The following is a 57671-nucleotide window of genomic DNA, read 5'->3' as shown; positions in this document are numbered from 1 at the left end:
CATGAACGCCGTATTGGCGAAAACCAGCATGATGGTCACCAGTTTCCGGTCGTTCCCCTGCACCCGCAGGAGTTTCGCCACCACCGGCCCTAGAAGAATCATCAGTCCGTAGAACAGCGCCATGAGAATCAGGTTCTGCGCCATCAGATTTTGGGGAATGGATCCGGATCCGCTGAGGGCGGTGGAAATCATCAGCAATGGGTTAAAAACATTGACGATGAGGTTCGAAATTTCCGACGTTCCCTGCTTGGTGAGCCATCCCTTTCGAAAGCAGAAAAAGCCCACAAAAATAAAACGGCGAATAGAATAGCCTTGCCGGAAAAGTTGGTAAAAAAATAGTTTTTTTACCAAAATATAAGAGAAGTTTTTTTGCATATTTCGCAAAAAAATGGTATCATGCTGTTGAGGCGTCTCGAGGCGTCCACCGAAAAAGTGAAATTCTAAGGAATCGATGAATCAAGGCGATTCGGAAAGGAATTGAAATGGATTATTTAGAAATTGAAAAAGTCATTGGAAGACAGATTATTGACTCCAGAGGAAATCCGACAGTGGAGGCAGAGGTGCATCTGGTAGACGGAACCGTGGGCAGAGCGGCTTGCCCGAGCGGCGCATCCACCGGTGAGTTCGAAGCGCTGGAGCTGAGAGACGGCGATCAGAGCCGGTATGGCGGAAAGGGCGTATCCAAGGCGGTTTCGTACGTGAACAACGAGATTTGCGACCTGCTGGTGGGAATGGATGCTTCCGATACCTATGCTGTCGACAAGGCGATGATCGAAGCGGACGGCACGGAAGACAAGTCGAAGTTCGGTGCCAATGCGATTCTGTCCGTATCCCTGGCGGCGGCAAAAGCAGCGGCACAGGCACTGGACACCCCGCTGTACCGCTATCTGGGCGGTGTTAGCGGAAACACCCTGCCGGTTCCGATGATGAATATTTTGAACGGTGGTGCGCACGCAACCAATACCGTTGATACACAGGAATTTATGATTATGCCGGCCGGTGCCCCAAGTTTTAGCGAAGGATTGCGCTGGTGCACGGAAGTATATCACAAGCTGGCAAAGCTCCTGAAGGCAGACGGTTTTGCCACCGGCGTGGGCGATGAAGGCGGTTATGCACCGAACCTGTCCAGCGACGAGGAGACTTTGGATTACATCCTGAAGGCGATTAAGGAATGCGGTTACGTGCCGGGTGCGGACTTCGTTCTGGCAATCGATGCGGCAGCCAGCGAATGGAAGGGTTCCAAGGCCGGTGAATACGTACAGCCGAAGAGCGGTAAGAAGTTCACTTCCGCTGAGTTGGTAGAGCACTGGAAGTCCCTGGCAGACAAGTATCCGATCATTTCCCTGGAGGACGGTCTGGACGAAGAGGATTGGGAAGGCTGGAAGCTGCTGACAGAAACTCTGGGCGACCGGGTTCAGCTGGTCGGTGATGACCTGTTCGTTACCAACACAAAGAGACTGTCCAAGGGCATCGAGCTGGGCAGCGCGAACTCCATCCTGATTAAGCTGAATCAGATTGGTTCCCTGTCCGAGACCATCGACTGCATCCGCATGGCAAAGAAGGCAGGAATGACCGCTGTGGTTTCCCACAGATCCGGCGAGACCGAGGATACCACCATCGCAGACCTGGCAGTGGCACTGAACACCGGACAGATTAAGACCGGTGCGCCGGGAAGATCCGAGCGTGTGGCAAAGTACAACCAGCTTCTCAGAATCGAGGAACAGCTGGGTGACGCCGCATCCTATGCAGGCTTCAACGCATTCAATGTAATCAGAAAATAATTCACGATTTCAATAGGTACGAACTAAAGACTTGGTGTAAAGAAACGGAAGGCAAATGGCCGGAACGGTTTCTTGCACCAAGTCTTTTTGTATTCGCTATTTTTCTAATTACACCGCCATCGGGCAGAGCACCAGGTACGCCAGCATGTAATGGCAAAAGCTTCCCGCCATGACGAAGAGGTGAAACAACTCATGGTTGCCGAAGCCGATATTGTTGGCCGGAATGATTTTCAGCTTGAGGGCGTAGATCACTCCGCCGACGGTGTAAAACAATCCTCCGGCCAGAAGCCAGAGGAATCCGGCGGAAGAAAGGTTGGCATAAATCGTGGGCAGGACGGAAATGCAGAGCCAGCCCATTCCGATGTACATCACGGAAGAGACCCATTTCGGACAGGTCACCCAGAAGAATTTGAACAGCATTCCCAGTGCGGCCACAATCCAAACCGCGATGAGGAGCCGGGTTCCGGCCTTTCCCGGAATGGCAATCAGGCATACCGGGGTATAGGAGCCGGCAATCAATACGAAGATGCTCATGTGGTCCAGGCATTTCAGGCGATGGTTCCGAACTTCATCCAGATTAAATGCGTGATAGGATGCGCTGGCACCGTACAGCAGAACCATGCTCAGCATGAAAACCCCCATGGAAATTAGCGCCCGAAGCGGTGCACCGCCGAAGGCCCCGTGAATCAGAAGGAGCGGGGTCGCGACGATGGCCATCAGGAATCCGATAAAATGAGTCAGCGAACTGATGGGATCTTTGGCGCGGAATACCGGGCAATCCTTCGATGCCTCGGTACCGCCGGGAACGGAATTGGTGGAATAAGATAATTTCTGCATTGGGATACCTCCTGTAAAAAACGTTCGGTTCGGATTCGAGCGTGAGATCAAATTTGCGAACGTTGTAATCAACTCCTCGTCATCGGTTATTGAATATCCGATTACCATATATTAGCGGTTATTCAATAACTTGTCAAGAGTTACCGCAAATATTATTGACGGTTATTGATATTTGCTATACAATGAATATCAGGTATTCGAAACAGGAGAAAATGATGACACAGAAAGAAAACGAAAAGAACAAAAGCATTCAAGCGGACATCCAGCGCACTCTGGATTCCCTGCATTTGCCGGAATACAAGGAGATTCCGGACGTGGGGCTGTATCTGGAGCAGGTGACCCGTTTTATCAATACCGCACTGGAATCCTTTCCGGATATGAGCGTCACCCCATCCATGATTAGCAATTACGTGAAGCTGAAGGTGGTGACCCGTCCAGAGAAGAAAGCCTACTCCCGGGATCAGATCGTGGCCCTGCTGTTCGTGGCCGTGGCAAAGACCGTACTGTCCATGGACAACATCCGAAAGGCCTTTGAAATCCGCCGCCAGAACAGCGACGTGGAAACGGGATACGAATATTTCCGAAGAAGCCTGGAGCATGCCCTCACCTCTTTCGGGAAAGACCCGCTACCGTGGAATCCGGAAGAAATTCCGCAGGACGTCAGCGAGGAAGCGCGGAATGTGGTGGATTACACCGCCTCCGCCATCGCGTATAAGATGTATCTGAATCTGTATTTCGACGCAATCAAAGAACCGGGCACCTCCAAATAGTTAAAAAATAAACGGCAAAAAGCCTGAAAAGCCCTTTATTAAAGGGTTTCAGCGGTGTATAATAACCAACGGAGTATTTATAGAAAAAACCAATGGTTATTTTGCAGGAGGAGTATTGCAAATGGAAATCGCAAAAAATGCAGGAATCACATACAAGCAGACACCGGTTGCCAACGGCACCCTGGTAAAGGTCATCAAGGCGGCGATGGCTTCCCATCTGGAGGACGAGAAGGGGTGGAACTACTACGTTTCCAAGTCCAAGGAGGCGATTGCCGAGCTGGCGGAATCCGGTGAGAATGCCGCCGAAGTGAAGGATGCACCGGCCGTTATCGTTCCGGTATACGCACCGGCAAAGGAAGCGCCGACCGCAGAGGATGTGGAGAGAAGCCGCGCCATCGGAAACATGCTGGTACTCATGGAAGAAATCGGTCTGGCCGGCACCTGGGTGAGCGTGATGTGTGACGAAGCGCAGCAGAAGAAGGTGGCGGAAGCCATGCACGTTTCTTCGGAATTCATGCCGATGGGCATTCTGACTCTGGGCTATCCGGAGCAGGATGCAGAAGAGGATAAGCCGGGCAAAATGAAAAAGAAAGCCGAGGAATGTTTCCGCAAGAAGATTCACTTTGTGGACACGTTGGGCAGATACTAAGAACTTTGTGTCGGAAGCGAAAGACTTCCGGCACTTTTTTTACAAAAAAATCCGTGTATGAATTGCAGTATAATCCGTAAAAAGATATAATGAAAAAGATTATGAATCAATACCGTTTTGGTTAGTTGGAAAGGACAGAGAAAGATGAAACAGTTAGAAGAGACGAAAAGCAACGGATTGGCACTGATACCGTTCCTGTTGTTCATTGTGATCTATATGGGCGCCGGAATCATCCTGCAGATGCGGGGGGTGGAGATGGCGTTCTATCAGTTCCCGTCGGTGGTGGCCATGTCCATTGCGGTAATTGCCGCATTTGTCATGTTCCACAAGGCGGGCATTAACGAGAATTTTGCGACCTTCGCCAAAGGCGCTGCCAGTGAAGACGTGGTGACCATGCTGATGATCTACCTGCTGGCCGGCGGATTCTCCGCAGTGGCCGGTGCGATGGGCGGAATCGAATCCACGGTAAACCTGGGCGTGTCGATTATTCCGGCACACCTGCTCACTGCAGGCATCTTCGTGATTTCTGCTTTTATGGCGACGGCGACGGGAACCTCCATGGGAACCGTGGGCGCGATTGTGCCGATTGCCGTGGGCGTTGTGGATAAAGCGGGCTTGAGCATGCCTTTGGTGATGGCGGCCTGCATGTCCGGCGCGATGTTCGGCGACAACCTGTCCATGATTTCGGATACCACCATCGCCGCGACCCGGACCCAGGGCGTAGAGCTGAAGGATAAGTTCCGCACCAACTTCTGGTGCGCCCTTCCGGCGGCCATCATCGCACTGGCGCTGTTAGTGGCATTCGGCCGTCCGGAACATGCGGTGGTAATTCCTGCCGGAAACTATGAGTTGATCAAAGTGGTTCCGTACATGCTGGTACTGGTGCTGGCGCTGCTGGGAATCAACGTATTCCTGGTACTGCTCTTTGGCATCGTGTCTGCCGGCATTATCGGAATTGCCTGCGGCGACCTGACCGTGATTACTTTTGCCACCAATGTGTGGGAAGGTTACAAGAGCATGATTGAAGTGTTCCTGCTGTCCATGTTCGGCGGCGGCGTGGCGGAGCTTACGGCGAAATACGGCGGGCTTCAGTGGATGATCGAGAAGCTCAGCGGAATTTGCAAGGGAAAGAAATCCGCCCAGGCGGCGCTGTGCGTGCTGGCGGGAGTGACGGATATGGCGACGGCCAACAACACCGTGGCCATCATCGTGGACGGAAATATGGCCAGATCCATCAGCGAGAAGTACAAGATCGATCCGAGAAAAACCGCGTCCATCCTGGATGCGTTCACCTGCATCTTCCAGGGCATGATTCCGTACGGTGCCCAGTTCCTGCTGGTGGCATCCCTGACCAAGGGACGAGTGAGCCCGCTGGACATCATACCGCTGCTGTGGTACCTGTTCCTGCTGGGACTTTTCACCGTGCTGTCCTTCCTGATTCCAAGCTACGAGAAATTGACCCTCTCCGGCGAATGGGATTGGGAGAACCACACCGTCATCCGATAGTTGTGGAAGGAGATGAATTGGAATGGGAAAAAATCGAAATCAGGTCATCGTGCGGGCCAGCGTGGTGGGCATCGTCACCAACCTTTTGCTGGCGGGCTTTAAGGCTTTTGTGGGGATGATGTCCCATTCCGGATACCATGACCGCCGTGGAAATCGACCGGCTTCAGCGGGATATTGCCGATGATGTGTACGAGAAGACCGGAGTCATCCTGATGGGAATCGGAATCTACGCCGTCAACACCACCGATGTGGATCTCAGCGATTGATTTTCCGCAATAAGTGTTAAGATTTCTTAAGAGTTGTTAAGATTGGGCTCCGGATGTTGTACACCGGAGCCCAATTCAGTATAATTAATATCATTAATTTCGACCGATACTGTAACAGCATGGGGGAAAGAAAGGATAGAATTATGTCGCATATGATTGAACTTCATAACGTATCGAAGTTCTACAGCAATAAGGATACCGTGAGTACCGGATTTTCCAAGGTGGATCTCAACCTGGATATGGGGGAATTCGTGGTGATTACCGGCGAGAGCGGCAGCGGCAAGTCCACGCTGCTGAACGTCATTTCCGGACTGGACAGCTATGAAGAGGGGGAACTTTTCATCGCGGGAGAGGATACCAGCGGCTACCGAACGGAAGATTACGAACGGTACCGGAAGAAATACATCGGGAATATTTTCCAGGACTTCAACCTGGTGAACAGTTATACCGTATACCAGAACGTTGAGCTGAGCATGATGCTGTCCGGCATGCCTCGGTCGGAGCAGAAGCAGAACATCCCGGAATACATCGATATGGTGGATATGACGGCCTATACCAAGACCAAGGCATCCAAGCTTTCCGGCGGACAGAAGCAGCGGGTGGCCATCGCCCGGGCGCTGGCAAAGAACGCCCCGGTTATCGTGGCGGACGAACCGACGGGAAATCTGGACAGTGCCTCCGCAGAGAAGGTGATGGAAACCTTGCATCGGATTTCCAAAGATCGCCTGGTGGTTATCGTAACCCACAACTACGAACAGGCGGCGCCGTACGTTACCCGAAAAATCACCATGCATGACGGCCGAATTATCGAGGATAAAAAAATTCAGCCCGCGGCAGGGGACCTTTCCGATGATGAGATGGAATCCTATCTTCATCCGGAGGAAGAACGAAAGGAAGAAGAAGCGGCGAAGCCTCGCAGCGGCGGAAGAGCCATGAGAAATGAAGAGGCGGAAACCGGAGGGAAAGGAAGAAGAAAGGGCCGGGGGCGGAGGAATCCTTTTGCGGAAGCACCGGTATACCGGAAGATGTCGGCCGGGTCGCAGCTTCGGCTGGGGGTTCGGAACACCTTCAACCTTCCGGCGAAATTCATTTTGCTTTTATTGGTGTACCTGTTCGTCACGGCGGCGGTGCTGAGTCAGTACGCGTCTACGAAGCAGGCTCTCCATTCCAACGATTTGATGGGGTACAACAACTACTTCACGGATACCTCCCCGGAGCGGCTGATTCTCACCAAGAAGGATGGGAGTGCTTTCACCACTTCGGATTACGAGAGCCTTCAGAAGATGGACAATGCGGATTACATCATCAAGGGCGATGCGGGCATCGACACCGGAATCATGTTTGAGTCCGACGATATCGATATCAGCGGGCCGATGTATCCGGTGAGCTGCCTGAAGGAAAAGCCGACCATCGGCCGCCTTCCGAAGAAGGATACGGAGGTGGTGCTGGTGGCGGATCCGGAATGCTATTCTTACGATGCCATCAAGGAGATGGACAAGAAGATTCTGGGGAAAAAATACTACATCGATGCCCTGAATTCCATGGCGATACAGGGCGGCGACCGGCTGATTAAGGACAAGGTGACCGTGGTCGGCGTGGTTTTGCTGAGCGAAGATGCCGGCCGGTCCAGCAACGGAAACGTCATGATTTACGTAACGGATAACGTGGCGGCTCGGGTGCTGGTAAAGACCGCAGCGGCCTCCTCCACCGTAACGTTGGACTTTAGCGGTACGAAGAGCGATTACAGCGGCATGCAGGTGGTGTATCCATCCAAGAAGGTGACGAAGGGCGAGGTATACATTTCCGAAGACCAGGCATACCAGTTCTACGAAGAAGGTGCGGCGCGGGGAAAGACCATGGGTCTTCACGTGAAAAACCATTATTTTGAGGAGTCTCGGGATTTCCGAATCGGTCAGGTGTTCAAAGCCGACAATATCCGGAGCCTGCTGGGTCTTTCCAAAAACAATTACGACGAATACACGTCCAACGTGTACATCAATCCGTCGGATTACAACAAGATTTTCAATCAGGGAAATTTCCAGAGCAGCTTTTTCATGAAGGACGAGAAGCTGTCCGATTCCACGGTGAAGGCCCTGGAAAGCGCCGGATACAAGGTGCTGGTGATTAAGGATACCTTTACGGATGCCACCGGCGGGTATGCGTTTATCCTGCGGATGTTCAGCATGGTTCGCCTGGCACTGGAATTCATCGTGCTGTTCTTCATCTCCTATGCGGTAATCCGGCTGATCATGCGGTCCCGAAATTCCTATTACTCTACATTGCGAATTTTGGGCGCCAGCCGGAAGAATACGGATAACATCCTGCGCATCGAGCTGCTGCTCATGATGCTGATTTCCTATGGCGGCGTTTTGGTGGGAAGCAACCTGGTACGGCGGGGAATCGTCGCGGTGCCGGCGGTGAATGAGCGACTGGCGTTCCTGTCTGCGACGGATTATTTCATCCTGTTCGTCGGACTTCTGGTGATGTCCCTCCTGATTGCGAAGAGATATTCCCATAAAATCTTCAGCAAGAGCGCTATGAAAGTTTACAGAGAGGAGGCGTAGATATGATTGAACTTCAGAATGTAAATAAGTATTTCAACCGAAAGAAAAACAACGAAATTCATGTCATCAACGACACCTCCCTGAATCTGCCGGAAAGCGGCATCGTGGCGCTGCTGGGCCCTTCCGGCTGCGGTAAAACCACGCTGCTGAATGCCATCGGCGGGCTGGACCGAATCAACTCGGGAAAGATCTACGTGGACGGGGAATGCATCACCCGGAAGAGTTCCAACAAGGTGGACGTCATTCGGAATGCGAAAATTGGATATATTTTCCAGAACTACAACCTGCTGGATAACCGCACCGTCTTTGAAAACGTGGCCATCGCCCTGCGAATGGTGGGCATGAAGGATCGGGAACAGGTGAAGGAACGGGTGAACTACTGCCTGGAGGCGGTGGGCATCTATCCGTATCGGAACAAGATGGCGGATGCTCTGTCCGGCGGACAGCGGCAGCGGGTGGCCATCGCCCGGGCCATTGCCAAGAACCCGAAGATCATCATCGCCGATGAGCCGACGGGAAACCTGGACAGCCGGAACACCATCGAGATTATGAACATCATCAAGTCGATTTCCAAAGACCGGCTGGTGATTCTGGTGACTCACGAGACGGATATCGCGGAATTCTACGCGGATCGGGTGGTTCGAATCAAGGACGGCCGGGTGGTATCGGACCGGGAGAACGATCCTTCCCAGAAGCTGGATTATCAGCTGGAAAACAAGATTTATCTGAAAGATATGGAACACGGAGTGCGATTCCGGCACGATGGACTGACGGTGGACGTGTATCAGGATGAGATTCGGGAGACGGATATCAAAATCGTCATTCGTGGCGGCAACCTGTACATCAATACCGGCGGGGCGTTCCACGTGGTGGATGAAACCGCCAACATCGAGATGATTGACGCGCACTACAGCGCCATGGATTCCACCATCTACGAGGACGTGCACTTCCGGTACGACGAGCACATGCCGGAGAATTTTAAGGCGAAATACACCTCCGTATACAACGTCTGGAACATGCTGGCCAGCGGCTTCCGCAATGTGCGGAAATTCAGCCTGCTGAAAAAACTCCTGCTCATCGGATTCGTGTGCGCGGCGGCGTTTACTTTTACCGCGGTGAGCAACATCTTCGGTATTTTCAACGTGCAGGAGAAGGACTTCCTCACCACCAACAGTCATTACATCACCGTGGCCAACCCGAAGCACGATGAGTCGATGCTGAAGAAAATCCGGAAGATGAACGGGGTAAGCTATGTGACACCGGGAGATACCCGAATTTGCGTGACCCTGCCGATGGACGATTACTATCAGACCGCCCAGGCGTCTGCCGGCCTCACCGGCTCCCTGAGCCATTCGGAAGAGCTGGAGACCAAAGATGTAATTGAAGGACGCCTTCCGGAGAAGGGACATGAAATCGTCATCGACCGGATGATTCTGGATAAATTCATCAAAGCCAAAGCGGGCAACATGGTGGGGCTGGCTTCCGTAAAACAGTTCATAGGACGGCGGATTAAGATTCCGCACCTGAAGGATTACGAAATCGTGGGCGTTTCCGATACCAAATCCCCGTCCATTTTCATTCCGGCAAGTCAAACCATCGACGTGCTGTCCAATGCGAAGAAGGGAACGGATGATACGGCGAGTGATTTTTCGGATTACGGCGAGGATGACGAGATGGACGCAGAGGCTTCCGGCGAAGAGGATAATGCCATCGTGAATTACGACTTGCGTTCTTCGGCTCTTCGGATTAAGAAGGGGTCCGCACCGAAGAATACCTATGAGGCGGTGGTGAACAATTCCCACAACGGCGAGGATGGGTACACCATCGGCAAGACCCTCAATCGAAAGGTGAACGGGCACAAGCTGAAATTGGTGGGATTCTACACCAGCGATTACCAGAACGATATCGTCTACGTGAGCAAGGATACGGTTCGGCAGAATTACATTGCAAAACAAAAGGTTTGTTCGGTATACACCACCGACACCTATGGGACGCTGACCACGCTGCAGGAAGAGGGCTATTCCGCAAAAATAAATTACGAGCGGGACCGCACCGATTACATGCGAAAGCACCGGGACAACCTGCGCTCCGCGCTGGTAGTGGCGGGAATCATTTTGCTGATTTCTCTCATTGAAATCTTCCTGATGCTTCGATCCTCCTTCCTGTCCCGAATCAAGGAAGTGGGCACTTTGCGGGCCATCGGGCTGAAGAAGCGGGATATTTACCGCATGTTCACCGGAGAAATTCTGGTAATCACCGTGCTGACAGCGGTGCCGGGCATCGGGGCGGCGTATTACCTCCTGTACAATTTGATGCAGGGAATCGATTTCATCGCCAACCAGTATGTGGTGAACCCGGGCATTGCGCTCCTGTCCTTCGGCGTGCTGGTGCTGTTCAACCTGCTGGCAGGGCTCCTTCCGGTATTCCGAACCCTTCGGAAAACGCCGGCGGAAATTCTGTCAAGGACGGATATATAGGGGCATTTTCATATCCGGGTTCGGCGGTTTGTCGAGCCCGGAATTGCATTACGCTGATTGTAGAAAATTTCCCATTGTGCTATAATCACAAATAAGTGCATTATTTATTTGGAGGCTGGAATGAGTAACGAAAAAACGAACGAATACAAAGAGATGAGAGGGAATTTTATCCACGACATCATCGACAACGACCTGGAAACCGGAAAGTGGGATCATATCGCCACTCGTTTTCCACCGGAACCAAACGGCTATCTCCACATCGGACATGCCAAATCCCTGTGCTTGAACTTCGGAACCGCACTGAAGTACGGCGGAACCTGCAACCTTCGTTATGACGACACCAACCCGGTCAAGGAAGATACGGAATACGTGGACGCCATCGAGGAGGATGTACACTGGTTGGGATTCCAGTGGAACAAGAGACTGTGGGCATCGGATTATTTCGATCAGATGTATGAAGCCGCAGTGTCTTTGATTCAGAAAGGAAAGGCCTATGTGTGCCACCTGACGGCAGAGCAGATGAAGGAATACCGTGGAACCCTAACGGAGCCGGGAAAAGAGAGCCCATATCGGAACAGAAGCGTGGAAGAGAACATGGAGCTGTTCCGGCGCATGAAGGATGGAGAGTTCGGTGACGGAGAAGCGGTTCTCCGTGCAAAGATTGATATGGCATCCCCGAACATCAACATGAGAGATCCGATTATCTACCGGGTAGCTCACGTGACCCACCACAATACGGGGGACAAGTGGTGCATCTATCCGATGTACGATTTTGCTCATCCGATTGAAGATGCCATTGAGGGCATTACCCATTCCATCTGTACTTTGGAGTTTGAGGATCACCGTCCGCTGTACGACTGGGTGCTGCAGGAAGTGGGTCTGTGGCCGAATCCGCCGCGTCAGATTGAGTTCGCTCGTCTGAACATCACCCACACCCTGATGAGCAAGCGGTATCTCAAGAGAATGGTGGACGAAGGTCATGTAGACGGTTGGGACGATCCTCGGATGCCAACCATCGCCGGCATCCGCCGGAGAGGATATACGCCGGAAGCGGTTCGGGCGTTCTGCGACGAAATCGGTGTGGCGAAAGCCAACTCCACCGTGGATATTGCGCAGCTGGAAGCCGCAGTCCGGGACGATCTGCAGGATAAAGTGCCGGCCGTGCACGTAGTGACCAACCCGATTAAGGTGGTAATCACCAACTATCCGGAGGGTCAGATTGAAATGTGCACCGTAGAAAATAACCGGAAGGTTCCGGAGCTGGGGGAGCGAGAGGTTCCGTTCGGCCGGGAACTGTGGATTGACGGAGATGATTTTATGGAAGTACCGGTAAAGAAGTATTTCCGTCTCTTCCCGGGAAATGAAGTTCGCTTCAAGGGTGCATACTACATTACCTGCAATGAAGTGATTAAGAACGAAGATGGATCCATTCGGGAGCTGCATTGCACCTACGATCCGGAAACCCGCGGCGGAGACGCGCCGGACGGCCGGAAGGTGAAGGGTACCATCCATTTTGTGGAGGCCAGTACCGCGGTTCGGATCCGAATTCGGGAGTACGATTACATGATGATTGAGGACGAGGAAGGAAATTCCGTATTCAACGAGGATTCCCTCCGCGACACTTGGGGTTATGCAGAGCCGTCCATCAAGGAGGCAAAGCCGGAAGACCGATTCCAGTTCTTCCGGAAGGGATATTATATTGCAGACAGGAAGCTGACTACCGAGGATGAGAAGGTATTTAACAGCATCGTAGGTCTGAAGAGCTCCTGGAAGAAGTAGTACAGACAGAGGGAGAAAACATTGGATACCATCAATGGCATTGTGAATTCAATATTATCTCTGGCGAATTCCCATCCCGAAACGGCGAAGTACATCACCACCGGACTCCGGTGGGTGTTCGTACTGCTGGCGGTGTGGATTCTGTTGATGTGCATCATTTCATTGCTGTCCACCAGAGCCACGCCGGAGGTATGGGGGTATCTCCACGTGGAAGGGGGAGAAGGCATTCCCATCACCCATTGGGAAAACATCATCGGCCGATCCTCCTCCGTGGATCTTCGAATTAAGGACAAAACCGTCTCCAAGAGCCAGGCTTTGCTGATCCGACAATCGGACGAGAAGTGGATGATCAAGGACCTGGGGTCTACCAACGGAACGGTGGTGAACGACTGGAAGCTGGTGCCCGGAAGGCGGTACATGATTGAGCCGGGGGACAAAATCACCCTGGGCGGGGTGCGTACGACCTTGGCCTCGATCAGCTTGGAGGAAACTCGCAACAACGAAGAACTTCGGCTGATGGATAAAGAACCGCTGTCACCGTGGTCGGCGATGCTGGGAATTACGGCATTTCAGATTCTCGCTGTGGTGCAGCTGATTCTGGGAATGGGGACGAAAGTGACGGTGACCGCCCTTCTTTCCATTTTGCTGCTGGGTGTGGTGATGTGGGTGTACATCCTCACCGGAAAGGCGATGGGGCGAAAGGGTTTTGAGATTGAGCTGATCGCTTTTTTTATGTCCACCATCAGCCTGGCGATTACCGCATCCTCGGAGCCGGAGCGAACGTTCACGCAGTTCGTATCCGTTGTCATCGGCCTGCTGATGTTCTTCGTCATCTGCCTCTTCCTTCGGGATTTGGATCGGACGGAGCGGATTCGTCCCATCATGGCAGTGGCATCGGTGCTTCTGCTGGCCTTCAACCTGGTGTGCGGCCAGATTAAGTACGGTGCCGCCAACTGGGTGTATATCGGGAACTTCGGTTTTCAGCCGTCAGAGCTGGTGAAAATCGTCTTCGTTCTGGTGGGAGCCGCCACTCTGGAAGAGCTGTTCCAGAAGAAGAACCTGATGCAGTACGTGCTGTTTTCCTTCTACTGCCTGGGATGCCTGGCGGTGATGGGAGACTTTGGTACAGCACTGATTTTCTTCGTCACATTTCTGGTGGTATCCTTCCTGCGAAGCGGCGATCTGTCCCGGCTGATTCTCACCGGAGTCGGTGCCGGAATCATGGGATTAATGATTCTTCGTTTTATGCCGTATATCGCCAACCGGTTTTCCATCTGGGGACATGTGTGGGACGATCCGGCGGACAAAGGATACCAGCAGGTTCGAACCATGTGCTACAGTGCCGGAGGCGGACTTCTGGGACAGGGCGCCGGAAACGGATATCTGAAAACAGTGGGCGCCTCCAATACGGACCTGGTATTCGGAATGGTGACGGAAGAGTGGGGCTTGATCATCGCCCTGCTGCTGATCGTGTGCATCATCACCCTGTGCCTCTTTGCGGTGAATTCCATCGTGGCCGGACGGTCCACCTTCTACACCATCGGGGCCTGCGGCGCGTCCACGTTCTTCCTGTTCCAGACCATGCTGAACGTGTTCGGTGCGGTGGATTTGTTCCCGCTCACCGGTGTCACCTTCCCGTTCGTGTCGGCGGGAGGTACCAGTATGATGGCCTCATGGGCCATATTGGCATTCTTTAAAGCGGCGGATATGCGGAAGGATGCCAGCATCGCCATAAAACGGTCTAAGGTAAAAGTATCTCTGCAGGATTATGCGGAGGAGACCGATGAGGACGCAGAAGAGGTGTGAGGCGGCCGGAGGACCGATAGAAAGAAGAGGAGCTATCCATGCGTAAAGTAGAAAGACGTGCAACAATATGTCTGCTTCTGGCAGCGGTCCTGTTCCTGGGGACCGGGGTGTTCGTGTGGCGTTTTGTGACTCAGGGAAAGACCTGGGCCAGCTTCTCCGGAAATCTGCAGATCTACGTGGATGGAAACCTGAACCGAGGAACCATCTATGACCGCCACGGGACGCAGCTTCTGAAGTGCGATAAGGACGGTACACACTATTCCGACGACTCGGAGCTTCGGAAAGCTACCGTGCATACGGTGGGCGATCCGGCCGGAAATGTGGCCACCGGTGCCATCAACATGTGGAGCGGGGATCTGATCGGATACGATCTGCTGAACGGAACTTACGACACCTCGGCAGAGGGTAAGGAAATCACGCTGACCATCGATGCGGAAGCCAACCGGACGGCCTATGAACGGCTTTCCGGCAAGACCGGTACGGTGGGCGTCTATAACTACAAGACCGGAGAGATCCTGTGCATGGTGAGTACGCCGGCCTTCGATCCGGAGCTGGATCAAAGCGGAAATGATAGCGGAGACTCCATCTATTTCAACAATTTCCTGCAGGGAGCCATGACGCCGGGATCCACCTTCAAGCTGGTGACGGCGGCGTCCGCCTTAGAGTCCGGCGTGGACGTGGATTCCTTCCGATTCACCTGCGACGGGAAGAACCGCTATAATAAAGATGACATCACCTGCACCTCGGCCCACGGCACGGTGAACTTCCGCCAGGCCCTTGCGGTATCCTGCAACGGCGCCTTCGGAAAACTGGCCCGGGAGGTGGGTGCCGCAAACTTTTCCACCACCACTCAGAAAGTGGGACTGACCAAATCCGTGGATGTGGACGGAATCAAGACTCAATCGGGTTCCTTCACTTTTCCGGAGGACAACGAGGTGAACTTGAGCTGGGCAGGCATCGGTCAGTACGATGACCAGGTGAACCCGTGCGCCATGATGGTGTACATGGGCGCCATCGCCAACGGCGGCGAGCCGGTCCAGCCGAAGCTGATGAAATCCTCCAGCTTCCTGTCCGCCGGCAAATCCGGCAAATCTCTGGGAGAATACATCAGTTCCGAAACCGCCGATGAGCTGCGCTCCATGATGAAGAACAACGTCAAAGTAACCTACGGGGAGTCCAATTTCTACGGGCTGGATCTCTATGCCAAGTCCGGTACCGCGGAAACCGGCAGCGGCGAAGACGGTTGGTTCGTGGGATTCATCGATAATGAGGATTATCCGTTGGCCTTCGTGGTATGGATCAAAAACGGCGGCACCGGGTACGTATCGGCGGGACCGGTGGCGAAGGACGTGCTGAATCGGATTATCAGCAATAATGACAGTGAATAAAGAGATTTTTCACTTTTCCTAGAGGGTTCACAACCAACAAACCTGCACCGTTTAGCTTAAATTGCTTTCCGGATGCAGGTTTTTTTGTTCCTAGGCGTAAGCAAATAAGACAACAAACAGGAAAAGTCCGGACTATGTTGGCGGGAGAAACACAAGAAAGGTGGGAAAAGAAAATGAAGATAGGAAAATTCAAAGAAATTATTCAAGAGAGAAGCAGAATTGCAGCAGAATGTTGTGATGAATGGTCATTCGGAATCGAAAAATGCTGGAGCCAAGAAATAGAGATGCTAAGTGAAGATGTTGATGCGACAATCTCGTTCCTTCAGAATGAATGTACTGCGGAAGAACTTAGTTGGATTAGTGAAATAATTGATAATCTGGCAGAGCGAACCCGAAGTCGAGAACTTTTGCAAGCATATAAGAATCTTACTGATAAGTTCCCTGAAGAATGCAAGGAAAGTAACATCTTAGAGTCTATTAAGTTCGCAGAAAACGTATTAAATGAAGATGTAGAGAATAGAGGAAAACAGTAAAAATCTCGTCAATTGATAATTAGAATTTATCAATCTGATATAATAAAATATACCTAGATTTTCAGGGCGACTTCACGCTGTTTTTATAATTTTTGTAAATCAGCGTGAACATATTTTTTTGTTATACACGATTTTGTCGTGTAATTTTCTCCGTTCAAATCATCCTTTAAAAAAAGTTCACGCTTTTGGGGAGGGAATCCTTATTTTTGCGTGAATCGCCAGTGGAAATCTGTCGTTCCAAAATTAGAATCTTACAAAAGCCGCGAATTACGTTCACGCTGAATCCGCGTTTTCTGTCAAAAAGCGTGAAGTGCCTTCAAATTTCTAGACATATAAGATTGCACACGTAAATTTTAACTAATGCAGTTAGAATCGCACTTTTTGACCCAGGCTACTATATAAGCGAACACTGAATGGACTCGTATACGAAAAGGCAATCTCCGAGAAAAAATGAAGAACTTTTTCTTTTAGAATAACGTTATAAATTTGTTTAGTATAGTAACAATTGACGGCTATATTGAATGATATAACATGTTTTGCTACAATAAGCGTAGGACTTATATGATTGAATCTAGGAGGTTTTATATGAAGACAGACGTACAGATTGCACAGGAAGCGCAGATGAAACCAATTGTGGAGGTCGCATCTCAGTTGGATATTTCGGATGATGAATTGGAGCTGTATGGAAAATATAAGGCGAAAATCAGCCCGGATGTGTTGGAGCGGCTGAAGGACCGTCCCAACGGAAAACTGGTGCTGGTAACCGCCATCAACCCGACTCCGGCCGGAGAAGGAAAGACCACCACGAACGTGGGACTGTCTATGGCGCTGAACAAGCTGGGAAAGAAGACCATTACCACGCTGAGAGAGCCGTCTCTGGGACCGTGCTTCGGCATTAAGGGCGGCGCTGCCGGCGGCGGATATTCCCAGGTGGTACCGATGGATGATATCAACCTGCATTTTACCGGGGATTTCCATGCCATCACTTCGGCACATAACCTGCTGGCGGCAATGCTGGATAACCACATCCACCAGGGAAATGCGCTGGATATCGTAACGAAGAAAATCGTGTGGAAGCGCGTGATGGATATGAACGACCGTTCCCTGCGCCACATCATCGTCGGCCTGGGCAAGAAGGGCGACGGCGTGATGCGGGAAAGCGGATTCGACATTACCGTGGCTTCCGAAATCATGGCAATTCTGTGCCTGGCAACGGACATCGAGGATCTGAAAGCGCGCCTGTCCAGAATGGTGGTTGCGTACAACAGCAAGGGTGAAGCGGTAACCGCCGGCGACCTGCAGGCGACCGGTGCGATGGCACTGCTTCTGAAGGATGCCATTAAACCGAACCTGGTACAGACGCTGGAAAACACACCGGCTATTATTCACGGCGGACCTTTCGCCAATATCGCTCACGGTTGCAACTCCGTTATGGCAACGCAGACAGCACTGAAGCTGGGCGATTACGTGGTCACCGAGGCCGGATTCGGTGCGGACCTAGGTGCGGAGAAATTCTTCGATATCAAGTGCCGGTATGCCGGACTGAAGCCGGATGTTGCGGTAATCGTGGCAACGGTTCGTGCGCTGAAGATGAACGGCGGCGTGGCAAAAGATAATCTGGCAGAGGAAAACCTGGATGCACTGAAAGCCGGATCGGCGAACCTGCTTCGCCACCTGGACAACGTGGCAAAATACGGTGTTCCGGCAGTGGTTGCCATCAACCGTTTCCCAACCGATACGGAAGCCGAGCTGGAACTGCTGAGAGATCTGTGCAAGGAGAAGGGTATCGACGTGGTTCTGTCCGAAGTATTTGCAAAGGGCAGCGAAGGCGGAATGGAGCTGGCAAAGGAAGTCATCAACATCTGCGAGAATCAGAAATCCGATTTCCACACGCTGTATGATGTGAACGATTCCATCGAAGATAAAATGAACACCATCGCGACTGAAATCTACGGCGCGGATGGCGTGGACTTCACCGCAGATGCTCTGAAGCAGGTTCGGGAGCTGGAGAAACTTGGCCTGGACCGCCTGCCGATCTGCGTGGCAAAGACACAGTACTCTTTCACCGATGACCCGAAGAATCTGGGTGCACCGAAGAACTTCCGAATCACCGTTCGGGAGGTAAAAGTATCTGCCGGCGCCGGATTCATCGTGGCGCTCACCGGATCCATCATGACCATGCCGGGTCTGCCGAAGGTTCCGGCAGCCAACGGAATGGATATCCTGTCCGACGGCACCATCATCGGATTGTCTTAATAGACAAAGTAGGGTCAGCCTTGGCTGCTCTGACAATAAGCATAAGAAAAGACCTGTATCGTCAGCTAAAGCCAGACGATACAGGTCTTTCATGTTTTCGCTTGGCGGCGGGCTCGGGACTTGGTGCAAGAAATCCCGCAAAGCCTTGAAGTACCGTTGTGCTATTCCCGTGTCCGGCCTTCGCAATCCGGTGCGAAGGAATTGATTCTCGGGCATTCGGACATGAAATTATTCACGTGATTGCAAATCGCTTCGAAGGACTCGTTGCTGATATCGTGCTCGATGTTGCAAGCATCCTCGTCGGCAACATCCTTGTCCACGCCCAGCATAATCAGAAACTGGGAAAGCATCTTGTGGCGGTCCAGGATCTTATGAGCGATGGCCATCCCGGAATCGGTCAGCGTAATCAGCCCATCGTTGTTCATTTCAATATAGCCGTTCTCCCGAAGCCGTTTGGTAGCGTAGGAAACGCTCGGCTTTGTCACATTCAGATGTTTTGCAATGTCAATGGAGCGAACATATCCGTTCTGTTCCTTGAGCATCAGCATCGTTTCCAGATAATCTTCGGATGATTTCCGTATTTCCATGGTGGTGAATCCTCCCGTTTTGCCTGTATAATCTCTACATAGAATACCACAGTTAGAAGTATAAAACAAGGTGTGACGCGTTTTTGTTCAATCCGTCTAACCTCCGGATATCCCCTCAAAAAAACACTTTCGCCATCCAATATGAGTATTCCGTGAAGTATTTAAAAGAGGGGTTGACTTCCAAAGCGGAAACGATTATACTAACTATACGAGATAAGTAAAGTAAACCTTTCGAATACAGTATAGTTTGAAAAAGGTTCATGAAAGAGAGGTAAGAATTATGAGTAAATGGGTATGTCAGGTATGCGGATACGTTCACGAGGGAGATCAGCCGCCGGAAGAATGTCCGGTATGCCACGTTGGCAGCGATAAGTTTACAAAACAGGATGACGAAATGAGCTGGGCAGCTGAGCACGTAGTTGGCGTTGCACAGGGCGTGAGCGAAGATATCCTGGCAGATTTGAAAGCGAACTTCGAAGGTGAATGTTCTGAGGTTGGTATGTATCTGGCAATGGCAAGAGTGGCTCACAGAGAAGGCTATCCGGAAGTTGGCATGTACTATGAGAAGGCTGCTTACGAAGAAGCAGAGCACGCTGCAAAGTTTGCAGAACTGCTGGGCGACGTTGTTACCGACAGCACCAAGAAGAACCTGGAGCTGAGAGTTGCTGCAGAGAACGGCGCAACTGCCGGCAAGACCGACTTGGCAAAGAGAGCAAAGGCTGCAAATCTGGATGCAATCCATGATACCGTTCATGAAATGGCTCGCGACGAAGCTCGTCACGGCAAAGCATTCAAGGGTCTGCTGGAGAGATACTTCGGCTAGAACCGGCACCGTTAGACTTGAGTATTTGGATGTCTCACTGAATTTTTCAGCGAGACATCCTTTTTTTTATGCGTCTGCTATCGTTCAAAAGAATCCAAGAAATACCTTTATAAAAATAATGAATAACTATAGTTTTTTTCTTGACAATTATCTGTCAGAGAGTATAATCAAGATAAGAATAGACCGCGGTCTATAACTTAGTCAGAAAGAGAGATAAAGAGATGCACGCGATTACGAATATTCAGAAATTCTCGGTGCATGACGGTGATGGAATTCGGACGACGGTGTTCTTTAAAGGATGTCCTTTGCACTGTGTTTGGTGCCATAATCCGGAGACCCAGAAGTATAATCCACAGATGCAGTTTGATGAAGCAAAATGCGTTGGATGCGGATTCTGTATGAAAGCCTGTCCAAACGATGCCATCAAGATTGAGAATGGCAAGGCGGTTACCAACCCGCTGAAGTGCATGCTTTGCGGTAAGTGCGTAAAGGCTTGTCCGAGCAGCATCCGGGATATCCTGGGACATGAACACGAGATTCGTCCTTTGGTGAAAGAACTTCTGAAAGATCAGATGTTCTACGAAGAGTCCGGCGGCGGAGTGACCCTTTCCGGCGGAGAGGTTATGAGTGTCGATCCGGAATACGTTCTGGCGTTGGCAAAAGAATTGCACCGTCAGGGCATCGACATCACGGTAGACACTTGCGGTGAGGCGCCATACGAACGGTTTAAGGCAATGCTGCCGTACGTAAGCACCTTCCTGTACGATGTGAAGTCGATGGATCCGGAGATTCACAAGAAATACATGGGGGCAGACAATGCCCGAATTTTGGACAACCTGTGCCGGCTGAGCGCAGACGGAGCTCGGATCTACATCCGAATTCCGATGATTAAGGAAGTCAACGCCACGGAAAAGAACATTCGGGCAACCATCGATTTCCTTCATAAAAACAACATTCATGTCGCTCAGGTCAACTTGCTTCCGTACCATAACACCGGATGCAGTAAGTACCCGAGAATCGGAATGACATATGAAGGTGCGGACCTGCAGGCACCTACAAAAGAAGAAATGCAGGAATTTGCGGAGATGTTCAAAGAAGCAGGATATGCGAATACCAAGATCGGAGGTTAAAAAATGGCAAAACGCGGTATGAACGAAAGAATCCAGCGCCTGAGAGAACAGAGTGTAACCACGCCGGTTCACATCGACCTGGAGAGAGCAAAAATCGAAACAGATTTTTACAAGGAAAACGACGGAAAGTATTCTGTTCCGGTAATGAGAGCGATGACTCTGAAGGAATACTTTTCCAAGAAGACCCTGTACTTCGGCGATGATGAGCTGATTCTGGGTGAGAAAGGTAAGAACCCACAGGCTTCCCCAACATTCCCGGAGCTGTGCTGCCACAGCGAAGAGGATATGAAGGTTATGAGTGAAAGAAAGCTGGTTTCCTTCCATACTACAGAAGAAGATCGCAAGCTGCAGGCTGCAGAAATCATCCCGTTCTGGAAGGGCAGAACCATTCGTGAGAAGCTGCTGTCCAGAATGACACCGGAATGGCATGATTGCTACGAAGCCGGCATCTTCACCGAGTTCATGGAACAGCGCGGCCCGGGACATACATGCGGCGGAGAGCAGGTATTCACTACCGGCTACTTGGATTACAAGGAAAAGATTAAGAAGACCATGGACGCGCTGGATTGGATGAACGATCCGGAAGCTTCCGATAAGATGGAAGAACTGAAGGCCATGGATATCTGCTGTGACGCGGTTATCATTTTGGGTGAAAGATACCACGAGATGGCTGTTGAGAAGGCTGCAGCGGAGAACGATCCAAAGAGAAAGGCAGAGCTGGAGCAGATTGCAAAGAACCTGGAAGTTGTACCGGCTCACAAGCCACAGACTTTCTGGCAGGCAATTCAGCTGTACTGGTTCACTCACCTGGCAGTAACCACTGAGCTGAACCCTTGGGACGCATTCAGCCCGGGCAGACTGGACCAGCACCTGAACCCATACTACGAAGCAGACGTAGAAGCAGGAATCCTGGACGACGAGCACGCATTGGAGCTCCTGGAGTGCCTGTGGGTGAAGTTCTACAACCAGCCGGCTCCGGTAAAAGTAGGTATCACCCTGAAAGAGAGTGCAACATATACCGACTTTGCCAACATCAACACCGGTGGTGTAACTCCGGAAGGAAAGAACGGAGTTAACAATGTCAGCTACCTGATTCTGGACTGCATGGACGAGATGAAGCTGGTTCAGCCGAACTCCAACGTGACCATCAGCAAGAAGTCTCCGCAGAAGTTCTTGAAGAGAGCTTGTGAAATTTCCAGAAAGGGATGGGGACAGCCTGCATTCTACAACACCGAAGCACAGATTACCGAGCTGATTAATGCCGGAAAATCTCTGGAAGATGCAAGAAGAGGCGGATCCTCCGGCTGCGTAGAGACCGGTGCATGGGGAAGCGAAGCATATATCCTGACCGGATACATGAACATTCCGAAGATTTTCCAGTTGACTCTGTTCAACGGATTTGATGAGTATTCCGGCAAGCAGCTGGGTCTGCAGCTGGGATATGCGAAGGACTTCAAGACCTTTGACGAGCTGTGGGCTGCATTCAAGAAGCAGCTGAAGCACTTTGTTGACATCAAGATTCGCGGAAACAACGTAATTGAGAGACTGTACGCAGAGGAAATGCCGGCACCGTGCCTGTCCGTTGTAACCAACGACTGCATCTCCAACGCAAAGGACTACAATGCCGGTGGTGCAAGATACAACACCAACTACATCCAGGGTGTTGGAATCGGAACCGTTACCGACTGTGTAGCATCTGTTAAGTACAACGTATACGACGAGAAGAACTTCACCATGGAAGAACTGATCGATGCAATGGAACATGACTTCGAAGGCTATGATTACATCTACAGCCTGGTTCACGATAAGACTCCGAAGTACGGAAACGATGACGATTACGCCGATGATCTGATGAGAGAAATCTTCGATCTGTATCACGACACCATCGTTGGCCGCCCGAACATGAAAGGCGGAAAGTACGGCATCGACATGCTGCCGACCACCTGCCACGTATACTTCGGTGACGTTATCCTGGCTACCCCGAACGGCAGAAAGGCTCACAAGCCGGTATCCGAGGGTATTTCTCCGGAGAAATCCGCAGATACCAACGGTCCGACCGCTGTAATCAAGTCTTGTGCAAAGATGGATCACCTGGCAACCGCAGGTACCTTGCTGAACCAGAAGTTCACACCGAACGTAGTTGCCGGTGAAGCAGGTCTGAACAACATGGCCAGCCTGGTTCGTTCCTACTTTGCAATGGATGGACACCACATTCAGTTTAACGTAGTAGATCGTCAGACTCTGATTGAGGCTCAGAAACATCCGGAAGATCACAAGGATCTGATTGTCCGTGTTGCCGGATACAGTGACTTCTTCCGTAACCTGGACAAGCCGCTGCAGGACGAAATCATCGAACGTACGGAACAGTCTTTCGAATAATATAATTGCTTTTACCATAGGCGTTCCTCTAGCGGGAGCGCCTGTGGCATAAATAAAAGGTGTTAACCAATTAACTATCTCAAGTGTGAAGAAAAGGAGAATGAAATGAAACTTGGATTTATCGGATGCGGAGTAATGGCCAATGCAATGATGGGCGGCATTATCAAGGCCGGCCTGTACAAGCCGGAGGATATCTGGGGTGCAGATCCTTTCGAAGGAAGCAGACAGAAGACAAAGGAAGTAAACGGAATCAATGTAACCGATAGCAACGTCGAAATTCTGGAGAACTGCGATACTGTTTTCCTGACCATCAAGCCGCAGTACTATGCCGGCGTAATCGAGGGAATTAAGGATCACGTAACAGATAAGCACCTGTTCATCAGCATCGGTGCCGGCAGAACTCTGGCATACTTGGCAGAGCAGTTCGGCAAGCCGGTAAAAACAGTTCGTGTTATGCCGAATACTCCGGCTCAGGTTGGAGAGGGTATGTCCGCTGCTTGCCCGAACGAATATGTAACGGAGGAAGAAACTCAGCGCGCACTGAACATTTTGAACGCATTTGGTAAGGCTGAAATCATGCCGGAGAACCTGTTCGACATCGTTACCGGTGTGAGCGGAAGCGGCCCGGCTTATGTATTCATGTTCATCGAAGCAATGGCAGATGCTGCCGTTAACGGTGGAATGCAGAGAAAGCAGGCGTACACATTCGCTGCACAGACCGTACTGGGCGCAGCAAAGATGGTTTTGGAGACCGGAAAGCACCCGGGCGAGCTGAAGGACATGGTTTCTTCCCCGGCCGGTACCACAATTGCCGGTGTTAGAGAGCTGGAGCTGGGTGGTCTGAGAACTACCGTTATCGAAGGTGTAACTGCAGCGACCGAAAAGTCCATCGCTATGCAGAGCGCAAAATAAGACACTACTTCCTTAGTGGGTTTTATAATTGCCGGAGGAGCTGTCGCAGGGATGCGGCAGCTCTTCTATCCTGGGGATAATAAATAAAGACTTGCAATTAGCATAGCGAATGTGTATAATATGTTAGTAATACGTTTGATTTGAGAACACGAAAAACACTTTTGAAAAGAATTTTAAAAAAGTGTTGACATGAAGCTCGAAATGACGTATACTATAGGAGTCGCAAATAAGGGGTGAATTAATCCGAGGTAGCTCAATGGCAGAGCAACCGGCTGTTAACCGGTAGGTTGTGGGTTCGAGCCCCACCCTCGGAGCCATTTATTTTTTACGCCGGAATGGCGGAATTGGCAGACGCCCGGGACTTAAAATCCCGTGAGAAGTGATTCTCGTACCGGTTCGACCCCGGTTTCCGGCACCAATTCTTAATATCGCGGGGTAGAGCAGTTGGTAGCTCGTCGGGCTCATAACCCGGAGGTCGCAGGTTCAAGTCCTGTCCCCGCAACCAATTGAAACTAATCTCGAAGCATTTGCTTCGAGTTTTTTTATGTCTCGAAATTACGGGGAAAGCCCGTGGTTACGGGGTTTTAGGGCTATTGCCGGGATAATCGAAAAAAGGTATAATATTTCATGAAGTAAGGAGTTGGAGGTTGACCAGGATGATACAAATCCAACGATTGATAAAATTGCCGCTGCAGATGTGATTCTTTTTGCTACTCCGGTATATTGGTGGGGAATGTCTGCACAGTTGAAACTTATCATCGATAAATGTTACTGCCGCGGTTTGAAGCTGAAAAATAAAAAAATTGGAACAATCGTTGTGGGAGGAGCCCCGGTGGACAGCATCCAGTATGAGTTAATTGACAAACAGTTCGGCTGCATGGCGAAATATCTTTCATGGGATGTAATTTTTCAAAAATCATATTGTGCAACAGCCAGTGATGAACTTGCAAAAAACAAGGATTCTATAAAAGAACTTGAAAATATTGGAAGAAACTTATAAAGCATATTTAAAGTTTCGGGTTATTGAACATAACAGATGCGAGCTGCAAAGGAGGCAAACCGAACTCCAACTAATAGGCGTTATTACACTTATGATTTGTAGGCTGGATGGGCTTCGTAAGTATAAAAAACAAATCATTCGAGAACAGAGGAGTCTTTCTCGAAAGTATGAAAACTTAAAGAAAGGAGGAGCCACTCAAAGAGTAAATATACAAAAACAAAGGCTTAAGGTACAAAAACTTCATCATAAGATTAATAATATTCGTACTGATTACAGCAAAAAAACAATTGCAGAGATAGTGAAAACCAAACATCTTACATTATCTCGATGTGAGCATATTTAATCATATTTTGAGTGGCAGGTACAGCATGGCAATGAAGAGACTTTTAATTGAATTTGGACAGGGTGTGGATATGCACGGCGGCGACCAGAACAATGCGGTGCGGAAGGCTACGGAAGATGCCATCCATCACTGCTGCATGGCAGGAATCTCAGAGATTTTTGAGATTACCGACCGAAAGAAGCAGGCATTTATCAAGGCGGACATCTATGCTCCGCATCCGGAGGAAGTGGATCCGAAAATCGTAACGGATTATCTGCACTGGTGGAATGTGGAAACAGAGGTGCATCACGGCGGTGCAAACCCGGAGGGGATTGCCTTGAATGGAAAACCGAAAACCGAGATTACAATCGCAATCGTCGCACTTACCGTGTACGTGGATGCATAAAAGAAAGACGGAAACCTATGACTTTAACGCAGCGCAAAGATTCTTTGCGCTGTTTTTATGGGCGATGCAAATGTAATTGGATAGACTTTCGGCCATAATAAAGGCAGAATCATCTTGCAAATATTTTTCGGGAGAGGGTGTCGAATATGGAACTTGGAAGAAGAATTACGGAGCTGAGAAAAGCAAATAACCTGACCCAGGAAGGGCTGGCGGAGCGGTGCAGTGTCACACGGCAGACCATTTCCAATTGGGAGAACGGGAAAAGCTATCCGGACCTGGAGATGCTGGTTTTTATCAGCGATTCTTTTGATATTTCCTTGGACGCTCTGGTGAAAGGAGATGGCAAGATGGTGCAGGAGATTACGAAGGAACAGCGCAAGGGGCGTTTCCAGAACTATAAGATGGCGGCGCTCACGGTGGGGCTGCTTCTGTTGGTGGGACTGGGGTTGTTCGCTCTGAACCATACCTACGTTCGGCTGAGCGCCGAAGACTGCGGTGCGGAGGTGGTGGAGGTGAAATCAATTCATCTCGACGATGTGAAAATCGATCGGGGTCGGAAGATGGCTTTTTATAAACTTCCAAACGACAATACGGGAATCTACTACGGGGTGAACGGGACCAAAGCCCCGAGCAAGGGAATTTACGTGTTCGAGGGGGAAGAGTACAATCAATTGATGAACAGCAAAACGGCCACCTGCATAACGCTGGAGGTGCCGGATCGGACGGTTGTTTCGGTGGGATCCTCCAAAGAGGGGGCGGATACCGTGGAGCTGATCCTGAAGATGAGCAATTTAGACCGGGTTTTCGGGAAGAAGGGCGGAAGCGCCATTTTGACGTATATGTGGTTCAGCGATGTAAATCGAATTGTGGATGCGAATGCGGGCAATTCCATTGTGTGGAAGAAAAGCAAGTAGATGTAGAAAAAATAGAATGAGAGGAAATCTCCGACGGCCGCGGATGAGGCGGCGTCGGAGGTTTTTTTGTGGGGAGCAGAAGGAAACGGTTCCGCCGTTTCCAACATCGGAATTCGGTCATCCAGAAGATGTGTTTGATTTAATTTGCGAGACATATCAGGATGTATCCGGTTTGTTCAAAGAAGCGGAAGAATGTGTGCGGGAATATATCGGAGCTTATATTGCAGACGTTAGAGCAGGTATAGATGTTCCCAACGAATTCGGAATTGACATCAATCATCCGTTCCACGGACTGTTCCAAAGGGAAACCGAAGAATACCGCTACACGATAAACTATACCAAGGGAATCTACTATGAACTGGGAGAGACTGCGGTTGTGGCACGTGTTTATAATGCAGATTTTTCGACGGAAAGATATTACTATGAAGTGGAGGACGATCCGCTGTCGCTTCTTTTGGGATATGGGGAAAAGGCCAAACCGGGAGAATGGCTGGGGGATGCAATTGGCGTATCCAATCAGCGACCGGAAGGATTCTTTCGGATTCCTCGAATATACCTGAAATACTATCCTTACTATCATAACAGCTGCACACTGTCTCGCAGGATGGTTCGGAGGATGCCGAAGTCCAAGGAATCCATTGCCGTTTATCCGGCGGAAAAAGGGAAGACCCCGAAAAATACCCTTTCGGGTGATGTTCCGCCGGCGTGAACTTGGTAAAATACTCTCACAAGCAAGAAGTACTTCGTATGTTTTACACAAAACCGTTATCGCACCCGAGATTCGAAAGAATCATTTCGAGAGAAGGTGAGAGACATGAAAAAGAAAATAATGACGGTGGTGATGTCTTTGATGATGTGCTTCTCAGTGGCCGCCTGCGGGGGTGGAGAAGATAAGAAAAAAGACGACGGCATCGATCCAAACGCAACCGTGACCAAGGAGCAGTACGACAAGCTGCGGGAAACCAAGTGGTATGAACTGACGCCGGAAGAAATGGAACAGTTTCTGGGCGTGAAGTATGTGGAGGACGAGGACTCCACTGAAAGCTGGGGAGAAGGTTACCTGGTGGTGGACTTCCCGGGCCCGGATGAGAATTCTCGCCTGCACGTGTTGTTCAAGGCGGATGAGAACGGCAAGTATACCCCTTCCAGCATGAGCCCGACAGGCAAGCTGATGGAAGATTAAATGGTGAATAAGCAAAAATCCCGGCCCGACGACCGGGATTTTTGTTTTGAGCGTATGGTATAATAAACTTAAAATACAATAAAAAAGGACACTGTGAACATGAGTGCAAACCATACCACAAAAAAACCGAATAAAAAAACACCCGGCCCCGGCGAAGACGGACGGTGTGCCAACCGGAAGCGGATTCTCACCCTGGCGGTGATTTTAATTGCCGCCGCCGGCATCCTCTTCGCCCATAAGGGAGATGAAATTCAGAACCTCATTCAATCCAAGGGCATTCACGCGGAGGCCGGCGTGGCCAATGCCGGATACAAATCCGGCGGCCTGTCTCCCAAGAACCTGTCGGACAAAAGCATCCGGAAAACTGTACCGAATTATTCCGGACAGCCCTACCGGGAGCTGAACGGGGGGAAGCCGGAATTTCGCAAATCGGAAATCTCGAAGAAGGCCTACGAGCGACTGGGAGATCTGGACCGTCTGGGACGGTGCACCGGCACTCTGGCCTGCCTGGGGCGGGAGATCATGCCGAAAGACGGTCAGCAGCGAGGATCCATCAGCGAGATCCATCCCACGGGATGGCACAGTGTGCAGTACCGAAGCGTCTCCGGCGGAAGCCTGTACAACCGCTGCCACCTAATCGGCTGGCAGCTGACGGGAAACGATGCGGTGGCCCGCAATCTGATTACCGGCACTCGGTACATGAATGTGGAAGGGATGGAGCCTTTCGAATCGAAAGTGGCCGAATACCTTCGGTCCACCGGAAACCATGTGATGTACCGCGTGACACCTGTTTTTAAGGGAGATGAAGCCGTCGCCCGAGGCGTCCACATGGAAGCTTTGTCGGTGGAAGACGGCGGGCACGGAATTTCTTTTAACGTCTACTGCTACAACGTGCAGCCGAAGATTAAGATCGACTATGCCACCGGGGAGAGCAAATCCACCATCTCCGGAGATAAGAGCGGATACCGCACCCGGAAGAACGGCACGACGTATTCCTCCAAGAAGCTGCAGAAGCATACGGTGAAGAAGGGGCAGGGCACCAAATACATCGTGAACACCAACACGGGAAAATTCCACTACCCATCTTGCTATTCCGTGAAGCAGATGAGCGAGCGGAATACCGTGACCACCAAGGAGTCCCGGAAACAGCTGATTGCAGAGGGGTACAGCCCCTGCGGAAATTGTCATCCGTAAGGAAAATACAATCTTTACTTTTGGCCGGGATGTAGTATAATAACAATGGCAATTTAAAATCTTCGGGGCGGGGCGCAATTCCCCACCGGCGGTACAGCCCGCGAGCGTTTTCCGAGGGACGGAGTTCCGGAAAACCGCATGATTCGGTGAGATTCCGAAGCCGACAGTATAGTCTGGATGAAAGAAGATGGTCAGAGCATGCGACCCCGGGACGATGGTTCCGGGGTTTATATATTTGACTGATTGGGAGAAGAAAGCCTCGTGTCGATAGGGATGCGGGGCTTTATATGGTTTTTGAGAAAAGAGGGACGGCTATGGCAGAAGAACAATTCATGAAACGAGCCATTGAACTGGCGAAGCAAGGGGTGGGCTGGACGGCTCCCAACCCGTTGGTAGGCGCAGTGGTGGTGAAGAACGGTCGAGTGATCGGTGAGGGATATCATCGGAAATACGGAGAACTTCACGCGGAGCGAAATGCGCTGGCGGCCTGCACTGAAGATCCGGCGGGCGCAACTCTGTACGTGACGCTGGAGCCTTGCTGCCATTACGGAAAGACGCCGCCTTGCACGGAGATTATCATCGAAAAGAAAATCGCCAAGGTGGTTATCGGATCTCGAGATCCGAATCCGAAGGTGGCGGGCAAAGGGGCTCGGATTCTTCGGGAGCACGGAATCAACGTGGTGGAGGACTACATGCGAGAGGCCTGCGATGCCTTGAATCCGGTGTTTTTCCACTACATCACCACCAAGACGCCGTACGTCGTTCTGAAATTTGCCATGACGCTGGATGGAAAAATCGCGACTCGAACCGGCGCCTCCAAATGGATTACGGGGGAAGCGGCCCGGAATCACGTGCATCAGCTGCGCGGCCGATATGCGGGAATCCTGGCGGGCATCGGCACGGTGCTGGCGGACGACCCGATGCTGAACTGCCGAATCGACGGAGCCCATCAGCCGCTGCGGATTATTCTGGACAGCCACCTGCGGATTCCAATGGGCAGCCGGCTGGTTCGCAGTGCGAAGGAGTATCCGCTGCTGATCGTGTGCAATGAGAGCACCCGGGACCGGGAAGAAGGGACAAACCGAATTCAGAAGCTGGAAGAAGCCGGGGCCAAGGTCTGGACCCTTCCGGAGAAGAACGGCCATCCGGATTTGAACGTGCTCATGCAGCGGCTGGGAGAAGAGAAGATCGACTCCGTCCTGATAGAAGGGGGAGGCACGGTCAATGAAGCCGTCCTAAAAGCACATATCGTTCATCACGTATACGCGTACATTGCACCGAAAATCTTTGGCGGCGAGGATGCCAAGACACCGGTGGAAGGGTCGGGCATCCGCCTTCCGCAGGAATGCGCAAAGCTGCGGCTGGCTAAGATTACCGTGCTGCTGAACGACATGCTGCTGGAATACGATGTGGAAGGAGAGACGGAATGTTCACCGGAATAGTAGAAGAAGTGGGAACCATGCAGGGCGTTCGCATGGGAAGCCAATCCGGAGAGATTCACCTGCAGGCATCCAAGGTACTGGAAGGCACGCAGCTGGGAGACAGCATTGCGGTAAACGGGGTGTGTCTGACCGTCACCCAAATGACGGGAGATGGTTTTACTGCGGATGTGATGCCGGAAACCCTGCGGCGCACCAATCTGGGTCAGCTGAAACCGGGGGATCCCGTGGACCTGGAGAGAGCCATGGCGGCGGACGGACGGTTCGGCGGTCACCTGGTATCCGGGCATATCGACGGAACCGGTCGGATTGTGGAACAGCGCAAGGAAGGAAATGCGGTCTGGGTTCGAATCGGAACCACGCCGGAAATCCTGCGCCTGATCGTGGAGAAGGGATCCATCACCATCGACGGTATCAGCCTGACGGTGGCCACCCTGGACTCGGACAGTTTCCAAGTATCCATCATTCCCCACACCGGAAGCGAAACCATCCTTCTGGGAAAGAAGGCCGGAGATGTGGTGAATCTGGAAAACGATATTATTGGGAAATACGTACAGCGGTTGCTGACGAATCCGGCACCGGAAGAAGCCCCGGAAAGCAAAGTGACCTGGGAATTCCTGGCGGAAAACGGATTTTAGAATAGGGAAAGGCGGGCGATTCGTCCGTGAAATAAAGCAAACAAAAAAGCAAGGGAGGACTATTGCAATGAGTTTTAAATACAACACAGTGGAAGAAGCGCTGGAGGCGCTGAGAGCCGGAAAACTGATTCTCTGCACCGACGATCCGGATCGGGAGAATGAAGGAGATCTGATCTGTGCGGCGGAGCACGCTACCACGGAGAACGTGAACTTCATGGCGACCCATGCCAAAGGCCTGATTTGCACGCCGATGTCGGTGGATTTCGCCCACCGACTGAACCTGCCGCAGATGGTATCGGAAAATACCGACAACCATTGCACTGCTTTTACCGTATCCATCGACCACGTAAATACCACCACCGGAATCTCCGCAGAGGAGAGAGGGTATACCTGCCGGATGCTGACGGATCCAGAGACTCAGCCGAACGATTTGAGAAGACCGGGACACGTGTTCCCGCTGGTGGCACGTCACGGCGGTGTGCTGGTTCGGAACGGACATACTGAAGCGACGGTGGACCTGATGAGACTGGCCGGACTGAAAGAAGTGGGCCTTTGCTGCGAGGTGATGAGAGAAGACGGCACCATGATGCGGGCGCCGGAACTCCAGAAGATGTCGGAAGAATATGATATTTGTTTTATCACCATCAAAGACCTGCAGGACTACATCCGCCGTTACGAGAAGCACATGAACTGCGTGGCAAACGCCAAGCTGCCAACCGTGTACGGCGAATTCCGGATTAAGGGATATGTGAACGACATCACCGGCGAACACCATGTGGCGCTGGTGTGCGGCGACATCCGGGACGGCGAGGACGTGCTGTGCCGGGTGCACTCGGAATGCCTTACCGGCGATGTGTTCGGGTCCGCCCGATGCGATTGCGGCGATCAGCTGCATACCGCGATGAAAATGGTTCAGGAAGAGGGCCGAGGCGTGATTCTGTACATGCGCCAGGAAGGCCGGGGCATTGGCCTGATCAACAAGCTGAAGGCGTACGAGCTGCAGGAACACGGTCGAGACACGGTGGAAGCCAACGTGGAACTGGGTTTTGAGCCGGATCTGCGGGAGTACTGGTCCGGTGCGCAGATGCTGCAGGACCTGGGCGTGAAATCCATCCGCCTCATGACCAACAACCCGAGCAAAATCTACGGTCTGGAAGGTTTCGACTTCAAGATTACCCAGCGGGTGCCAATCGAGATTCAGCCGGGAAAATACGACGAGTTCTATCTCCGCACCAAGAAGGACAAAATGGGCCACGTGTTCGAGCAGATCAAGTTCGATAAGTAATTTTCGGTAAAAACAAATTCGGGCGCCCCGACGCGTCCGGGGAAAATACAAAAACAAATTGCAAAGGGTGTCGAAGACGGCACGGATAAAAGTAGGAGGAAAAAGAAATGGCAATTAATCTGTTAGAAGGAAAAGTCGTTGCACCGGAAGGAATGAAGGTAGGCATTATCGCTTCCCGTTTCAACAGCTTTATCGTACAGAAGCTGTTGGACGGTGCGGTGGACGGCCTGGTTCGTCACGGCGTGGAGGAGAGCAATATCGATGCGGCTTGGGTACCGGGCGCATTCGAAGTTCCGCTGATGGCACAGAAGATGGCGGAATCCGGTAAATACGATGCGGTAATCTGTGTCGGTGCGGTTATCCGCGGTGCCACTTCTCACTATGAGCTGGTTACCAACGAGTCCGCGAAGGGCATCGCACAGGTGAGCCTGAAGTCCGGTGTTCCGGTACTCTTTGGCATCATCACCACCGAGAACATCGAGCAGGCCATCGAAAGAGCCGGATCCAAGGCCGGAAACAAGGGCTATGACTGCGCGCTTTCCGCAATCGAGATGGTGAACCTGGAAAAAGTGATCCGGGGCTAATTCGAAAGCCATGAAAATCCAAACGGTTATTTTCGATTGGGACGGCACCCTGCACGATACGAAAGCGCTGTACGGTGCCGCCCTTCGCCAAACCCTTTCGTGGTTAGAGGAACAGGGGTATTCCGTGCCGGCAGATCAATCGGACGACCGGCTGGCGAGATATCTGGGGGTGAATGCCCGGGATATGTGGAACGATTTCATGCCGTCGCTTCCGGCGGAAATTAAGGAAGAATGTTCTCGGCAAACCGGCGAACAGATGATTCGGAAAATCCGGGCGGGCCGAGCCAGACTGTACCCCGGCGTGCCGGAGGTCCTGCGGCAGCTGGCGGAGTCCGGATACCATTCGGTGATTCTGTCCAACTGCAAGGTTCCCTACATGGAAGCCCAGCGAGAGCATTTCCGGCTGGACCGCCGGATGGAAGGCTTTTACTGCAGCGGTGCCTACGGCTTCTGCCCCAAAGAGGAAATCTTCCCGGAGATTCGCAAGAAATTCCCGGGAGGCTTCTGCATGGTGGGAGACCGTGCCTCGGATCGACAGGTATCGGTGGTTCACCACATCCCATTTGTGGGATGCGAATACGGATTCGGAACCCGAGAAGAGCTGGAGGGCGCGGACGCCCTGCTTTCGGATATCCGGGAACTTCCCGAGGTACTGGCGCAGTGGAATTGGGAATAAGAAGCGCTTCGCGAATACTTGAGGGACAAGGAGCACTTTGCGAATACTTGCGGGATAGTTATTGGAGACTATCCCGCTTTTTTATTTTCGAGCACCCCAATACGCCAACATGTCAGGATATTTCCGGTCGTGTTGGCGTGACGAGGCGGAGGAATAAGGCGTAGCGGGGAGGGGGACACCAACAAAGGCGGCGTCCGCCCGGAAAAAAGCGGACGGTGTTGGCGTGGCGAGGCGAAGAAACAAGGCGCAGCGGGGAGGGGGACGCCAACAAAGGCGGCGTCCGCCCGGGAAATTTCCGGTCGTGTTTGCGTGGCCTGACGGAGGAATAAGGCGTAGCGGGGAGGGCGGCGCAAACAAAGGCGACGTCCGCCCGGGAAAATCCGGATGGTGTTGGCGTGGCGAGGCGAAGGGATAAGGCGTAGCGGGGAGGGAGACGCCAACAAAGGCGACGTCCGCCCGGGAAAAGTGGGACCGCGTTGGCGTGACCCGACGAAGAAATAAGGCGCAACGGGGAAGGGAACGCCAACACGGCCCGGCTGTGCTTGTCTAAAAACTGCTGCACAAAAGGTTCCCCCGCTCTTCGTGCAGCAGTCCCCATCATTATTATTTCAAATGGAAAAGAATTGACGACGAACTCACACATTTCCGCTGTTCGTCGTCAATTCTAATCTACTCCTCATGCCTCCTGCTCTAATCTGCATTCTGCATCCCCGGAAATTGACGACAGTCCCTTTGTTTCGGACAAACTGTCGTCAATCTAATAATTTCTTCACGTATGGAGCACTAATGAAAGTCGAACCCAGGCCTGAAATCACTTCTTACAACCCAGATTTTCTGATTCCAAGACTTTATCCTACCCCCTCCTTTGGGCATTTAACTCTAATCTACCAAGCGGACGCGGGGAAATTGACGACGGAAGCGTGGGGAGGAGGGGTTCGTCGTCAATTTCTACCGATTTCTTGAAAGCAGCCCGAATTAGAGACCGCTTTTACAATGTATTCACAGTAGTGGAGACTTTTACAAATTGAGCACCAAGTTCGCGCCGGGCGCCTGCGAAATCCTCACGAGAACTTGGTGCAAAGGAAACGGAATAACAAGGGCTAGCGGCATTTCGTGCACCAAGTCCGCGCCGGGCGCCGGCGGAATTTCCTCGGGAACTTGGTGCAAAAGAAACGGAATAACAAGAGATAGCGGTTTTTCGTGCACCAAGTCCGCATCGGGCGCCGACGGAATTTCCTCGGGAACTTGGTGCAAAGGAAACGGAAGAACAAGGGGTAGCGGCTTTTCGTGCACCAAGTCCGTATCGGGCGCCGGCGAAATCCACTCGGAAACTTGGTGCAAAGGAAACGGAATAACAAGGGCTAGCGGCATTTCGTGCACCAAGTCCGCGCCGGGCGCCGGCGGAATCCCCTCGAGAACTTGGTGCAAAGGAAACGGAAGCACAAGGGCTAGCGGTTTTTCGTGCACCAAGTCCGCGCCGGGCGCCGGGCGTCCTCTGCCGGCGGCGGAGAAAAAATCTGCAATTTTTTATTTTTAGACTATCCTTTTTGCATCTCATTCGTTAAACCTTATAGAACCGGTTCGTAATCAATGTGAAAACAAGGGGGAAGATATGTTTAAGAAAATTATTACGGTAACGATGGTAAGTGGGTTAATGCTGATGGCCTCGGTGGGGGTATTTGCGGATGCGCCGCAGGATGTGTCATCGTCGGATGTACCGCCACAGGATATGCTGTACGATCCGGAACTCGGATATGAAGTGGATTTGGATAACCCGGCAAGCGACACGTTGGGGTGCACCTATGTAGAAGGACTCGGTTACGAAGTGACCATTGACAGTGAGAATCTTGCAAGAGAGGGGTCCTATGACAGCGGATGGAAGGATTTTTATGGCGGAAAGTGGAGGCACGGTGTGAACTCGAAACACGTGTGGTCCAAATATAACCACTCTAAGAAGACACATAAAACGACCGTAAAAGGAGCGGGTGGCAAGTATTCCTACTCCGGATGGGTCGGAAAAGGAAAGCAGGCAGCCGCATCTTGGGAGAAAGCGAAAACCGGAAACAAAGCATGGGCGGATGTGAAGTAACAATCCGTTGAACAATAGAGGATCTGGGGCTCGGCATTTTTTGCGGAGCCCTAAGTTAAATGGTAGCGACACATGAAAAAGATAATACAGACAATGCTGGTGATTCTCATCGTAACCGTCGCCTTTGGGGTTTCATACAACCAAGATGATATGTTTCTGAAGACCTTTACGAATGAGTTTGATACCACAATCAACATTATTTCATCACCGGCACGGACGCAAAACAATAGGACAAAGCGGCAGGAACTGGCTTAAAAGCATAACATGAGTTTTATTAAGGTTCGGCGTATTCCACGGAATCAGCGGAATGAAAGGCAACAGACTTCGAGATTTGTCTATTTAAACGAAGCGGCATGGTTTGAAAAGGCATTTCCGAATATTTCTTTTCAAAGAAATATTCACGGGACGAACGAATTCAAGAATGCGAAGGGGGCGACATTCCTCACTTCGAAGGAAGTAAGCCTATTGCCGTTTTCGAAAATCAACAGCAATAACTTTAACGGCGATTACTATTTTCGCGGGACGAAAGAAGATACGGAAGCGTTTCTGAAAGAACTGACCGGTGACGAGAACATGGGAGTGCAGGCAACCGTAGATTCTTCGGAAACTGTAGCTAGCGATACAACTGAAAACCAACTGTTTTTATATCTAACCATTCCGGCAATTATGGTCGCTGCAATTTTCTTCTGCTATGCGATATACAATGGGCAGCTGACGAAAGAGCTCGCCGTTGCCGGGCTGATCGGCTGGAAGATCACCCATTTCGCAGCAACCAAAGCCGCAAGATTGGTGATTCCGCCGCTGCTGATTGCGGTTCCGATCATCAGCGGAGCGCTGATGTATGTCATGCAGCTGCAAACGGTGCGCGGCTTCCTTTCGGCGACGAAGAGCGTATACCTGGCGGTCTGGGCGGCACCGGATGATAAGAAACTAAACATTCCAACCCTTCGCGACGATGAATGGCTGATTCTGTACCCGGAGAAAAGCAAACCGACAGAAGACGATATCGAAAAGATGAAAGAAACACAGCGAGATGAATCGAACAAGAAAAAAGCCTCAGCCGTAAAACTCGTGCCAATAAAAGATGACCAGAGTTTTATGACCTGTGATTCTTCCATGCGTTTGGAAGAGGCACGGCTTCAAGATTACACGCTCATCCTGGTGAACGGAGTCAGACTGAAACCGACCGGAAGCATAAAGCTGCCGTCCCTGGTAAACGGATACTTCCATCCCCATGTAAAGAATTCCGCCAATGCGTACGGCGAGCTGAAACGCATAATTGCTCAAACGCAGGCCGATCCATATGTTTTATGGATCAGCAGCGTGTACGACGATGTGATGTTTCAGATTGGAGAAATACGGACAGAGGCGGCCGTAAACGCGATTGCTTTTATGCTGTTGCTGTTGATTATCGCATTCGTCGTAAAAATCGATGTGGAATCGTATTTGTACCACCACGGGAGAAGGCTGGATGTGTCGTATCTGCTGGGATATGGGTTCATGAGCGTTCACAGGAAGAGACTTTTCACAAGCGGGATTGCGTACGGGATTGGTTTCGGGATGTTTATCGGTGAAATCATAAAGCTGGGACGCAGCAAGAATAATATCGGGGAGAGACTGAAGGAGGGCTGCTAAATGCATGAAAATTCAGCGCAAATCATATTAAAGGACATCGAGAAAGCTTATGGCAGCAGAAAAATTATGGACGGAATCAATATGGAAATCTGTCCGGGGGACTTTATTTGCATTTACGGGAAAAGCGAGAGATTGCGAAGATATAAAATCGCGTATATGTTTCAGAACTTTGCGTTGGTGGAAAAAATGACCGTGAAATAGACAAAAATCAATTTATCGATTGCCGGCTGAATTCAGATTTTTTTCTGGTTCCGACTGTCGTCCTTTCATATCGAGGATTTCGCAAGGGACCGATGTGAACGGAATAAAAAAATAAAAGAGCCTGCAGCATATCCCGTTGCTGCAGGCTCTTTCTGTAATGTCATGTGCTGTTACTTTTATCTAAGATCGAAACAGGAAACAGGTAAGGTAAAGGAGAAGAAAAAAAGACCTGTCTCAATCGAAAAGCACGAGTAATTGGTGAATTACAATTAGTATTATGAAACATTCCATTGGATAAGTCAACAAAAATCCTAAATATACCCATTATAAATTTTAAATAATTGTGTTTAACAACTAAAAAATATAATACGGGCGAGCATAAACTGTGTAAACCCACTTATCTAAAGGTGTTCCAGTCGGCGGCAGATTACTGCCGCACCCAGGCCGATGACGATGCCCGCAATCATTCCGGAGAATAGAAGCACCGGAAAATACAGGAAAATTTGACTGTCCTGAAGCAGAAGGGCGGCCACCAGAAGCTGCCCCATGTTGTGCAGCACGCCTCCGGCCATGCTGATTCCGGCGATGCTGAATTGGTCGGTCTTCTTCAGGGCAACCATTCCAAGAAGGCTAATGGCTGCACCGCCCAGAGAATAGAGGGCGCCGAAGACACCGTTGAAAAGAAGACCGGCGATGAGAATTCGAATGACGTTTACCGCTGCGGCATGTTTCGCGGAAAGTTGATACAGCGCTACCAGTGCGACGATGTTGGCAATTCCAAGTTTAATGCCCGGGACACCCGGATTATATGGTATAATAGCTTCCACGTAGGAAAATATCAGCGCCAGTGCGGCCAGCAGAGCGATGGTGGCTACGTTGCCGGTTCGGGAATCGGCGGTGCGGCGAGACGTTGTTCCTTTTGATTTAGCTGGAAATGGCATCGTATTCATCGCCTCCTTTTCCCTGAATCTGAACCACCATTTTGTTCGGCAGGCAGATGATGCTCTCCCCGGTGGTATGAATGGCCTTATGCTTGACGCATACCTGGTTGTGACAGCTTGCGTGGGTAACGGAAACCTCCCCGTTGTGAATTCGAACCGTGTTGGTTTTCTTCCCCTGCTTCACCGTAACGGTGCGGTCCTCGGAAATGGAATAACTGCCGTATACCTTGCCGTCTGTTTTTATGATGACCCGGCTTCCGGACGTATCGAATTGCGAAATCCATAGAGATGCCGCCACCCCCGTCAGGATGAGCACTCCGGCCAGAAGGATATCCGCTTTGCGTATGATTCCTTTGAACATAGAACTCCTTCGTAATTATTATTTATATAAAGGCAACAGAAAGGATAACCCGTGACCCATTATATCGTAAAAAAAATGAAAGGCGTGGCGCTTCTGGCCACACTCCTAATTATTATAACACAGACCGGATGCAATAGTAACTCGGATATTGAACCGGTCACCCGGGATAATTATTTTCTGGATACCACCTGCAGCGTTTCGGTCTATCAGATCGACGGCGGCCTGGACGAAGACAAGGCCAATGCGGCCATCACGAAAGCCTACGACCGCTGCCGCGAGCTGGACAAGTTGCTGAGCAACAAGACCGACTCCAGCGATGTGACCAAGGTGAACCGTTCCGGCGGTGCCTGGGTGATGGTGGGAAAGGATGCGGCAACCGTCATAAAAGAAGGTCTCCGTTACGGCAAGCTGTCCGGCGGTGCTTTCGACATCACTATCGGAAGGGTGACGGACCTCTGGGATTTCCATGCGGACAAGCCGAAGCTGCCGGATGAAGCCAAGCTGCAGGAGGCGCTCCGGCACGTGGACTATCGAAACGTGGAGGTGGACGGAAATCGAATCCGCCTGCTGGACCCGGAAGCAAAAATCGATCTGGGCGGCATCGCTAAGGGATACGTGGGAGATGAGATGCGCAAGGTGCTGAAGAAAGAAGGCGTGACCTCCGCGGTCATCAACCTGGGAGGCAATATTGTTACCGTCGGCACGAAACCGGACGGCTCGAAGTACACCATCGGCATTGAGAAGCCGTTCTCCGATCGTCAGGAAATCATCGGCCGCACCCACATCGGTGAGGGAACGGTGGTTACATCCGGCATCTACGAGCGCCAGTTCGAATACAAGGGAAAGCGCTATCACCACATCCTCAGCCCGAAGACCGGATATCCGGTGGATACGGATCTGGAGGCGGTAAGTCTGGTTACCGTGAAGAATTCCTCCATGGACACCGACGCCATGAGCACCATTTGCCTCATGAAAGGTACCAAAGCAGCCAAGAAATTCATCGACAGCCAGAAGGGCATCGAAGCCGCATTCTACGGAAAAGATAACAAAACATCCACCACTGAGGGAATGGATTTCGAGGCAGAATAGCCCACTCCAAAGGGACTTTCTACTTTTTCTTGGAGATTTTGATACAACAATAAGGGGACTGTCGCATTAACAACAAATAAGACAGCTCCAAACACAAAAGAAACAGGCAGGTAATAACCGAATTTATCATTCAGTTATTGTTTGCCTGTTTCTTTCATTGTCGAAACTCCGTCGAGTCCGGAAGCCGTGGTGCCCGGCGACGAAGGAATAAGGGTTAGCGGGGAGTGAAGCACCACGTCCTGCCGGCGGAAACCCAACAAAAAACGGGATAGCTTAATAACTATCCCGTAAATATTCGTGAAGAATCAACTATTTTCTGTGATAGCTGAAGGATGCGGCGAATCCGGTACGGCCCAGCATCTGAGAAATCAGAACGGCCAGAACGGCACCCACTGCAACCTGAAGCGCGTTGAACGGAACGCCCAGCATCGGAGCGGTCCAGTTTCCGTAGATGATGCCTTCGGCGATGTAGTATCCGGCAACGGTCCACACGGCGGCAACAACAAATCCAATCATTTCCGGAACCGGAACACCCAGGATGTGGCGGTTGTTATCGCTTTTTTCCATAGCGGTGGCCAGCGCCTTCTGCATGATTACCACCATCACCAGCTTGATAAAGAACGACCACGGTGCCCATACCGCATATCCGCTGAGGATATCCGCCAGGCAGAGGCCCACCGAACCGGCGAAGATGGCATGTTTTCTCGGCAGAAGCATGGCAGCCAGCAAGACCATGGTGTCACCCAGATGGATGTAACCGGTGCCCACCGGAACTTTGAAGAACATGGTGGCGATGGTGCCCATGGCGGTAATCAGTGCCGTCAGCACCAGCAAGGATGTGGAATTCATTCGTTCGTTTGTATTCATAAGTAATCCCCCTTGTGATATTTTATTGATTTACTAAAACAATAGATATATAATAACATTGTTGTGTAATTTGAAAAATATGCAATTTAGCATTTTTTAATATGAACAGATAGGAGATAAGAGGGGAAATGAAGGATATTGTACTGAACTTAGATGACAGTTTGGAGATCAATCTATACGTACAGATTTATAATCAGTTTAAAGAACGGATTCTTTCCGGCGAGATTTCACCGGGCACCAAGATTCCGTCGCTGCGTCGTTTTGCAAAGGATAATGCCATCAGCGTGACTACGGTGGAGACCGCATACAACCAGCTTCTGGTGGAAGGCTACATCGAGAGCCGTCCGAAATCCGGCTATTACGTGAGCGACCATATCGCCGAGGTGGTGAGCGATCTGAAAACGGAGTTCAAAGAGGAGTCCTTGGAAAGCATCCTTCCCATGGACGATTCCAAGAACGTGCGGGACAAATCCCTGATTTACGACGAAGAGAGCTTCGAATTCTCCAAATGGAAGAAGTGCATGAACAAGGTGTTCAACGAGCATTCCAACATGCTGCAGACCCAGGGCGACGTGCAGGGAGAACAGGCTCTTCGGTACGAAATCGCCAAATACCTGTACGCGCGCCGGGGCGTGAAATGCAGTTCCAATCAGATTGTCATCGGCGCCGGCTCTCAGCAGCTGGCGGTTCAGTTGATCCGGATTCTGCGGGAATTAAACGTGGCCCACGCTGCAACGGAGATGCCGGGATACGGTCCCGTTCGGGAAATTTTCCGAGATGAGGGACTGAACATTTCCCGGATTCCAATCGATGAAGAAGGAATCATGGTGGAGAAGCTGCCGACCAATATGAAGAGCTTGGTATACGTGAATCCGTCCAACCAGTTCCCGACGGGCGTGGTAATGCCGGTTGCCCGCCGCTACGAACTGATTAAGTGGGCGGTGGACAACGACAGCTACATTCTGGAGGACGACTACGACAGCGAGCTTCGCTATTTCGGAAAGCCGGTTCCGGCCCTGAAGGGCTTGGACCAGAGCGGAAGGGTCATCTATCTGGGCTCCTTCTCATCCACACTTTTTGCGGCGATTAAAATCAGCTACATGGTGCTGCCGAAAGAGCTGGCGAAGATTTTCGAAAAGATTAAAGATCGGTACAGCCAGACCTGCTCCAAAGCGGAACAGCTGTGCCTGGCCATCTACATGGAGGAGGGATATTACTCCCGGAACATCAAACGGTGCCGCCGCATGAACGCGGGCAAGTTGGAAACCACCATGAAGATGTTCGCCCAGGCCAAGGCGGATTTCATCGAGCCCATCGATTCCAAATCCGGACTGGCCATCATGCTTCGGATTCACGCGGACATCCCGGTGGAAGAAGTGTGCCAGACGGCCCACAAGCTGGGTCTCACCATGCGGCCGGTTCAGGATCTGTGCACAGAAAAAGAGCAGGTGGTGGTCTTCTACTTCTACCGCGTGTCCGACGCTCTGCTCCGTCTTCTGATCAAAATGTTCGTAAATAATATGAGCAAAGTCCTGGCGGTATACGAACGCCGGAAATTGCAGTCCCTATAATTTCAGGGAAACTTCCCCGCCGGAAAGGAGGCGGTGCTCCTCCGGGGTCTTCACCTGCAGACGAAACTCCGAATCCACCCCTTCCACATAGGCGGTGTACGGTTCCTTTCCGGTTTCGGAAACCGTAACATTTCGTCCGATGATAAAACAATTCTTCCGATACTCCTCCAGATACCGAGAAGTATCCAGATGGGATTGTTCGTTCAGCGCCCGGTGGAGTTCGGCAATCAACACGGCGGCGATTTGGTTCCGGGTAAAAGAAGGATGTTCAGATTCCGTAAGGGATCCGGCTTTCCCCGCCAGTTCCGGTGGGAAACTGTCCTTCAGGCAGTTGATGCCGATGCCCACGATGACCCGTTCGAAGTTGCCGCTTTCCAAGCTGCCCAGTCCCTCTGTCAGGATGCCGCAGATTTTCAGATTTCCTTTATAGATATCGTTAACCCATTTGATGCCCAGCTTTTCCCCGCTGATTTTTTCCAGCACCCGGTGAGTGAGCACCGCCGCGATGGAGGTGACATGGGTGACCTGAGAAAGAGGAAAATAAGGCCGGAAGGAATAGGTGAGGTAGATTCCGGTACCCTTCGGGGATTCAAAAGTCCGGCCGTATCGCCCTCGGCCGCCGGTCTGCCGGTCCGCCAGAATGGCGGTGGCGGGGTCTCCGTAATCCAGGGTGCGGCAGTAATTGTTGGTGGAATCCACGGAGTCCAGCACCTGCAAGAGCAGTTGGTTCTCCGGAATTCCGGATGCGGAAAGGTCTCCCTGAATGAGTTCTTCGGAAAGAATATCGGTGGATGAGGACAGGATATATCCCTTGCTCTGAATGCTCTGAATATCGTATCCTTCCTCCTGAAGGGTGTGGATGGCCTTCCATACGGCATTTCGAGAAATTCCGAGAGCGGAAGCCAATGCGGCACCGGAAACCGGTACCCCCTGGGTCCGGGCGTCTGCGAGATATGCGAGAATTTTTTTACGGGTTGAAATTGACGAATTCATGGTTGATTCCTCCTTGATGTGTTCTTATTATACCCACCGGCGGGGGGCATGGCAAACGGCGGAATGAAATTGCGAATTGCAGATTTTTTATAGCGTGGTATCGGAGAGAACTCCGTGCTAGAATAGTAGATGTATAGATGGAGGAAAAGTATGTATAACGTACTGGTGACAAATGATGACGGAATTGATGCAGCGGGAATTCGGCAGCTGATTTTCACCCTGTCCCTGACGACGAAGGTGTACGTCTTTGCGCCGAAGGAGCAGCAGAGTGCGAAGAGCCAGGCCATGTCCGCTCAGGGACAGCTGAGCGTGGAATCTCGCTCGATTCGAGGGGCCGAGGAGGCGTACGCGGTAGGCGGAACGCCGGTGGACTGCGTGAAGTTCGGACTGCAGACGATGGCGGAAAAAGGCGTGTCCATCGATTATGTAATCAGCGGAATCAATATGGGACTGAACCTGGGTGCGGATATCCATTATTCCGGCACCGTGGGCGCCGCGATGGAAGGGGCGATTTCCGGCGTTCGGGGCATTGCCCTGTCGGTGGAGCACTATCAGCCGGATTACTATGAGTACATCTGCGGAATGATTCCGGAACTTTTGCAGATGTCCGGGGAACTGGATTCCTCTGTGGTATTGAACGTAAATGCGCCGGACCTTCCGGCATGGAAGATTAAAGGGACGAAAATCGTGAAGTGCGGCCCGAAGCGGTTCAAGGATTCTCTGATTCCGGTGGAGGAAGAGGAGTCGCTGTACCGTTACGCCGGAGGTCATTACGAGTTGCCGGAAGAGGCACCGGAGGACGAAGATGTGGCAGCTTGTGCCGACGGCTACGCTACCATTACGCCGCTTCGGATGGATTACACCGACGGTGCGGCCCTTCGAACGATGCAGCGGATGACCAACGACAACGCCCTGTGTTTGTTTATCGATTTCCAGGAGCGGCTGGTTCCGGCCATGCGAAAGCCCAAAGACCTGATGAAAAATGTCACAAAATGGGCGAGATGCGCCGAGGCCTTGAGACTTCCGGTGCTGCTGTCGCAGCAATACACCCGGGGACTGGGGGCGACGGTTCCGGAGCTTCGGGAGGCACTGCACGAATACAGCAAGCTGGAAAAACTGAGTTTCAGCTGCTTCGACGCACCGGGTTTTGAGGAAGAGATGGAAAGCATGACGGCAAAACACGTGATTATTGCCGGCATCGAAGCGCACATCTGCGTCCTCCAGACGGCGATGGATTTTCTGGAAAGGGGATTCCGGGTGACCATCCTGAAGGATTGCTGCGGTGCGCGAAAGAAAGGGGATTTCGACACGGCCATTCGGGAATTGGAGAAGGCAGGCTGCCGCATTACCACATATGAAACGCTGGTATACCAGATGATGCGGTCGTCAAGACACACGGCCTTCCGCCGGATTTCCGAAATCGTGAAGGAATAGAAAAGGGTACGTTAAAGGGGTTTACAAGAAGGGAGAGAGAGATGAAGTTCTATGTAACCAAAGATGTTTTTGAGAAAATTCCCGATGGAAAATTCGGGCTGGTGAGCGTAACCGGCGCGGACAACACCGGAAACAATCCGGAGATTCAGGCGTTTCTTCAGGAAAACGTGGAGAAGTGCACCGAATTCTACACCGGAAAGAAAGTGAAGAATGAGCCGGAGCTGCAGCCCTACCGGGAGGCCTTCCGGAATATGGGAATCAATCCCAACCGATACATGTGTGCCATAGAGGCGCTGATGACCCGGATTGCCAAGGGACAGGGAATGCCGGCCATCAACACTATTGTGGATCTGGGGAACGGAGTTTCCCTGAAGCATCACCTGCCCATCGGCGCCCATGACCTGGATACCATGATCGACGGTGCTTTCGGCGTTCGGGTATCGGAAGAAGGGGACACCTTCTTGCCATTCGGTGCGGAAGAGCGGGAGCCGGTGGAAGCCGGAGAGGTGGTCTATGCCACCGGCAGTCACGTGCGAACTCGGCGCTGGACCTGGAGACAGGGAGATGAGGGTATGATTACCGAGAACACATCCCATATGCTGTACATCATCGACGGTTTCGAGTGCAATCTGGAGGAGGTTCTGGCCGCGCGGGAAGAGCTGGCAGAGCTGGCGGAAAAATACCTGGGCGGCACGGTAAAAATCGGGATGATTGATAAAGAAAACATGGAATTTGAGACAGAATTGTGATATAATGTATCGTCATGTGCGTGAAAACGGCTGGTCAAAAGGCGAGCCGTTTTCATGTTTATAGATTCTATCTATTTTTATTAAACACTATTTTAAAACGTTAAAGGAGAAAGAAATGAACAACAACAAGAGATGGTTGTATCTGGCTGTGGCAACAGTAATCCTGCTGTTCCAGGGCTTGATCTACGCATGGTCGCTGTTCAGAACACCGTTTAGTGAAATCTACACGGACTGGACAGTTGCACAGTTATCCATGACCTTCACGATTTCCATCAGTTGCTTCTGCCTGGGGGGATTCGTCGGCGGACAGCTCAGCAAGAAGCTGGGTGTGAAGGTTAGATTCCTCATCACCGCAGTATGCCTTTTCATCGGATTCTTCGGTGTATCCATGCTGAATCCGGCAGATTCCGCCGGCAGTTTGACGAAGCTGTACATCTTCTACGGTGTATTCGGCGGCGGCGGCGTAGGAATCGGGTATAATGCAGTTATTTCCACCATTACGAAATGGTTCCCGGATAAGGTGGGTCTGGCATCCGGCATCATGCTCATGGGCTTCGGTCTGGGCAGCTTGCTGCTGGGTTCCGTTGTAACCGGCATGGTTGCGGCACAGGGTCTGTTCCCAACCTTTAAGATTCTGGCAATTGCCATCACCGTGGTAATGGTAGTCGGCGCCATCATCATTAAGGCACCGGAAGCACCGGCGGCTCCGGCAGAAGCAAAGGCAGAGGAGAAGGAAGAGAAGTCCACCGCAGTCAGCTTCAGCGCCGGCGAGATGCTGAAGACTTCCAGATTCTGGATCTTCTTCCTGTGGGCGATTGCCCTCAACTCGGCCGGTCTGATGGTAATCAACAGTGCCGCAAATATTTCCCTGGCATTTGGCGGTTCCGCAATTCTGGGCATGGTAGTATCCCTGTTCAACGGTGCGGGCCGAATCATTGCCGGAAACAACTTCGACCGTTTCGGCAGAAAGAAGTCCACACTGATTAATGTGTCCTTCATGATGATTGCGGGAATCCTTCTGGTGCTGGCCGGAAAGACCAATTCCTTGCTGCTGATCACCGTGGGTCTGGTATTCGTTGGAATGGCGTACGGCGGTACACCGACCATCACTTCCGCATACACCAACCTGTCCTTCGGACCGAAGAACTTCACGGCAAACTTCAGTATTGCCAACTTCTCCCTGCTCCCGGCAGCGATTGTGGGACCGATGATCTCCGCAAAACTCCTGGAAGCGGCAGGCGGAAAATACGACACATGCTTTATCGCAATCATCGCATTCACCCTGATTTCCCTGGTACTGTGGGTATTGCTCAACGGCGCCAGCAAGAAGAGCGTAAACGAAGACTACAAATAAAGCTTCACCGGAAACTGATGCCCTTTGCGGGTATCAGTTTTTTTATTTTCAAATACCCGAAAATCCTATATAATAAGTACATATTCTTTTACGGTGAAAGGGGAATTTCATGACGCTGAATCAATTGCATTACATCATTACGGTGGCGGAGGCCGGTTCCATGAATCGGGCGGCGGAACGCCTATACATCACCCAGCCGTCTCTCACCAGTGCCATCAAGGAGCTGGAGCGGGAACTGGGAATTACCGTCTTCCACCGGAACGGCCGGGGCGTGACGCTGACCAACGACGGGGCGGAGTTCCTTTTGTACGCTCGGGAGATCTACAGCCAGTACGAGGCGGTGATGCAGAAGTACAGCGATGACGAGGGGCTGAAGCAGAAATTCGGGATTTCCATGCAGCACTATTCCTTCGCGGTAAAAGCATTTGTGAATCTGGTGAACAAGTACGACCTGGCGGAGTACGATTTCGCCATTCGGGAGACGAAGACGAAAGAGGTCATCAGCGATGTGGCTTCCCTGAAAAGTGAAATCGGCATCATCTACCAGAGCGATTTCAATCGAAACGCCATCACCAAGATCCTGCGGCAGAACAGCCTGCAGTTTCATGAACTGGTGGACTGCGACGCCTTCGTGTATCTGTGGAGCGGCCATCCGCTGGCGGATCGGGACAGCGTGAATTTTCAGGATCTGTCGGATTATCCGAATCTGACATTTGAGCAAGGAGATGATTCTACACTGTATTATGCGGAGGAGATTTTCTCGGAGAATAACTATTCCCGGTGCATCCGGGTGAACGATCGGGCCACCATGCTGAACCTGATGAAAGGGGTGCACGGATACACCCTCTGCTCCGGTATCATCTGTGAGGACTTTAACGGCGGAGACTACGTGGCGGTTCCTTTCAACGATCCGGTCATCGGCGGGGACAAGGCGATGAAAATCGGCTACATTCAGAAGAAAAACAGCATTCTGAGCAAGACCGCGCAGCTGTACATTCGGGAATTGCGGGACTATCTGGGAATTCCGACCCCGGAATCGGAAAAGAAATAAAAGAAATGCCGTAGGAAGTGGTTTTCAGAGGGGTTTAGCAGTTGACATTGAAAACGGATACGGTAAAATATTATATTAGATGATTATTTCTTACAGGAGGCAAAACGTGAAAAAAGTTGGGGTTATTATGGGGAGCGACAGCGACCTGCCAGTAGTAGAGAAATGTATTAATGAGCTGAAGAAGTATGAGATTCCGACGGAAGTGCATGTGTATTCCGCACATCGGACTCCGGTGGAAGCCATTGAATTTGCACAGAATGCGGAGAAGAACGGATTCGGCGTGCTGATTTCCGCAGCGGGAAAAGCAGCGCACCTGGGCGGTGTGATTGCGGCCAATACGGTTCTTCCGGTAATCGGAATTCCGATTAAGGCGTCCGCTTTGGAAGGTGTGGACGCACTGCTGTCTACCGTACAGATGCCGCCGGGGATTCCGGTTGCGTCCGTTGCCATTGACGGTGCGAAGAATGCGGCAATTCTGGCTGTAGAGATGCTGGCTATCGGAGATCCGGATTTGAACCGAAAGCTCTGGGATGAGCGGAAGAAAGCCCACGATGCAGTGGTGGAGAAAGATGCAAAAATCAGTGCACAGTTTAACTGATTCATGTTATAAGAAGTCAATATAAAGGTAAGGTATCGAAATTTTTATTTTTAGGAGGACAAATGAAAAGCCAGAGCGAAAGCTATAAAGAAGCAGGTGTGGATATTACCAGCGGATACAGAGCGGTAGAGCTGATGAAGGAACATGTGTCGAAGACCATGGTATTCGGAAATACATCCCCGGTAGGAGGATTCGGAGGCTTGCTTCAGCCGGATTTGACCGGAATGGAGGAGCCGATTCTCGTAAGTGGAACAGACGGCGTGGGAACCAAGCTGAAACTGGCGTTCCTCCAGGACAAGCACGATACGGTAGGTCTGGACTGCGTGGCAATGTGCGTGAACGACATCATCTGCGTTGGCGCGAAGCCGCTGTTTTTCCTGGACTACATTGCAGTAGGCAAAAACGTTCCGGAGAAGGTGGCATCCATCGTGAAGGGCGTGGCTGAAGGCTGCATTCAGTCGGAATGCTGCCTGATTGGCGGTGAAACTGCGGAGATGCCGGGATTCTATCCGGAAGACGAATACGATTTGGCCGGATTTGCCGTTGGTATCGTGGATAGGAAGAAGGTTATCGATATCGAGAAGGTGAGCGAAGGTGATGTCATCATCGGAATCGCATCCTCCGGAATCCACTCCAACGGATACTCCCTGGTTCGGAAGGTATTCGACGTGGAGAACACCGACCTGAACAAGACCTATGAGGAGTTGGACGGAAAGACGCTGGGAGAGGTGCTGCTCACACCGACCAAGATTTACGTGAAGCCGATGCTGGCACTGTTCAAGGAAATGACACCGCATGCGGTAATGCACATCACCGGCGGCGGATTCTATGAGAACATTCCGAGAGCACTGCCGGAAGGAATGTCCGCAAAGATTTACAAAGATGAGCTGGAAATTCCGGGAATCTTCAAGCTGCTGATGAAGAAAGGAAATATTCCGGAAAGAGATATGTTCAACACCTACAACATGGGTACCGGTATGACTGTTGTAGTTCCGAAGGAAGATGCGGCGCGTGCGGTGGAAATCATCGAAGCGGCCGGAGAGCATGCAAAGGTTATCGGTGAGATTGTAAAGAGCAGCGAAGGAGTTATCATTGAATAAGCAGAAGGCAAGAATTGCTGTACTGGTTTCCGGCGGGGGAACCAACCTGCAGGCCATCATCAATCGGTGGCAGGCAGGCGATCTCCCCCACGGGGATTTGGCCCTGGTGGTATCTAACCGCAGCAAAGCCGGTGGACTGCAGCGGGCGGAGAAGGCCGGAATTCGAAACGTGTTCCTGCCAAAGGAAGACTTCGAAGCCCGCTTGATTCAGTTACTGGAAGAAGATCGTATTGACATTATCGTGCTGGCCGGCTTCCTGAAAATCCTTAGCCGGGATTTCGTGCGGAGGTATCCGGACCGGATTCTCAACGTGCATCCGTCCCTGATTCCATCCTTTTGCGGAGATGGCTTCTACGGTCTGAAGGTGCATGAAGCGGCACTGGAATACGGAGTCAAGGTTTCCGGTGCAACGGTTCACTTCGTCAACGAGGTGACCGACGGTGGTCGGATTATTGCGCAGAAGGCGGTGGAGGTGAAACCGGATGACACGCCGGAGACGCTGCAGCGCCGGATTATGGAGCAAGCCGAATGGATTCTTTTACCGGAAGCCGTGGAAACCGTGGCCCGGGAAATAGTGGAACATGAATCAGAAGGAGAATAGGATGAGAGTTGCGGTTATCGGTGGTGGCGGAAGAGAGCATGCCATCATCAAATCATTAAAGAAGAGCCCGAAGGTTTCGGAAATCTATGCACTGCCGGGAAACGGCGGAATTGCGGAGGATGCGGAATGCGTTGCAATCGGTGCCAAGGACCTGGACAAGATTACGGAGTGGTGCGTGAAGGAACACATGGATTATGTGGTGGTGGCACCGGACGATCCGCTGGTTTTGGGATTAGTGGACATGCTGAATGAGAAGGGCATTCCTTGCTTCGGACCGACGAAGGCAGCGGCAATTATCGAGGGCAGTAAGGCGTTCTCCAAGGACCTGATGAAAAAATACGGAATTCCGACGGCGGAATACGAGACGTTCGACGATATGGATAAGGCGCTGGAATACGTTCAGAATTGCCGGATTCCGGTGGTAATCAAGGCGGATGGCCTGGCGCTTGGCAAGGGCGTTATCATTGCGGAAACCCGTGAGGATGCCGTGGAAGGAATCCATACGATTATGGAAGAGCGGAAATTCGGTGCCAGCGGAGATACGGTGGTCATCGAAGAATTTTTGGAAGGACCGGAAGTGAGCGTACTTTCTTTTACCGATGGAAAGACGGTACGGCCGATGGTATCCTCCATGGATCACAAGAGAGCGCTGGACGGCGATAAGGGGCTGAACACCGGCGGAATGGGAACCATTGCACCGAACCCGTACTACACCGATGACGTGGCGGCGGAATGCATGGAGAAGATTTTCCTGCCGACCATTCGCGCCATGGAAAAAGAAGGACGGACATTCAAGGGCTGTCTCTACTTCGGGCTGATGATTACCAAGGACGGTCCGAAAGTCATTGAATACAATTCGCGGTTCGGCGATCCGGAGACACAGGTGGTGCTTCCGCTGCTGGAGGGAGACCTGTTTGAAATCATGCAGGCTACCACAGATGGGACGCTGGATCGGGTGGACTTCTCCTTTGCGGATAAGTGCGCATGCTGCCTGGTTGCGGCATCGGAAGGATATCCGGTGTCCTACGAGAAGGGGTTTGAGATTACCCTGCCGGAAAAACACGATCGTATTTTCATTGCCGGAAGCCGTCTGGAGGATGGTGTGCAGCGCACCAGCGGCGGCCGAGTGCTGGGAGTGACCGAAGTGGCGGATACTCTGCAGGAGGCGGTGGACAAGGCATATGCCACAATGAAGACCGTTCATTTTGATAATATGTACTACAGAAAAGATATTGGTGCGAAAGCATTGGATGTGAAATAGGAGGAATAATGGTTAAGGTTTTATATGTTGAGAAACGGGAAGCTTTTGCCGGAAAGGGAAGAGAACTTCTTCACGAATTCAGAGATGTGCTGATGATTCCAAATGTGGAAAGCGTGCGGGTAATCAACCGGTATCTGGTAGAGGACCTGTCCGATGATGCTTTTGTAACCGCAAAGGAATGCATTTTCTCGGAACCGCCGACGGATGACGTATACGAGGAAATGGATTTGGACGGCAAGCTGGTCATCGCTGTGGAATACCTGCCGGGACAGTTCGATCAGAGAGCCAACTCGGCGGAAGAGTGCCTGCGCTTCATCGCTCACGATGAGGCTCCGACGGTTCGCTCCGCAGTGCTGTACATTCTGGAGGGTGACCTGACCGGCGAGGATCTGACGAAGATTAAGGACTTCCTGATTAACCCGGTAGAATCCAGAGAAGCGGCACTGGAAATTCCGGAAACGCTGAAGGCCGTATATCCGGAACCGCAGCCGGTCGCAACGCTGGACGGTTTCATCGAGAAGAACGACAGTGAACTGGAAGACTTCCTGAAGTCCTATGGCTTGGCCATGGATCTGGAAGATCTGAAAATGGTACGGGATTACTTCAAGGGCGAGGACAGAAATCCAACCGTAGCGGAGATCCGCGTTATCGATACCTATTGGTCGGATCACTGCAGACATACCACATTCAATACCACCCTTCACAATGTGCAGTTCAAGGACCCGACGGTGAGCGAGACCTTCGAGGAATACATGAACACACGGAAGAATCTGAATGTCACGAAGCCGGTAACTCTGATGAACGTGGCGACCATCGCCGTGAAAGCCCTGAAGAAGGACGGTCGGCTGACCAACGTGGTAGAGTCGGAAGAAATCAATGCCTGCACCGTGGATTTCAAAGCGGAAATCGACGGAGAGGAACAGGATTGGGTACTGCTCTTTAAGAACGAGACCCATAACCACCCAACGGAAATCGAGCCGTTCGGCGGCGCAGCGACCTGCATCGGCGGTGCCATTCGTGACCCGCTGTCCGGTCGAAGCTATGTATATGCGGCAATGCGTGTGACCGGTGCGGGGGATCCGCTGACACCGGCGTCAGAAACCGTAAAGGGCAAGCTGCCGCAGCGTAAAATCGTGACCACCGCTGCCAACGGATACAGTTCCTACGGCAACCAGATCGGCCTGACCACCGGACTGGTGGATGAGATCTATCATCCGGGTTATGTGGCAAAGAGAATGGAAGTCGGCGCAGTCGTTGGTGCGGCACCGGCAGAGAATATTCGGAGAGAGCGTCCGGCCGCGGGAGATCAGATTATTCTGCTGGGCGGACGGACCGGAAGAGACGGAATCGGCGGAGCCACCGGATCTTCCAAATCTCACAGCGAAGAATCCCTGGAAAGCTGCGGTGCAGAGGTTCAGAAGGGTAACGCACCGGAAGAGCGGAAGATTCAGAGACTGTTCCGCAACCCGGCAGCAACCACGCTGATTAAGCGCTGCAACGACTTCGGTGCCGGCGGTGTATCCGTTGCCATCGGAGAGCTGGCAGACGGACTTCGCGTGACGCTGGACAACGTACCGAAGAAGTACGACGGTCTGGACGGAACCGAGCTGGCTATCAGCGAATCTCAGGAGAGAATGGCGGTTGTTGTTGCGGCCGAGGATGTGGAAACATTCAAGGAGCTGGCAATCTCCGAGAACCTTGAAGCGACCGTTGTGGCAGAAGTAACGGAAGAGCCTTCCCTGGTGATGAACTTCAAGGGACAGGAAATCGTAAACATCTCCAGAGCATTCCTGGATACCAACGGTGCGGAAAAGAAGGCCGATGCGGTCATCGAACACGCGCAGAAATTTGAGAAGAAGATTCCGGCAAAATTCTACGAAGGCATGAAGGAACTGGCGGCCGACCTGAACGTATGCTCCAAGAGAGGTTTGGCGGAGCGTTTTGACTCCACCATCGGCAGAGGTTCGGTGCTGATGCCTTACGGCGGACGCTACCAGAAGACCCCGATTCAGGCAATGGTTCACAAGATCCCGGTCATCCACAGAGATCAGGATGTGAAGACGGTCTCCATGATGGCATACGGATTCAATCCGTACATTTCTGAGAAGAGCCCGTACCACGGCGCATACCTCTCCATTGTAGAGAGTATCTGCAAGCTGATTGCAACCGGTGCCAAGTTCGAACACGTGTATCTTAGCCTTCAGGAATACTTCGAGAAGCTGGGCAGTAACGATGTGGCTTGGGGAACCGCCCTTTCGGCTGTACTGGGTGCATTCCGCGCTCAGATGGAACTGGGCGTCGGCGCTATTGGCGGTAAGGACTCCATGAGCGGAACTTTTGAAGATATTCACGTACCGCCAACCTTGATTTCTTTCGCGGTAACCACCGAGAAATTGGATCGCGTGGTATCCCCGGAATTCAAGGGCAGAGGACACAATGTTATTTTACTGGAGCCGGAAATCGGACCGGACGGTCTGCCAACCGCAGAATCCATCCTGGAGAACTTCGAAGAGCTGAACCGGCTGGTAGAGCAGGGTGCGGTTGCGGCATGCTACACGCCGGGATACGGCGGCCTGGCAGAGGCCGTGTACAAGATGTGCATCGGAAACGAAATCGGTTTCGAATTCGACCGGAAGTATGGAATGAGAGATATTTTCGGATACAAGTACGGTGCATTTGTGGTTGAACTGAACAGCGGTGTGGACGTGACCGATGATATGGAGGTTCTGGGTAAGACCTTGAATAGAGAATCCATCGTTTGCGGCGAAGGCCACATTCGTCTGGTGGAGATGAATCGGGAATACGAGTCGAAGCTGGAATCCATCTATACCTTCCACAGCGACAACGAGAAGGACATCCCGGCAGAGGTATCCTACCGCTCCAGAGACAACAGCGAGCCGAGAGTGGCCGTTGCAAAACCACATTTCCTGATTCCGGTATTCCCAGGCACGAACTGTGAATACGATTCGGCGAAGGCAGTTGAAAATGCCGGCGGCGAAGCGGAAATTTTCGTAATCAACAACCTGACCGCAGATACATTGAAGAAGTCCGTGGAGGATTTCCGGACGGCAATCGGAAGATCCCAGGCGATTTTCATCCCGGGTGGTTTCTCCGGCGCCGATGAACCGGATGGTTCCGGAAAGTTCATCACCTCCTTCTTCCGAAATGAAGGCGTGAAGGAAGAAGTGATGAAGATGCTGAATGACAGAGACGGTCTGATGATCGGAATCTGCAACGGCTTCCAGGCCCTGATTAAGCTGGGATTGCTGCCGTACGGACAAATTTCCATGCAGACGCCGGACAGCCCGACCCTGACATTTAACGATATCGGTCGTCACCAGTCCAAGCTGGTGCGCACCAAAGTATGCTCCACGAAATCTCCGTGGATGAGAAAGGCAGCGGTAGGCGACATCGTGACCGTTCCGATTTCTCACGGCGAAGGTAAGTTCGTGGCAAATGAGGATGACCTGGATGTGCTCATCAGCAATGGTCAAATCCTCACCCAGTATGTGGACCTTGACGGTAATCCAAGTATGGATATTCAGTACAATCCAAACGGATCCGTTATGGCAATTGAAGGACTCCTGTCTCCGGACGGCAGAATTTTGGGTAAGATGGGACACTCGGAAAGAATCGGAAAAGGCCTGTACCGCAACGTACCGGGTGAGTTTGATTTGAAGCTGTTCGAATCCGCAGTCGAGTACTTCAAGAAATAAATTTTTACAAAATCCGGGCAGAGATAATGTCTGAAATCCCGGGGAAAAGAGAAAAGGAGATTAACACCAATGGCTAACGAAGCAAAAAAAGAACGTATTCTTGTTCTGAACCTCGGTTCCACATCCAGCAAAATCGCTGTGTATGATGATACCGAAGAAGTATTCAAGGAAACCATTCGTCACACACAGGAAGAGATGGCACAGTTCAGCGATATTCTGGACCAGTTCTCCTTCCGTAACGAAAAAGTAAGAAATGCGCTGGAGAGCAACGGCATCGGCGTGAACACACTGACTGCAGTATGCTCCAGAGGCGGAAATATCATCGCATGCCCGCACGGTGCCATCGGTATCGATCAGGAGATGATCGATTATCTGACCAGACCGGAAGACACCGCAAAGCACGCATCCCTGCTGGGAAGCATGATTGCATTTGACTTGCACAAGGAATTCGGTATTCCGGCATGCATCTACGATGCCATCGGAACCGATGAAATGCAGCCAATCGCAAGAGTTACCGGACTTCCGGAAATCCCACGGTTCACCGTTGGACATACACTGAACACTCGTGCAATGGCCATTAAGTGTGCAGAAGAAGTACTGAAGAAGCCGTTTAATGAGTGCACCTTCATCGTTGCTCATCTGGGTGGCGGAAGCTCCATCCGTCTGTATCACAAGGGCGTAAACATCGACTGTGTGAATGATGACGAAGGAAACTTCTCTCCGGAGAGAGGCGGCGGCTGCAGCGGTAAGGAGCTGGTAAAGCTGTGCTTCAAGGAGTTCAGCGAAGGTGCCGGCGAGAAGACCGTAATGAAGAAGATCCACGGAAACGGCGGTCTGAAGGCACATCTGGGCACGACCGACGCCATCGAGGTAGAGAAGAGAATCGAAGCCGGCGACAAGTATGCAAAGGTTGTATATGATGCAATGGCATACAGAGTGGCAAAAGACATCGGCACCCTGTCCGTACCGGTTGCAGGAAAGGTTGACCGCATCATCCTTACCGGCGGTATCGCATACTCCAAGTACCTCACTTCTCAGATTGCAGAGAAGGTAGACTGGATTGCACCGGTTGAAATGATGCCGGGCGAATATGAGATGGAAGCTCTTGCCGGTGGTGCGCTGAGAGTACTCCGTGGCGAGGAAGAGCTGCAGGACTTCGCTGAAATCAAAGCATCTGCAGTAGACAGAATCCGTATCTGTGAAGGTGTAGAGCCATACACCGTGCCGGAAAATTAATTCCAAAATGAAGCGGGAAACGCGGGACCGAATGATAAATTCGGTCCCGAACCCTTGATTACGAAGAAACAGACGGGGACATCAAAATAATAAAAACGATTAGAAAAAAATAAGGGATTGTGCTTGACAGCGAACACTTTTTATTATACAATTCTAATTGTTGATGTGCTGTTGTAGCTCAGTTGGTAGAGCACTTCCTTGGTAAGGAAGAGGTTCGGCAGTTCGAGTCTGCTCAACAGCTCCAATTTTTTTAAAACAAAAATAAAAAACAATCTAGGAGGGAGATAATGGCTAAACAGAAGTACGAAAGAACCAAACCGCATATTAATATCGGTACAATTGGTCACGTTGACCACGGTAAGACTACTCTGACTGCAGCAATCACAAAGACACTGCATGCAAGATACGGTCTGGGTGCAGACGTAGCATTTGATGAAATCGACAAGGCACCGGAAGAAAAGGCAAGAGGAATCACGATTTCTTCCGCACACGTAGAGTACGAAACTCCGAACAGACACTACGCACACGTAGACTGCCCGGGACACGCCGACTACGTAAAGAACATGATCACCGGAGCTGCTCAGATGGATGGTGCTATTCTGGTAGTAGCTGCAACTGATGGTCCGATGCCTCAGACAAGAGAGCACATTCTTCTGTCCAGACAGGTAGGCGTACCTTACATCATCGTATTCCTGAACAAGTGCGATATGGTTGATGACGAGGAGCTGCTCGACCTGGTT

The 57671-nt window shown here is 51.4% G+C and carries 50 protein-coding genes, 4 tRNA genes and 1 riboswitch (1 of these 55 running past the window's edge); of the genes, 47 read left to right on the top strand and 7 right to left on the bottom strand.

The annotated features are described in order from the left end of the window. Window positions 1–285, bottom strand: the 5' portion of a protein-coding gene (locus PUE40_RS07245) for an AEC family transporter (protein WP_154554669.1). It extends 150 nt beyond the left edge of the window; 285 of the gene's 435 nt are visible here — the first part of the coding sequence; the start codon lies at window positions 283–285; its stop codon lies off the left edge, out of view. Between the two features lie 197 nt (window positions 286–482). On the opposite strand from PUE40_RS07245, the gene eno reads away from it, so the two are divergent. Beyond that, window positions 483–1781: a phosphopyruvate hydratase gene (gene eno, locus PUE40_RS07240; protein WP_154554668.1), complete on the top strand. Its 1299-nt coding sequence runs from the start codon at window positions 483–485 to the stop codon at window positions 1779–1781. Window positions 1782–1889: 108 nt separating this feature from the next. Here eno and trhA read toward each other — a convergent pair whose 3' ends face one another. Continuing rightward, window positions 1890–2618, bottom strand: a complete 729-nt coding sequence (gene trhA, locus PUE40_RS07235; RefSeq protein ID WP_154554667.1) for a PAQR family membrane homeostasis protein TrhA — start codon at window positions 2616–2618, stop codon at window positions 1890–1892. 215 nt (window positions 2619–2833) lie between these two features. On the opposite strand from trhA, the gene PUE40_RS07230 reads away from it, so the two are divergent. From PUE40_RS07230 to PUE40_RS07180, 11 genes are all read left to right on the top strand, one after another. Further along, window positions 2834–3388 carry a DUF1836 domain-containing protein gene (locus tag PUE40_RS07230; protein ID WP_277672354.1) on the top strand — a complete coding sequence of 185 codons (555 nt, stop codon included), beginning with the start codon at window positions 2834–2836 and terminating at the stop codon, window positions 3386–3388. Window positions 3389–3509: 121 nt separating this feature from the next. After that, complete coding sequence (locus PUE40_RS07225) at window positions 3510–4037, top strand: nitroreductase family protein (protein ID WP_277672353.1); 528 nt, start codon at window positions 3510–3512, stop codon at window positions 4035–4037. A gap of 144 nt (window positions 4038–4181) precedes the next feature. Next, complete coding sequence (locus PUE40_RS07220; protein ID WP_277672352.1) at window positions 4182–5543, top strand: Na+/H+ antiporter NhaC family protein; 1362 nt, start codon at window positions 4182–4184, stop codon at window positions 5541–5543. Between the two features lie 22 nt (window positions 5544–5565). After that, a complete protein-coding gene (locus tag PUE40_RS07215; RefSeq protein WP_154554663.1) occupies window positions 5566–5727 on the top strand; it encodes a hypothetical protein in 162 nt (53 codons plus the stop codon). A gap of 225 nt (window positions 5728–5952) precedes the next feature. Next, a complete protein-coding gene (locus tag PUE40_RS07210; RefSeq protein WP_277672351.1) occupies window positions 5953–8373 on the top strand; it encodes an ABC transporter ATP-binding protein/permease in 2421 nt (806 codons plus the stop codon). A gap of 2 nt (window positions 8374–8375) precedes the next feature. After that, window positions 8376–10850, top strand: coding sequence for an ABC transporter ATP-binding protein/permease (locus PUE40_RS07205; protein ID WP_277672350.1), 2475 nt, complete (start codon window positions 8376–8378; stop codon window positions 10848–10850). Window positions 10851–10970: 120 nt separating this feature from the next. Continuing rightward, window positions 10971–12629, top strand: coding sequence for a glutamine--tRNA ligase/YqeY domain fusion protein (locus PUE40_RS07200; RefSeq protein WP_154554659.1), 1659 nt, complete (start codon window positions 10971–10973; stop codon window positions 12627–12629). A gap of 21 nt (window positions 12630–12650) precedes the next feature. Next, complete coding sequence (locus tag PUE40_RS07195; protein ID WP_277672349.1) at window positions 12651–14435, top strand: FtsW/RodA/SpoVE family cell cycle protein; 1785 nt, start codon at window positions 12651–12653, stop codon at window positions 14433–14435. Window positions 14436–14473: 38 nt separating this feature from the next. Further along, window positions 14474–15823: a penicillin-binding transpeptidase domain-containing protein gene (locus tag PUE40_RS07190; protein WP_277672348.1), complete on the top strand. Its 1350-nt coding sequence runs from the start codon at window positions 14474–14476 to the stop codon at window positions 15821–15823. A 173-nt stretch (window positions 15824–15996) separates the two neighbouring features. Then, window positions 15997–16356, top strand: a complete 360-nt coding sequence (locus PUE40_RS07185; RefSeq protein ID WP_277672347.1) for a hypothetical protein — start codon at window positions 15997–15999, stop codon at window positions 16354–16356. Window positions 16357–16941: 585 nt separating this feature from the next. Beyond that, window positions 16942–18612 (top strand): formate--tetrahydrofolate ligase, encoded by a 1671-nt coding sequence (locus PUE40_RS07180; protein WP_277672346.1) that lies wholly within the window; start codon window positions 16942–16944, stop codon window positions 18610–18612. Between the two features lie 161 nt (window positions 18613–18773). Here PUE40_RS07180 and PUE40_RS07175 read toward each other — a convergent pair whose 3' ends face one another. Next, entirely contained in the window at window positions 18774–19199 is a 426-nt protein-coding gene (locus PUE40_RS07175; RefSeq protein WP_154554654.1) for a metal-dependent transcriptional regulator, read from the bottom strand. Window positions 19200–19479: 280 nt separating this feature from the next. Here PUE40_RS07175 and PUE40_RS07170 point away from each other — a divergent pair, with 280 nt between their 5' ends. From PUE40_RS07170 to PUE40_RS07065, 21 genes are all read left to right on the top strand, one after another. After that, complete coding sequence (locus tag PUE40_RS07170) at window positions 19480–20022, top strand: NADH peroxidase (RefSeq protein ID WP_154554653.1); 543 nt, start codon at window positions 19480–19482, stop codon at window positions 20020–20022. A gap of 221 nt (window positions 20023–20243) precedes the next feature. After that, window positions 20244–21152: a trans-4-hydroxy-L-proline dehydratase activase gene (locus tag PUE40_RS07165; RefSeq protein ID WP_154554652.1), complete on the top strand. Its 909-nt coding sequence runs from the start codon at window positions 20244–20246 to the stop codon at window positions 21150–21152. A gap of 3 nt (window positions 21153–21155) precedes the next feature. Further along, window positions 21156–23531, top strand: coding sequence for a trans-4-hydroxy-L-proline dehydratase (gene hypD / locus PUE40_RS07160; RefSeq protein WP_277672345.1), 2376 nt, complete (start codon window positions 21156–21158; stop codon window positions 23529–23531). A 105-nt stretch (window positions 23532–23636) separates the two neighbouring features. After that, a complete protein-coding gene (gene proC / locus PUE40_RS07155; RefSeq protein WP_277672344.1) occupies window positions 23637–24443 on the top strand; it encodes a pyrroline-5-carboxylate reductase in 807 nt (268 codons plus the stop codon). Window positions 24444–24685: 242 nt separating this feature from the next. Beyond that, window positions 24686–24760, top strand: a tRNA-Asn gene (locus PUE40_RS07150). Window positions 24761–24772: 12 nt separating this feature from the next. Continuing rightward, a tRNA-Leu gene (locus PUE40_RS07145) sits at window positions 24773–24861 on the top strand. A gap of 11 nt (window positions 24862–24872) precedes the next feature. After that, window positions 24873–24948: transfer RNA gene (locus PUE40_RS07140), tRNA-Met, on the top strand. Window positions 24949–25083: 135 nt separating this feature from the next. After that, window positions 25084–25443, top strand: coding sequence for a flavodoxin family protein (locus PUE40_RS07135; RefSeq protein ID WP_154554649.1), 360 nt, complete (start codon window positions 25084–25086; stop codon window positions 25441–25443). A 368-nt stretch (window positions 25444–25811) separates the two neighbouring features. Continuing rightward, window positions 25812–26171, top strand: a complete 360-nt coding sequence (locus PUE40_RS07125) for a Lin0512 family protein (RefSeq protein WP_154554648.1) — start codon at window positions 25812–25814, stop codon at window positions 26169–26171. Window positions 26172–26317: 146 nt separating this feature from the next. Beyond that, window positions 26318–27085 (top strand): helix-turn-helix domain-containing protein, encoded by a 768-nt coding sequence (locus PUE40_RS07120; protein ID WP_277672343.1) that lies wholly within the window; start codon window positions 26318–26320, stop codon window positions 27083–27085. Window positions 27086–27257: 172 nt separating this feature from the next. Further along, complete coding sequence (locus tag PUE40_RS07115; RefSeq protein WP_277672342.1) at window positions 27258–27794, top strand: hypothetical protein; 537 nt, start codon at window positions 27258–27260, stop codon at window positions 27792–27794. Between the two features lie 105 nt (window positions 27795–27899). After that, complete coding sequence (locus tag PUE40_RS07110) at window positions 27900–28268, top strand: hypothetical protein (protein WP_154554645.1); 369 nt, start codon at window positions 27900–27902, stop codon at window positions 28266–28268. 99 nt (window positions 28269–28367) lie between these two features. Beyond that, window positions 28368–29462, top strand: a complete 1095-nt coding sequence (locus PUE40_RS07105; RefSeq protein WP_277672341.1) for a DNA/RNA non-specific endonuclease — start codon at window positions 28368–28370, stop codon at window positions 29460–29462. A gap of 54 nt (window positions 29463–29516) precedes the next feature. Next, window positions 29517–29655, top strand: a riboswitch (FMN riboswitch). A gap of 121 nt (window positions 29656–29776) precedes the next feature. Then, window positions 29777–30904: a bifunctional diaminohydroxyphosphoribosylaminopyrimidine deaminase/5-amino-6-(5-phosphoribosylamino)uracil reductase RibD gene (ribD, locus tag PUE40_RS07100; RefSeq protein ID WP_154554643.1), complete on the top strand. Its 1128-nt coding sequence runs from the start codon at window positions 29777–29779 to the stop codon at window positions 30902–30904. After that, window positions 30889–31539, top strand: coding sequence for a riboflavin synthase (gene ribE / locus PUE40_RS07095; protein WP_277672340.1), 651 nt, complete (start codon window positions 30889–30891; stop codon window positions 31537–31539). The genes ribD and ribE overlap by 16 nt, the downstream gene beginning before the upstream one ends. Window positions 31540–31606: 67 nt before the next feature. Next, window positions 31607–32824, top strand: coding sequence for a bifunctional 3,4-dihydroxy-2-butanone-4-phosphate synthase/GTP cyclohydrolase II (locus tag PUE40_RS07090; protein ID WP_330636988.1), 1218 nt, complete (start codon window positions 31607–31609; stop codon window positions 32822–32824). 107 nt (window positions 32825–32931) lie between these two features. Further along, window positions 32932–33408, top strand: coding sequence for a 6,7-dimethyl-8-ribityllumazine synthase (gene ribH / locus PUE40_RS07085; RefSeq protein WP_154554640.1), 477 nt, complete (start codon window positions 32932–32934; stop codon window positions 33406–33408). Window positions 33409–33418: 10 nt separating this feature from the next. Further along, the gene (locus PUE40_RS07080) at window positions 33419–34084 is read left to right on the top strand and encodes an HAD family hydrolase (protein ID WP_154554639.1); all 666 of its coding nucleotides are present in this window, start codon (window positions 33419–33421) and stop codon (window positions 34082–34084) included. A gap of 1612 nt (window positions 34085–35696) precedes the next feature. Beyond that, on the top strand, window positions 35697–36173 hold the full coding sequence (locus PUE40_RS07075; protein WP_277672339.1) for a lactococcin 972 family bacteriocin: 477 nt from the start codon (window positions 35697–35699) through the stop codon (window positions 36171–36173). Window positions 36174–36638: 465 nt separating this feature from the next. Further along, window positions 36639–37808, top strand: a complete 1170-nt coding sequence (locus PUE40_RS07070; protein ID WP_277672338.1) for a hypothetical protein — start codon at window positions 36639–36641, stop codon at window positions 37806–37808. Then, on the top strand, window positions 37809–38009 hold the full coding sequence (locus PUE40_RS07065) for a P-loop NTPase family protein (RefSeq protein WP_277672337.1): 201 nt from the start codon (window positions 37809–37811) through the stop codon (window positions 38007–38009). A gap of 401 nt (window positions 38010–38410) precedes the next feature. On the opposite strand, the gene PUE40_RS07060 is transcribed toward PUE40_RS07065, so the two are convergent. Further along, window positions 38411–38950 carry a Gx transporter family protein gene (locus PUE40_RS07060; protein ID WP_154554635.1) on the bottom strand — a complete coding sequence of 180 codons (540 nt, stop codon included), beginning with the start codon at window positions 38948–38950 and terminating at the stop codon, window positions 38411–38413. Then, entirely contained in the window at window positions 38934–39311 is a 378-nt protein-coding gene (locus PUE40_RS07055) for a NusG domain II-containing protein (RefSeq protein WP_154554634.1), read from the bottom strand. Before PUE40_RS07055 ends, PUE40_RS07060 begins: the two co-directional genes overlap by 17 nt. A gap of 51 nt (window positions 39312–39362) precedes the next feature. On the opposite strand from PUE40_RS07055, the gene PUE40_RS07050 reads away from it, so the two are divergent. Further along, a complete protein-coding gene (locus PUE40_RS07050) occupies window positions 39363–40400 on the top strand; it encodes an FAD:protein FMN transferase (RefSeq protein WP_277672336.1) in 1038 nt (345 codons plus the stop codon). A gap of 309 nt (window positions 40401–40709) precedes the next feature. Here PUE40_RS07050 and PUE40_RS07045 read toward each other — a convergent pair whose 3' ends face one another. Further along, entirely contained in the window at window positions 40710–41267 is a 558-nt protein-coding gene (locus tag PUE40_RS07045; RefSeq protein ID WP_277672335.1) for an ECF transporter S component, read from the bottom strand. Between the two features lie 128 nt (window positions 41268–41395). On the opposite strand from PUE40_RS07045, the gene pdxR reads away from it, so the two are divergent. Beyond that, window positions 41396–42838: a MocR-like pyridoxine biosynthesis transcription factor PdxR gene (gene pdxR / locus PUE40_RS07040; protein ID WP_154554631.1), complete on the top strand. Its 1443-nt coding sequence runs from the start codon at window positions 41396–41398 to the stop codon at window positions 42836–42838. Here pdxR and PUE40_RS07035 read toward each other — a convergent pair. Further along, window positions 42833–43831, bottom strand: coding sequence for a biotin--[acetyl-CoA-carboxylase] ligase (locus tag PUE40_RS07035; RefSeq protein WP_277672334.1), 999 nt, complete (start codon window positions 43829–43831; stop codon window positions 42833–42835). The genes pdxR and PUE40_RS07035 overlap by 6 nt on opposite strands. A gap of 150 nt (window positions 43832–43981) precedes the next feature. On the opposite strand from PUE40_RS07035, the gene surE reads away from it, so the two are divergent. The 12 genes from surE to PUE40_RS06975 all read left to right on the top strand — a co-directional run. Then, a complete protein-coding gene (gene surE / locus PUE40_RS07030; protein WP_277672333.1) occupies window positions 43982–45265 on the top strand; it encodes a 5'/3'-nucleotidase SurE in 1284 nt (427 codons plus the stop codon). Window positions 45266–45306: 41 nt separating this feature from the next. Further along, on the top strand, window positions 45307–46014 hold the full coding sequence (locus PUE40_RS07025; RefSeq protein WP_277672332.1) for a B3/B4 domain-containing protein: 708 nt from the start codon (window positions 45307–45309) through the stop codon (window positions 46012–46014). A gap of 115 nt (window positions 46015–46129) precedes the next feature. After that, on the top strand, window positions 46130–47368 hold the full coding sequence (locus PUE40_RS07020) for an MFS transporter (RefSeq protein WP_154554627.1): 1239 nt from the start codon (window positions 46130–46132) through the stop codon (window positions 47366–47368). A 109-nt stretch (window positions 47369–47477) separates the two neighbouring features. After that, window positions 47478–48419, top strand: coding sequence for a LysR family transcriptional regulator (locus PUE40_RS07015; protein WP_154554626.1), 942 nt, complete (start codon window positions 47478–47480; stop codon window positions 48417–48419). A 106-nt stretch (window positions 48420–48525) separates the two neighbouring features. Then, window positions 48526–49017, top strand: a complete 492-nt coding sequence (gene purE, locus PUE40_RS07010; protein WP_277672331.1) for a 5-(carboxyamino)imidazole ribonucleotide mutase — start codon at window positions 48526–48528, stop codon at window positions 49015–49017. Between the two features lie 62 nt (window positions 49018–49079). After that, window positions 49080–50117 (top strand): phosphoribosylformylglycinamidine cyclo-ligase, encoded by a 1038-nt coding sequence (gene purM / locus PUE40_RS07005; RefSeq protein ID WP_277672330.1) that lies wholly within the window; start codon window positions 49080–49082, stop codon window positions 50115–50117. Further along, window positions 50110–50718, top strand: coding sequence for a phosphoribosylglycinamide formyltransferase (gene purN / locus PUE40_RS07000; protein WP_277672329.1), 609 nt, complete (start codon window positions 50110–50112; stop codon window positions 50716–50718). Before purM ends, purN begins: the two co-directional genes overlap by 8 nt. A gap of 1 nt (window position 50719) precedes the next feature. Continuing rightward, window positions 50720–51979 (top strand): phosphoribosylamine--glycine ligase, encoded by a 1260-nt coding sequence (gene purD, locus PUE40_RS06995; protein WP_154554622.1) that lies wholly within the window; start codon window positions 50720–50722, stop codon window positions 51977–51979. A gap of 8 nt (window positions 51980–51987) precedes the next feature. After that, complete coding sequence (locus PUE40_RS06990) at window positions 51988–55695, top strand: phosphoribosylformylglycinamidine synthase (protein ID WP_277672328.1); 3708 nt, start codon at window positions 51988–51990, stop codon at window positions 55693–55695. A gap of 69 nt (window positions 55696–55764) precedes the next feature. Beyond that, entirely contained in the window at window positions 55765–56931 is a 1167-nt protein-coding gene (gene buk / locus PUE40_RS06985) for a butyrate kinase (protein ID WP_277672327.1), read from the top strand. A gap of 167 nt (window positions 56932–57098) precedes the next feature. After that, a tRNA-Thr gene (locus PUE40_RS06980) sits at window positions 57099–57175 on the top strand. A 43-nt stretch (window positions 57176–57218) separates the two neighbouring features. Then, window positions 57219–57671, top strand: a 453-nt coding sequence (locus PUE40_RS06975; RefSeq protein ID WP_277672117.1) for a GTP-binding protein, incomplete at its 3' end; no start/stop codon positions are given.

This window comes from Mogibacterium kristiansenii (genome assembly GCF_029224645.1).
Classification (GTDB): Bacteria; Bacillota; Clostridia; order Peptostreptococcales; family Anaerovoracaceae; genus Mogibacterium_A; species Mogibacterium_A kristiansenii.
This window is presented reverse-complemented; position numbering and strand designations above follow the sequence as displayed.

Coding starts and splice junctions, on each gene's coding strand:
- PUE40_RS07210 (WP_277672351.1), top strand. CDS start 5,953: ATGTCGCATATGATTGAACTTCATAACGTATCGAAGTTCTACAGCAAT.
- PUE40_RS07125 (WP_154554648.1), top strand. CDS start 25,812: ATGGCAATGAAGAGACTTTTAATTGAATTTGGACAGGGTGTGGATATG.
- PUE40_RS07080 (WP_154554639.1), top strand. CDS start 33,419: ATGAAAATCCAAACGGTTATTTTCGATTGGGACGGCACCCTGCACGAT.
- PUE40_RS07035 (WP_277672334.1), bottom strand. CDS start 43,831: ATGAATTCGTCAATTTCAACCCGTAAAAAAATTCTCGCATATCTCGCA.
- pdxR (WP_154554631.1), top strand. CDS start 41,396: ATGAAGGATATTGTACTGAACTTAGATGACAGTTTGGAGATCAATCTA.
- PUE40_RS07180 (WP_277672346.1), top strand. CDS start 16,942: ATGAAGACAGACGTACAGATTGCACAGGAAGCGCAGATGAAACCAATT.
- proC (WP_277672344.1), top strand. CDS start 23,637: ATGAAACTTGGATTTATCGGATGCGGAGTAATGGCCAATGCAATGATG.
- purM (WP_277672330.1), top strand. CDS start 49,080: ATGAAAAGCCAGAGCGAAAGCTATAAAGAAGCAGGTGTGGATATTACC.
- PUE40_RS07170 (WP_154554653.1), top strand. CDS start 19,480: ATGAGTAAATGGGTATGTCAGGTATGCGGATACGTTCACGAGGGAGAT.
- PUE40_RS07225 (WP_277672353.1), top strand. CDS start 3,510: ATGGAAATCGCAAAAAATGCAGGAATCACATACAAGCAGACACCGGTT.
- PUE40_RS07175 (WP_154554654.1), bottom strand. CDS start 19,199: ATGGAAATACGGAAATCATCCGAAGATTATCTGGAAACGATGCTGATG.
- PUE40_RS07065 (WP_277672337.1), top strand. CDS start 37,809: ATGCATGAAAATTCAGCGCAAATCATATTAAAGGACATCGAGAAAGCT.
- PUE40_RS07025 (WP_277672332.1), top strand. CDS start 45,307: ATGAAGTTCTATGTAACCAAAGATGTTTTTGAGAAAATTCCCGATGGA.
- ribD (WP_154554643.1), top strand. CDS start 29,777: ATGGCAGAAGAACAATTCATGAAACGAGCCATTGAACTGGCGAAGCAA.
- PUE40_RS07230 (WP_277672354.1), top strand. CDS start 2,834: ATGACACAGAAAGAAAACGAAAAGAACAAAAGCATTCAAGCGGACATC.
- PUE40_RS07045 (WP_277672335.1), bottom strand. CDS start 41,267: ATGAATACAAACGAACGAATGAATTCCACATCCTTGCTGGTGCTGACG.
- PUE40_RS07185 (WP_277672347.1), top strand. CDS start 15,997: ATGAAGATAGGAAAATTCAAAGAAATTATTCAAGAGAGAAGCAGAATT.
- PUE40_RS07020 (WP_154554627.1), top strand. CDS start 46,130: ATGAACAACAACAAGAGATGGTTGTATCTGGCTGTGGCAACAGTAATC.
- PUE40_RS07015 (WP_154554626.1), top strand. CDS start 47,478: ATGACGCTGAATCAATTGCATTACATCATTACGGTGGCGGAGGCCGGT.
- purD (WP_154554622.1), top strand. CDS start 50,720: ATGAGAGTTGCGGTTATCGGTGGTGGCGGAAGAGAGCATGCCATCATC.
- PUE40_RS06990 (WP_277672328.1), top strand. CDS start 51,988: ATGGTTAAGGTTTTATATGTTGAGAAACGGGAAGCTTTTGCCGGAAAG.
- PUE40_RS07205 (WP_277672350.1), top strand. CDS start 8,376: ATGATTGAACTTCAGAATGTAAATAAGTATTTCAACCGAAAGAAAAAC.
- PUE40_RS07060 (WP_154554635.1), bottom strand. CDS start 38,950: ATGCCATTTCCAGCTAAATCAAAAGGAACAACGTCTCGCCGCACCGCC.
- PUE40_RS07120 (WP_277672343.1), top strand. CDS start 26,318: ATGGAACTTGGAAGAAGAATTACGGAGCTGAGAAAAGCAAATAACCTG.
- PUE40_RS07105 (WP_277672341.1), top strand. CDS start 28,368: ATGAGTGCAAACCATACCACAAAAAAACCGAATAAAAAAACACCCGGC.
- PUE40_RS07220 (WP_277672352.1), top strand. CDS start 4,182: ATGAAACAGTTAGAAGAGACGAAAAGCAACGGATTGGCACTGATACCG.
- PUE40_RS07110 (WP_154554645.1), top strand. CDS start 27,900: ATGAAAAAGAAAATAATGACGGTGGTGATGTCTTTGATGATGTGCTTC.
- PUE40_RS07090 (WP_330636988.1), top strand. CDS start 31,607: ATGAGTTTTAAATACAACACAGTGGAAGAAGCGCTGGAGGCGCTGAGA.
- PUE40_RS07215 (WP_154554663.1), top strand. CDS start 5,566: ATGGGAAAAAATCGAAATCAGGTCATCGTGCGGGCCAGCGTGGTGGGC.
- PUE40_RS07055 (WP_154554634.1), bottom strand. CDS start 39,311: ATGTTCAAAGGAATCATACGCAAAGCGGATATCCTTCTGGCCGGAGTG.
- ribE (WP_277672340.1), top strand. CDS start 30,889: ATGTTCACCGGAATAGTAGAAGAAGTGGGAACCATGCAGGGCGTTCGC.
- buk (WP_277672327.1), top strand. CDS start 55,765: ATGGCTAACGAAGCAAAAAAAGAACGTATTCTTGTTCTGAACCTCGGT.
- PUE40_RS07200 (WP_154554659.1), top strand. CDS start 10,971: ATGAGTAACGAAAAAACGAACGAATACAAAGAGATGAGAGGGAATTTT.
- surE (WP_277672333.1), top strand. CDS start 43,982: ATGTATAACGTACTGGTGACAAATGATGACGGAATTGATGCAGCGGGA.
- hypD (WP_277672345.1), top strand. CDS start 21,156: ATGGCAAAACGCGGTATGAACGAAAGAATCCAGCGCCTGAGAGAACAG.
- PUE40_RS07075 (WP_277672339.1), top strand. CDS start 35,697: ATGTTTAAGAAAATTATTACGGTAACGATGGTAAGTGGGTTAATGCTG.
- trhA (WP_154554667.1), bottom strand. CDS start 2,618: ATGCAGAAATTATCTTATTCCACCAATTCCGTTCCCGGCGGTACCGAG.
- PUE40_RS07165 (WP_154554652.1), top strand. CDS start 20,244: ATGCACGCGATTACGAATATTCAGAAATTCTCGGTGCATGACGGTGAT.
- PUE40_RS07190 (WP_277672348.1), top strand. CDS start 14,474: ATGCGTAAAGTAGAAAGACGTGCAACAATATGTCTGCTTCTGGCAGCG.
- ribH (WP_154554640.1), top strand. CDS start 32,932: ATGGCAATTAATCTGTTAGAAGGAAAAGTCGTTGCACCGGAAGGAATG.
- eno (WP_154554668.1), top strand. CDS start 483: ATGGATTATTTAGAAATTGAAAAAGTCATTGGAAGACAGATTATTGAC.